The sequence below is a fragment of the Hallella bergensis DSM 17361 genome, from assembly GCF_000160535.1.
GTDB classification, from domain to species: domain Bacteria; phylum Bacteroidota; class Bacteroidia; order Bacteroidales; family Bacteroidaceae; genus Prevotella; species Prevotella bergensis.
The window spans coordinates 1,035,158-1,092,402 of record NZ_GG704781.1 but is presented as its reverse complement, the minus strand read 5'-3'; the positions used below and the strand labels follow the sequence as shown (position 1 = coordinate 1,092,402).

General features: G+C 46.3%; 58 protein-coding genes, 5 tRNA genes and 1 pseudogene. 58 read left to right on the top strand and 6 right to left on the bottom strand.

Annotation, left to right across the window (positions count from 1 at the left end; all coding sequences use genetic code 11):
* The first annotated feature begins 566 nt into the window (after positions 1–566).
* The 17 genes from rpsU (at position 567) to rpoC (ending at position 15,268) form a co-directional block, all read left to right on the top strand.
* Positions 567–758, top strand: coding sequence for a 30S ribosomal protein S21 (rpsU, locus tag HMPREF0645_RS08380; protein ID WP_007174529.1), 192 nt, complete (start codon positions 567–569; stop codon positions 756–758).
* 87 nt (positions 759–845) lie between these two features.
* Entirely contained in the window at positions 846–1,727 is an 882-nt protein-coding gene (locus tag HMPREF0645_RS08375) for a tyrosine-type recombinase/integrase (RefSeq protein WP_044123388.1), read from the top strand.
* 25 nt (positions 1,728–1,752) lie between these two features.
* Entirely contained in the window at positions 1,753–2,055 is a 303-nt protein-coding gene (hpf, locus tag HMPREF0645_RS08370) for a ribosome hibernation-promoting factor, HPF/YfiA family (protein ID WP_044123478.1), read from the top strand.
* 101 nt (positions 2,056–2,156) lie between these two features.
* Positions 2,157–2,230 (top strand) — tRNA-Thr (locus HMPREF0645_RS08365).
* 64 nt (positions 2,231–2,294) lie between these two features.
* Positions 2,295–2,377, top strand: a tRNA-Tyr gene (locus tag HMPREF0645_RS08360).
* A gap of 24 nt (positions 2,378–2,401) precedes the next feature.
* Positions 2,402–2,474: transfer RNA gene (locus tag HMPREF0645_RS08355), tRNA-Gly, on the top strand.
* A gap of 10 nt (positions 2,475–2,484) precedes the next feature.
* Positions 2,485–2,556: transfer RNA gene (locus HMPREF0645_RS08350), tRNA-Thr, on the top strand.
* Positions 2,557–2,634: 78 nt separating this feature from the next.
* Positions 2,635–3,840 (top strand): elongation factor Tu, encoded by a 1,206-nt coding sequence (tuf, locus tag HMPREF0645_RS08345; protein ID WP_007174526.1) that lies wholly within the window; start codon positions 2,635–2,637, stop codon positions 3,838–3,840.
* Positions 3,841–3,901: 61 nt separating this feature from the next.
* Positions 3,902–3,974 (top strand) — tRNA-Trp (locus HMPREF0645_RS08340).
* 16 nt (positions 3,975–3,990) lie between these two features.
* A complete protein-coding gene (gene secE, locus HMPREF0645_RS14430) occupies positions 3,991–4,182 on the top strand; it encodes a preprotein translocase subunit SecE (protein WP_007174525.1) in 192 nt (63 codons plus the stop codon).
* A gap of 12 nt (positions 4,183–4,194) precedes the next feature.
* Positions 4,195–4,743: a transcription termination/antitermination protein NusG gene (gene nusG, locus HMPREF0645_RS08330; protein ID WP_007174524.1), complete on the top strand. Its 549-nt coding sequence runs from the start codon at positions 4,195–4,197 to the stop codon at positions 4,741–4,743.
* A 55-nt stretch (positions 4,744–4,798) separates the two neighbouring features.
* A complete protein-coding gene (rplK, locus tag HMPREF0645_RS08325; protein ID WP_007174523.1) occupies positions 4,799–5,236 on the top strand; it encodes a 50S ribosomal protein L11 in 438 nt (145 codons plus the stop codon).
* A gap of 22 nt (positions 5,237–5,258) precedes the next feature.
* Positions 5,259–5,951: a 50S ribosomal protein L1 gene (rplA, locus tag HMPREF0645_RS08320; protein ID WP_007174522.1), complete on the top strand. Its 693-nt coding sequence runs from the start codon at positions 5,259–5,261 to the stop codon at positions 5,949–5,951.
* An 18-nt stretch (positions 5,952–5,969) separates the two neighbouring features.
* Positions 5,970–6,494 carry a 50S ribosomal protein L10 gene (gene rplJ / locus HMPREF0645_RS08315; protein ID WP_007174521.1) on the top strand — a complete coding sequence of 175 codons (525 nt, stop codon included), beginning with the start codon at positions 5,970–5,972 and terminating at the stop codon, positions 6,492–6,494.
* Positions 6,495–6,545: 51 nt separating this feature from the next.
* Positions 6,546–6,926, top strand: a complete 381-nt coding sequence (rplL, locus tag HMPREF0645_RS08310; protein ID WP_007174520.1) for a 50S ribosomal protein L7/L12 — start codon at positions 6,546–6,548, stop codon at positions 6,924–6,926.
* Positions 6,927–7,099: 173 nt separating this feature from the next.
* Positions 7,100–10,909 (top strand): DNA-directed RNA polymerase subunit beta, encoded by a 3,810-nt coding sequence (gene rpoB, locus HMPREF0645_RS08305; protein WP_007174519.1) that lies wholly within the window; start codon positions 7,100–7,102, stop codon positions 10,907–10,909.
* 24 nt (positions 10,910–10,933) lie between these two features.
* Positions 10,934–15,268, top strand: a complete 4,335-nt coding sequence (rpoC, locus tag HMPREF0645_RS08300; protein ID WP_007174518.1) for a DNA-directed RNA polymerase subunit beta' — start codon at positions 10,934–10,936, stop codon at positions 15,266–15,268.
* Positions 15,269–15,355: 87 nt separating this feature from the next.
* Here the strand turns inward: rpoC and HMPREF0645_RS08295 are convergent, their stop codons facing one another.
* From HMPREF0645_RS08295 to HMPREF0645_RS08290, 3 genes are all read right to left on the bottom strand, one after another.
* Positions 15,356–15,667 carry a DUF3467 domain-containing protein gene (locus HMPREF0645_RS08295; protein WP_007174517.1) on the bottom strand — a complete coding sequence of 104 codons (312 nt, stop codon included), beginning with the start codon at positions 15,665–15,667 and terminating at the stop codon, positions 15,356–15,358.
* 3 nt (positions 15,668–15,670) lie between these two features.
* The gene (locus HMPREF0645_RS13665; RefSeq protein WP_007174516.1) at positions 15,671–15,943 is read right to left on the bottom strand and encodes a hypothetical protein; all 273 of its coding nucleotides are present in this window, start codon (positions 15,941–15,943) and stop codon (positions 15,671–15,673) included.
* 827 nt (positions 15,944–16,770) lie between these two features.
* The gene (locus HMPREF0645_RS08290) at positions 16,771–17,613 is read right to left on the bottom strand and encodes a helix-turn-helix domain-containing protein (protein WP_007174515.1); all 843 of its coding nucleotides are present in this window, start codon (positions 17,611–17,613) and stop codon (positions 16,771–16,773) included.
* A 443-nt stretch (positions 17,614–18,056) separates the two neighbouring features.
* On the opposite strand from HMPREF0645_RS08290, the gene HMPREF0645_RS13660 reads away from it, so the two are divergent.
* The 40 genes from HMPREF0645_RS13660 (at position 18,057) to HMPREF0645_RS08100 (ending at position 52,638) form a co-directional block, all read left to right on the top strand.
* Complete coding sequence (locus tag HMPREF0645_RS13660) at positions 18,057–18,236, top strand: hypothetical protein (RefSeq protein WP_007174514.1); 180 nt, start codon at positions 18,057–18,059, stop codon at positions 18,234–18,236.
* A gap of 102 nt (positions 18,237–18,338) precedes the next feature.
* Positions 18,339–18,473 carry a hypothetical protein gene (locus tag HMPREF0645_RS14330; protein ID WP_272866893.1) on the top strand — a complete coding sequence of 45 codons (135 nt, stop codon included), beginning with the start codon at positions 18,339–18,341 and terminating at the stop codon, positions 18,471–18,473.
* Positions 18,474–18,521: 48 nt separating this feature from the next.
* Positions 18,522–24,314, top strand: coding sequence for a T9SS type A sorting domain-containing protein (locus HMPREF0645_RS08280; RefSeq protein ID WP_007174512.1), 5,793 nt, complete (start codon positions 18,522–18,524; stop codon positions 24,312–24,314).
* Between the two features lie 470 nt (positions 24,315–24,784).
* Positions 24,785–27,154: a beta-galactosidase gene (locus tag HMPREF0645_RS08275; RefSeq protein ID WP_007174510.1), complete on the top strand. Its 2,370-nt coding sequence runs from the start codon at positions 24,785–24,787 to the stop codon at positions 27,152–27,154.
* A 270-nt stretch (positions 27,155–27,424) separates the two neighbouring features.
* A complete protein-coding gene (gene rpsL / locus HMPREF0645_RS08270; RefSeq protein WP_007174509.1) occupies positions 27,425–27,805 on the top strand; it encodes a 30S ribosomal protein S12 in 381 nt (126 codons plus the stop codon).
* A gap of 182 nt (positions 27,806–27,987) precedes the next feature.
* A complete protein-coding gene (gene rpsG / locus HMPREF0645_RS08265; protein WP_007174508.1) occupies positions 27,988–28,464 on the top strand; it encodes a 30S ribosomal protein S7 in 477 nt (158 codons plus the stop codon).
* 32 nt (positions 28,465–28,496) lie between these two features.
* Positions 28,497–30,602, top strand: a complete 2,106-nt coding sequence (gene fusA, locus HMPREF0645_RS08260; protein ID WP_007174507.1) for an elongation factor G — start codon at positions 28,497–28,499, stop codon at positions 30,600–30,602.
* Positions 30,603–30,693: 91 nt separating this feature from the next.
* Entirely contained in the window at positions 30,694–30,999 is a 306-nt protein-coding gene (gene rpsJ, locus HMPREF0645_RS08255; RefSeq protein WP_007174506.1) for a 30S ribosomal protein S10, read from the top strand.
* A gap of 61 nt (positions 31,000–31,060) precedes the next feature.
* Entirely contained in the window at positions 31,061–31,675 is a 615-nt protein-coding gene (gene rplC / locus HMPREF0645_RS08250; protein ID WP_007174505.1) for a 50S ribosomal protein L3, read from the top strand.
* On the top strand, positions 31,675–32,304 hold the full coding sequence (gene rplD / locus HMPREF0645_RS08245; RefSeq protein ID WP_007174504.1) for a 50S ribosomal protein L4: 630 nt from the start codon (positions 31,675–31,677) through the stop codon (positions 32,302–32,304). Before rplC ends, rplD begins: the two co-directional genes overlap by 1 nt.
* A gap of 18 nt (positions 32,305–32,322) precedes the next feature.
* Positions 32,323–32,616 carry a 50S ribosomal protein L23 gene (gene rplW / locus HMPREF0645_RS08240; protein ID WP_007174503.1) on the top strand — a complete coding sequence of 98 codons (294 nt, stop codon included), beginning with the start codon at positions 32,323–32,325 and terminating at the stop codon, positions 32,614–32,616.
* A 7-nt stretch (positions 32,617–32,623) separates the two neighbouring features.
* Positions 32,624–33,451 carry a 50S ribosomal protein L2 gene (rplB, locus tag HMPREF0645_RS08235; protein ID WP_007174502.1) on the top strand — a complete coding sequence of 276 codons (828 nt, stop codon included), beginning with the start codon at positions 32,624–32,626 and terminating at the stop codon, positions 33,449–33,451.
* 21 nt (positions 33,452–33,472) lie between these two features.
* Positions 33,473–33,739, top strand: a complete 267-nt coding sequence (rpsS, locus tag HMPREF0645_RS08230; RefSeq protein WP_007174501.1) for a 30S ribosomal protein S19 — start codon at positions 33,473–33,475, stop codon at positions 33,737–33,739.
* 40 nt (positions 33,740–33,779) lie between these two features.
* Entirely contained in the window at positions 33,780–34,187 is a 408-nt protein-coding gene (rplV, locus tag HMPREF0645_RS08225; protein ID WP_007174500.1) for a 50S ribosomal protein L22, read from the top strand.
* 5 nt (positions 34,188–34,192) lie between these two features.
* Positions 34,193–34,918: a 30S ribosomal protein S3 gene (gene rpsC / locus HMPREF0645_RS08220; protein ID WP_007174499.1), complete on the top strand. Its 726-nt coding sequence runs from the start codon at positions 34,193–34,195 to the stop codon at positions 34,916–34,918.
* Positions 34,919–34,932: 14 nt separating this feature from the next.
* Complete coding sequence (gene rplP, locus HMPREF0645_RS08215) at positions 34,933–35,361, top strand: 50S ribosomal protein L16 (protein WP_007174498.1); 429 nt, start codon at positions 34,933–34,935, stop codon at positions 35,359–35,361.
* Between the two features lie 5 nt (positions 35,362–35,366).
* Positions 35,367–35,561, top strand: a complete 195-nt coding sequence (gene rpmC / locus HMPREF0645_RS08210; RefSeq protein ID WP_007174497.1) for a 50S ribosomal protein L29 — start codon at positions 35,367–35,369, stop codon at positions 35,559–35,561.
* 8 nt (positions 35,562–35,569) lie between these two features.
* Positions 35,570–35,827, top strand: coding sequence for a 30S ribosomal protein S17 (gene rpsQ, locus HMPREF0645_RS08205; RefSeq protein WP_066264744.1), 258 nt, complete (start codon positions 35,570–35,572; stop codon positions 35,825–35,827).
* Positions 35,828–35,829: 2 nt separating this feature from the next.
* The gene (gene rplN / locus HMPREF0645_RS08200) at positions 35,830–36,195 is read left to right on the top strand and encodes a 50S ribosomal protein L14 (protein WP_007174495.1); all 366 of its coding nucleotides are present in this window, start codon (positions 35,830–35,832) and stop codon (positions 36,193–36,195) included.
* Between the two features lie 19 nt (positions 36,196–36,214).
* Positions 36,215–36,532 (top strand): 50S ribosomal protein L24, encoded by a 318-nt coding sequence (rplX, locus tag HMPREF0645_RS08195; protein WP_007174494.1) that lies wholly within the window; start codon positions 36,215–36,217, stop codon positions 36,530–36,532.
* A complete protein-coding gene (gene rplE, locus HMPREF0645_RS08190; RefSeq protein ID WP_007174493.1) occupies positions 36,532–37,089 on the top strand; it encodes a 50S ribosomal protein L5 in 558 nt (185 codons plus the stop codon). Before rplX ends, rplE begins: the two co-directional genes overlap by 1 nt.
* A gap of 2 nt (positions 37,090–37,091) precedes the next feature.
* Positions 37,092–37,394, top strand: a complete 303-nt coding sequence (gene rpsN, locus HMPREF0645_RS08185; RefSeq protein WP_007174492.1) for a 30S ribosomal protein S14 — start codon at positions 37,092–37,094, stop codon at positions 37,392–37,394.
* A 121-nt stretch (positions 37,395–37,515) separates the two neighbouring features.
* On the top strand, positions 37,516–37,911 hold the full coding sequence (gene rpsH, locus HMPREF0645_RS08180; protein ID WP_007174491.1) for a 30S ribosomal protein S8: 396 nt from the start codon (positions 37,516–37,518) through the stop codon (positions 37,909–37,911).
* Positions 37,912–37,925: 14 nt separating this feature from the next.
* Positions 37,926–38,498 carry a 50S ribosomal protein L6 gene (gene rplF, locus HMPREF0645_RS08175; RefSeq protein ID WP_007174490.1) on the top strand — a complete coding sequence of 191 codons (573 nt, stop codon included), beginning with the start codon at positions 37,926–37,928 and terminating at the stop codon, positions 38,496–38,498.
* A 21-nt stretch (positions 38,499–38,519) separates the two neighbouring features.
* A complete protein-coding gene (gene rplR / locus HMPREF0645_RS08170; RefSeq protein ID WP_007174489.1) occupies positions 38,520–38,864 on the top strand; it encodes a 50S ribosomal protein L18 in 345 nt (114 codons plus the stop codon).
* Positions 38,865–38,870: 6 nt separating this feature from the next.
* Positions 38,871–39,383: a 30S ribosomal protein S5 gene (gene rpsE, locus HMPREF0645_RS08165; RefSeq protein ID WP_007174488.1), complete on the top strand. Its 513-nt coding sequence runs from the start codon at positions 38,871–38,873 to the stop codon at positions 39,381–39,383.
* A gap of 17 nt (positions 39,384–39,400) precedes the next feature.
* A complete protein-coding gene (rpmD, locus tag HMPREF0645_RS08160) occupies positions 39,401–39,577 on the top strand; it encodes a 50S ribosomal protein L30 (RefSeq protein ID WP_007174487.1) in 177 nt (58 codons plus the stop codon).
* Positions 39,578–39,600: 23 nt separating this feature from the next.
* Positions 39,601–40,047, top strand: a complete 447-nt coding sequence (gene rplO, locus HMPREF0645_RS08155) for a 50S ribosomal protein L15 (RefSeq protein WP_007174486.1) — start codon at positions 39,601–39,603, stop codon at positions 40,045–40,047.
* Positions 40,048–40,049: 2 nt separating this feature from the next.
* Entirely contained in the window at positions 40,050–41,390 is a 1,341-nt protein-coding gene (secY, locus tag HMPREF0645_RS08150; RefSeq protein WP_007174485.1) for a preprotein translocase subunit SecY, read from the top strand.
* A gap of 14 nt (positions 41,391–41,404) precedes the next feature.
* Positions 41,405–42,205, top strand: coding sequence for a type I methionyl aminopeptidase (gene map, locus HMPREF0645_RS08145; RefSeq protein ID WP_007174484.1), 801 nt, complete (start codon positions 41,405–41,407; stop codon positions 42,203–42,205).
* A gap of 2 nt (positions 42,206–42,207) precedes the next feature.
* Positions 42,208–42,426 (top strand): translation initiation factor IF-1, encoded by a 219-nt coding sequence (gene infA / locus HMPREF0645_RS08140; protein WP_007174483.1) that lies wholly within the window; start codon positions 42,208–42,210, stop codon positions 42,424–42,426.
* 24 nt (positions 42,427–42,450) lie between these two features.
* On the top strand, positions 42,451–42,567 hold the full coding sequence (rpmJ, locus tag HMPREF0645_RS13365) for a 50S ribosomal protein L36 (protein WP_007174482.1): 117 nt from the start codon (positions 42,451–42,453) through the stop codon (positions 42,565–42,567).
* Between the two features lie 111 nt (positions 42,568–42,678).
* Positions 42,679–43,059 carry a 30S ribosomal protein S13 gene (gene rpsM / locus HMPREF0645_RS08135; protein WP_007174481.1) on the top strand — a complete coding sequence of 127 codons (381 nt, stop codon included), beginning with the start codon at positions 42,679–42,681 and terminating at the stop codon, positions 43,057–43,059.
* 20 nt (positions 43,060–43,079) lie between these two features.
* Entirely contained in the window at positions 43,080–43,469 is a 390-nt protein-coding gene (gene rpsK, locus HMPREF0645_RS08130) for a 30S ribosomal protein S11 (protein WP_007174480.1), read from the top strand.
* Between the two features lie 45 nt (positions 43,470–43,514).
* Positions 43,515–44,120, top strand: a complete 606-nt coding sequence (gene rpsD, locus HMPREF0645_RS08125; protein ID WP_007174479.1) for a 30S ribosomal protein S4 — start codon at positions 43,515–43,517, stop codon at positions 44,118–44,120.
* Between the two features lie 12 nt (positions 44,121–44,132).
* Entirely contained in the window at positions 44,133–45,125 is a 993-nt protein-coding gene (locus HMPREF0645_RS08120; protein WP_007174478.1) for a DNA-directed RNA polymerase subunit alpha, read from the top strand.
* 74 nt (positions 45,126–45,199) lie between these two features.
* Positions 45,200–45,805 carry a 50S ribosomal protein L17 gene (rplQ, locus tag HMPREF0645_RS08115; RefSeq protein WP_044123387.1) on the top strand — a complete coding sequence of 202 codons (606 nt, stop codon included), beginning with the start codon at positions 45,200–45,202 and terminating at the stop codon, positions 45,803–45,805.
* A gap of 457 nt (positions 45,806–46,262) precedes the next feature.
* Positions 46,263–48,953 (top strand): hybrid sensor histidine kinase/response regulator transcription factor, encoded by a 2,691-nt coding sequence (locus tag HMPREF0645_RS08110; protein WP_169305457.1) that lies wholly within the window; start codon positions 46,263–46,265, stop codon positions 48,951–48,953.
* Positions 48,954–49,255: 302 nt separating this feature from the next.
* Positions 49,256–52,438, top strand: a complete 3,183-nt coding sequence (locus HMPREF0645_RS08105; protein ID WP_044123386.1) for a peptidase associated/transthyretin-like domain-containing protein — start codon at positions 49,256–49,258, stop codon at positions 52,436–52,438.
* Between the two features lie 17 nt (positions 52,439–52,455).
* On the top strand, positions 52,456–52,638 hold the full coding sequence (locus HMPREF0645_RS08100) for a hypothetical protein (protein ID WP_007174474.1): 183 nt from the start codon (positions 52,456–52,458) through the stop codon (positions 52,636–52,638).
* A 228-nt stretch (positions 52,639–52,866) separates the two neighbouring features.
* Here the strand turns inward: HMPREF0645_RS08100 and HMPREF0645_RS08095 are convergent, their stop codons facing one another.
* On the bottom strand, positions 52,867–53,151 hold the full coding sequence (locus HMPREF0645_RS08095; RefSeq protein ID WP_007174472.1) for a hypothetical protein: 285 nt from the start codon (positions 53,149–53,151) through the stop codon (positions 52,867–52,869).
* A gap of 322 nt (positions 53,152–53,473) precedes the next feature.
* On the opposite strand from HMPREF0645_RS08095, the gene HMPREF0645_RS08090 reads away from it, so the two are divergent.
* Positions 53,474–55,456 carry a glycoside hydrolase family 84 protein gene (locus HMPREF0645_RS08090; protein ID WP_007174471.1) on the top strand — a complete coding sequence of 661 codons (1,983 nt, stop codon included), beginning with the start codon at positions 53,474–53,476 and terminating at the stop codon, positions 55,454–55,456.
* A gap of 397 nt (positions 55,457–55,853) precedes the next feature.
* Here the strand turns inward: HMPREF0645_RS08090 and HMPREF0645_RS08085 are convergent.
* Positions 55,854–56,864, bottom strand: a pseudogene (locus HMPREF0645_RS08085) (IS5 family transposase).
* A 5-nt stretch (positions 56,865–56,869) separates the two neighbouring features.
* Complete coding sequence (locus HMPREF0645_RS08080) at positions 56,870–57,121, bottom strand: hypothetical protein (protein WP_211205376.1); 252 nt, start codon at positions 57,119–57,121, stop codon at positions 56,870–56,872.
* Positions 57,122–57,245: the final 124 nt, after the last annotated feature.

The following is a 57,245-nucleotide window of genomic DNA, read 5'->3' as shown; positions in this document are numbered from 1 at the left end:
TAAGACGAAGCGGGGCGTAGAAAACATGTAAAAGAGAATGACTATTTTCGCGACTGTGGTTTTCGTGTCTTTTAGAGAAAAATGCGCCATGTTTCGGTCATCGTTTTCGGTCCAAATGACTTAAAAATTCAATCGACGATGCCGTTGCAATCCAATCGTCCTGCGGTTTGGCCTTAGTGGACAGGCGAAAGCGCCCCAATCATGTGGCGGTTGAGACTTAGTTGCACTGCCGTTAGATATGCAAGCGCAGACGGTTGAATTTGCCTCACGACAATGGTTGTTTGCAATAGGCTGATAAACAAAGGATTGCAAATTTTCGTATATTTCTCAAATTCCGGGAGAGAACAACTTTGTTTTAAAATAAGCCAAGCATGCGGGCGGCTTTGTCAAGAAAAATTGCATTTTTCATAGACCAAGTGACATGATGAAAGCTCCTTGTAAGTTTTTTTTGGCTAATTGTTTGGCCATTAGAAAAATAAGCTGTAATTTTGCACCCGCATTTCGTGGCACTATGCCCAATTTTTGCTATGTTACATATTATAATAATAAAATAAAAACCAGACAAAATGATTATTGTACCCGTTAAAGATGGTGAGAACATCGAAAGAGCTCTCAAGAGGTTCAAGAGAAAGTTTGAAAGAACAGGCGTGCTGAAGGAGCTTCGCACTCGTCAGCAGTTTGATAAGCCGTCTGTTTTGAAGCGTCTCAAGATGCAGCGTGCGACTTATATACAGAAATTGCGCGACGCAGAAGAGTAAAAATTCTTCGTTTTTTTGGTAGTTTAAATTAATTTCTGTATATTCGTTGCCGAATACATTGTGGAATTGATATAGAAGCAACGTCAGGTGATGATCGAGAAGTTTTTAAACTATCTACAATTCGAACTATGTCGCTCCCCATTAACTGTAGAGAGCTATCGGCGGGATCTCCAGGCTTTTGAGGTCTTCTTCAGGAATCTGAACGGCCAGCTCTCATGGGAGTCGGTAGACTCCGACGTGATTCGCGACTGGATGGAGGGTATGATGGATAGAGGAAACAATGCAGCAAGTGTTAATAGAAGACTTTCCGCGTTGCGTTCCCTATACCGTTTTGCCCTCTCTCATCAGTTGGTTGCACGTGACCCTGCTCGTTGTATAGATGGCCCCAAGAAACAGAAGCCGCTGCCCCAGTTCTTGAAAGAGAATGAGATGGACAGGCTGCTTGATGACATGGAATGGGGCAGTGGATACAAGGATGTTCGAGCGAAAACCATCATAACGACGTTTTACGAAACGGGCATACGACTGTCGGAACTCGTGGGGCTCGATGATGAATCCGCGGATTTTCACAATCACCAACTCAAAGTCACGGGTAAGGGCAACAAACAACGCATCATTCCGTTTGGCGATGAGCTTGAGAAGACGTTGAGATGGTTTGTTGAGACGAGAAATCGGGAGGTGGAACGAACTGGCAATGCCTTGTTTGTGACTGAGGAGGGAGTGCGGATGACAAGCCAACAGGTGCGTCAGGAGGTAAAGGCCCGTCTCGCACAAGTTTGCACCTTGAAAAAGTTGACCCCTCATGTGCTCCGTCATACGTTTGCCACGACCATGCTGAACCACGGTGCCGGACTGGAAAGTGTGAAGCGATTGTTGGGGCATGAAAGTGTTTCTACGACAGAAATCTATACTCATACCACATTTGAACAATTAAAACAAGCATACAAAGATGCCCATCCGCGGGCATGAGTATAACCTAAAAATGGAGGTAACCATGGAAGTAATGATTCAGTCGAGACATTTCGACACTACTGAGAAGCTACAGGCGTTCATTGAAAAGAAAGTCGCCAAGTTAGAAAAATCTTTTGAGGATATCAAGAAGGTTGACGTGATGCTCAAGGTTGTAAAACCAGCAACAGCATTGAATAAGGAAACCAGCATGACGGTGACAGTTCCGGGCGGGGGGCCTTTGTATGTGGAAAAGACCTGCGACACCTTTGAGGAGGGTGTAGATCAATGTGTCGACGCCCTGAGGGTGAAGCTTGAAAAATTCAAGGAAAAAATGAGAAATCATTGAAAAATCCTCCGAAAAGTTTTGGGGATTAAAAAATAAACGTTATCTTTGCAGCCGTTTTACAACGAATCCTATATCGGCGTCTTGTGGCGGCTGTGGGGAATGCCTCTTTAGCTCAGTTGGCCAGAGCACGTGATTTGTAATCTCGGGGTCGTTGGTTCGAATCCGACAAGAGGCTCTTCTGAAAAGAAGATTAAGGATTTTCATGCCAGCTCGAATAAAGAGGGGTTGAATAGTAATTAGGGTGGTTACCAGAGTGGCCAAATGGGGCAGACTGTAAATCTGCTGGCTCTTGCCTACGGTGGTTCGAATCCATCACCACCCACACTTTCAGTCGATGACTGTTTTTGCGGAAATAGCTCAGTTGATAGAGCACTAGCCTTCCAAGCTGGGGGTCGCGGGTTTGAGCCCCGTTTTCCGCTCAAAAGGTTTGCTGTAATAGCTCAGTGGTAGAGCACTTCCTTGGTAAGGAAGAGGTCCTGAGTTCAACTCTCAGTTACAGCTCATCCTTGGATTGAATAGAATGGAAGAAGGTTACTGTTCAAATTAAAATTTAATTTATTATAATAAAAAAGTAAAGCTATGGCTAAAGAAACGTACGTGCGCACCAAACCGCATGTTAACATTGGTACAATTGGTCACGTTGACCACGGTAAGACCACTTTGACGGCTGCTATCTCCAAGACTCTTCACGAGAAGGGTTTCGGTAGCGAGGAAGCAAGGTCTTTCGATCAGATTGACAATGCTCCTGAGGAGAAAGAGCGTGGTATCACCATCAACTCTTCACACATTGAGTATGAAACTGCAAACCGTCACTATGCACACGTTGACTGTCCGGGTCACGCCGACTATGTGAAGAACATGGTTACTGGTGCTGCTCAGATGGACGGTGCTATCCTCGTTTGTGCTGCAACCGACGGTCCTATGCCTCAGACTCGTGAGCACGTATTGCTCGCCCGTCAGGTAAACGTTCCCCGCTTGGTGGTTTTCCTGAACAAGTGCGACGACCCTGAAGTTGACGAAGAGATGCTTGAGCTCGTTACAATGGACGTTCAGGATCTGCTGACTTCTTACGGCTATGAGGAGGATACTCCTATCATCCGCGGTTCTGCTCTTGGCGCATTGAACGGTGTTGAGAAATGGCAGGATTCTGTTATGGAGCTGATGGATGCTGTTGATACATGGATCCAGGAGCCCGAGCGTGAGGTAGACAAGCCTTTCTTGATGCCTGTTGAGGACGTGTTCTCTATTACTGGTCGTGGTACAGTAGCCACTGGTCGTATTGAGACTGGTCGTTGCAAGATCGGTGATGAGGTTCAGCTGCTTGGTCTTGGTGAGGATAAGAAGTCTACCATTACCGGTGTTGAGATGTTCCGCAAGATTCTTGAGGAAGGTGAAGCTGGTGACAACGTAGGTTTGCTGCTCCGTGGTATTGAGAAGTCAGAGATTAAGCGTGGTATGGTTGTTGTGCACCCCGGTGCCATCACTCCTCACGATCACTTCAAGGCTTCTGTATACGTGCTGAAGAAGGAAGAAGGCGGTCGTCACACTCCATTCGGCAACAAGTATCGTCCTCAGTTCTATCTTCGCACGATGGACTGCACCGGTGAGATTACTCTCCCTGAAGGTGTAGACATGGTGATGCCTGGTGACAACGTTGAAATCGAGGTAACTCTGATTTATCGTGTTGCTTTGAACGAGGGTCTTCGTTTCGCTATCCGCGAGGGTGGTCGTACGGTAGGTTCCGGTCAGATCACTGCTATCCTTCCTGATGTTAAGGAGGCATAATTAGGCAAAAGCTTAAAATAAATATTAAGTCTCCGCAACTGCGGTTACGGAGACTTTACTTACGGGTTTAGCTCAGTTGGTAGAGCACTGGTCTCCAAAACCAGGTGTCGAGAGTTCGAGTCTTTCAACCCGTGCAAAACAGAAGATAATATGTTTCATAAGATTGTAAATTATTGCAAGGCTTGTTACGATGAACTTGCGCATAAAACGACTTGGCCCACACGTGCCGAACTTACACACAGTGCAGTGATTGTATTATCTGCTTCCCTTGTCATTGCATTGGTGGTGTTCGCCATGGACTTTGTGTTCAAGAACCTTATGGGCGTAATTTATCCGGGTTAATCATTCAAGAAGATGGCAGTAACAGGAAAGAATTGGTATGTGCTACGTGTTGTCAGCGGAAAAGAAGCTAAGGTAAAAGAATATATCGAGGCTGAAATGAAGCATAGCACGCAGCTTGCTGATCATGTTTCTCAGGTATTGATTCCGATGGAGAAGCATGTTGCTATCCGTAATGGCAAAAGGGTTGAAAAAGATAAGACCTCTATGCCGGGATACATCTTCGTGGAAGCCGAGCTGAACGGTGATGTGGCTGCAGCACTGCGCTTCATGCCTAACTGCTTGGGTTTCATTGGTGGCTTGGATAACCCCAGTCCGGTTCCGCAATCACAAATCAACCGCATGCTTGGTGCTGCAGAAGAGAGCGACATGGATAATGAAGTATCAATACCATACGTTCTTGATGAGACAGTAAAAGTTGTGGATGGTCCGTTCTCAGGCTTTGAGGGGATTATCGAAGAGGTAAATACCGAGAAGCGTAAACTGAAGGTAATGGTCAAGATTTTCGGACGTAAGACTCCGTTGGAACTAAGTTTTATGCAAGTTGAGAAGGTCACGGAATAGTTGTTACGGACTACAAGTGACTTTATATATTTCATTATTTTAATAAGAAAAAGAAATGGCTAAAGAAGTTGCTGGATTAATCAAATTACAGATTAAAGGTGGCGCTGCAAATCCTTCCCCTCCCGTAGGACCTGCTTTGGGTTCGAAGGGTATCAATATCATGGGATTCTGTAAGGAGTTCAACGCCCGTACCCAGGATAAGGCTGGTAAGATTTTGCCAGTTGTTATCACATACTATAAAGACAAGTCATTCAGTTTCGTTATCAAGACTCCCCCTGCAGCAGTACAGTTGAAGGAGGCCGCCAAGGTAAAGACTGCATCAAGTCAGCCTAACCGAAGCAAAGTGGGCAGCGTGACCTGGGATCAGGTAAGGGCGATTGCCGAAGACAAGATGTCTGACTTAAATTGCTTCACGGTTGAGAGTGCTATGAAACTCGTTGCTGGCACTGCACGTAGTATGGGTATCACTGTTAAGGGAGACTTCCCTGGATAATATTAAACTTCAATTAAGTAAAATGAGTAAACTGACAAAAAATCAGAAATCAGTAGCTGAGAAGGTTGAAGCAGGGAAGGCATACACATTGGAAGAGGCTTCTAAGTTGGTCAAGGAGATTACCACGACCAAGTTTGATGCATCGATCGATATGGATGTACGCCTGAACGTAGACCCGCGCAAGGCAAGCCAGATGGTTCGTGGCGTGGTTACGTTGCCAAACGGAACGGGAAAGACTGTCCGTGTTCTCTGCCTGTGTACACCTGACCAGGAGGAGGCTGCTAAGGCTGCCGGTGCTGATTATGCTGGTCTCGATGAGTATATCGAAAAGATCAAGGGTGGTTGGCTGGACGTTGACGTTATTATTACGATGCCGTCCTGCATGGGTAAGGTAGGTCCCTTGGGTCGTTTCCTCGGCCCTCGCGGTTTGATGCCAAACCCCAAGAGCGGAACGGTGACTATGGACGTTGCCAAGGCTGTAGCCGAGGTTAAGCAGGGTAAGATTGACTTTAAGGTGGATAAGTCTGGTATCATCCACACTTCCATTGGTAAAACCACGATGACTCCAGAACAGATTTGTGGCAATGCCAAGGAGTTCCTGAAGACAATCATTCGTTTGAAACCCGCTGCTACCAAGGGTACATACATTAAGAGTATCTTTATTTCAAGCACAATGAGTCAGGGTATCAAGATTGATCCTAAATCAGTTGAATAATCCTAAAAGTTTTGTAAAATGAAGAAAGAAGTAAAAGATACGATTATAGTAGAGCTTGGCGAGAAGTTGAAGCAGTATCCTCATTTCTACCTGGTGGATGTTTCCGGGTTGAATGCAGAGCGTACAAGCTCGCTTCGTCGCAAGTGCTTTGAGCAGAAGATTAAAATGGTTGTTGTGAAGAACACGCTTCTCAACAAGGCTTTTGAAGCTTCTGATGTAGATTTTTCTGAGCTTTATGGTGCTTTGAAAGGCACAACGGCCGTCTTCTTCACAGAGACAGCTAATGTACCCGCAAAGCTCCTGAAGAGTAAGGATGTAGTAAAAGACGGAATTCCTGCCTTAAAGGCTGCATACGCTGAAGAGGGCTTCTATGTAGGAGCTGATAAACTTGACGAGCTGGCAGCATTGAAGAGCAAGAACGAAGTTATTGCAGAAATTGTATCCCTGTTGCAGTCTCCTGCAAAGAACGTTGTTTCTGCACTCCAATCAGGTGCAAACACTATTCATGGTGTGCTTAAGACTTTAGGCGAGCGTCCTGAATAAATTATAGTATAGTCAAAATAAATTAACGAAAACAATAAATTTTAGAATAAAATGGCAGACGTAAAAGCTATTGCAGAAGAGTTAGTAAATCTTACTGTTAAGGAAGTTAATGAGTTGGCAACTGTCCTGAAGGACGAGTATGGTATTGAGCCTGCTGCTGCAGCTGTTGCAGTTGCTGGCCCTGCAGCCGGTGGTGCAGCTGATGCTGCAGCTGAGGAGAAGAGTTCTTTCGATGTAGTTCTGACTGACATCGGTGCAACGAAGCTCCAGGTTGTAAAGGCTGTTAAGGAAGCTTGCGGTCTTGGTTTGAAGGAAGCTAAGGCTCTCGTAGAAGGTGCTCCCGCCGCTATCAAGGAAGGTCTTTCTAAGGACGAGGCTGAAAACCTGAAGAAGGCTATCGAAGAAGCCGGTGCCAAGGTTGAGTTGAAGTAAACTCAATGATTATAAACACACTGTTCCGATGAGTCGGAAACAGCGTGTTTTATCATACGTACTAAATATGGTTAGGATTTGCCCAGTCGGTAAGTCCTAACCTTTTTGTGTCTCTCACGACACATTCTCTTCTAAGCCCGCTGGGCTTTAGGTATTAGATCAATATAATATTTATGACAAACGTTATTAATAACAGAGTAAACTTTGCCAAAGTTCAGAATCCGTTCCCATATCCGGATTTCCTCGACGTTCAGTTGAAATCGTTTAAAGATTTCCTGCAGTTGGACACTCCTCCTGAGGAGAGAAAGAATGATGGCCTGTATAAGGTGTTTGCAGAGAATTTCCCTATCACCGACACCCGTAATAATTTTGTCCTTGAGTTTTTGGACTATTTCATCGATCCGCCCCGCTACTCTATTAGCGAGTGCTTGGAACGCGGATTGACGTATAGTGTCCCTTTGAAGGCCAAGATGAAACTGTACTGTACAGACCCTGATCATGAGGATTTTGGTACGTTCATTCAGGATGTTTTCTTGGGTACCATACCTTACATGACGGACAACGGTACGTTTATTATCAATGGAGCAGAGCGGGTTGTTGTTTCCCAGCTGCACCGTTCACCCGGTGTTTTCTTTGGTCAGGGTGTGCACGCCAATGGTACGGTTCTTTACAGTGCTCGTATTATTCCGTTCAAGGGTTCTTGGATTGAATTTGCTACCGATATTAATAACGTGATGTATGCTTACATCGATCGTAAGAAGAAATTACCTGTAACCACGCTTCTGCGTGCCATTGGCTACGAGAGTGACAAGGACATCCTCCAGATTTTTGATCTGGCAGAGGAAGTGAAGGTGAACAAGCGCAATCGTAAGCAGTTGCTTGGTCGCAAGCTCGCAGCCCGTGTGCTGAGGAGCTGGAATGAAGATTTCGTAGACGAGGATACTGGCGAGGTGGTAACCGTGGAACGCAATGAGGTTATTTTGGAGCGTGAGACGGAAATCACGAAAGATAATTATGATGACATTCTGGAGAGTGGTGCATCTACGGTGTTGATTCACAAAGATGCAGAAGCGGCAAGCAAATATGCCATTATATTCGAAACGCTCAAAAAGGATACCAGCAACTCAGAAAAGGAGGCCGTTAATTACATATATCGCCAGCTGCGAAATGCAGAGCCGGTCGATGAAGCCAGTGCACGTGAAGTTTTCCAAAACCTGTTCTTCTCTGACAAGAGATATGATTTGGGTGAGGTAGGACGTTACCGTATTAACAAGAAGCTGGGCGAGGATATCAGCATGGATACTCGGGTGTTGACGAAAGAAGACATTATCGAGATTATCAGGTATATGATTAAGCTGATTCATTCCAACGCCGTGGTCGACGATATTGACCACTTGTCTAACCGTCGTGTGCGTACGGTAGGCGAGCAGTTGTCCAATCAGTTTTCCATAGGCTTGGCACGCATGAGCCGCACCATCCGCGAGCGTATGAACGTCCGCGATAACGAGGTGTTCACTCCGACCGACCTGATCAATGCCAAGACTATATCAAGTGTTATCAATTCATTCTTCGGCACGAATCCCTTGAGCCAGTTTATGGACCAAACCAACCCGCTTGCAGAGGTTACACACAAGCGTCGTTTGTCGGCTCTGGGACCTGGTGGACTTTCACGTGAGCGTGCCGGCTTCGAGGTTCGCGACGTTCACTACACTCACTATGGTCGTCTGTGCCCTATTGAGTCTCCTGAAGGACCAAACATTGGTCTGATCTCCTCACTTTGTGTCTACGCAACGATAAATGAACTCGGGTTCATTGAGACACCTTATCGTAAGGTGACGGACAAGAAGGTAGATTTGGACAATCATGATGTAGAATATTTAACAGCCGAGGAAGAAGAGGGCTTGATGGTAGCTCAGGGCAACGCGCCTTTGAATCCTGACGGAACCTTTATTCGTGACTTTGTTCACTGTCGCTATGCAGCCGACTTCCCCGTTGTTGACCCCGATGATGTTACATTAATGGACGTGTCTCCTCAGCAGATTGCATCTGTGAGTGCAGCTTTGATTCCATTCTTGGAACACGATGACGGTCACCGTGCGCTGATGGGCTGTAACATGATGCGTCAGGCTGTTCCGTTGCTTCACAACGATGCACCGATTGTAGGTACCGGTTTGGAGAAGCAGGTATGTGAAGACAGTCGTACGATGATAACGGCTGAAGGTGAGGGCGTGATAGAATATGTTGATGCAACCACGATCCGCATTCTCTACGACCGCACAGAGGACGAAGAATTTGTAAGCTTCGAACCTGCTATCAAGGAATACTGTATTCCCAAATTCCGTCGTACCAACCAAAACATGATTATCGACCTGCGTCCTATCTGCGTGAAGGGACAGCGTGTGAAGAAGGGTGACATCCTTACCGAGGGATACGCCACGGAGAATGGCGAGTTGGCTCTGGGTCGTAACCTTTTGGTGGCTTATATGCCCTGGAAAGGCTACAACTATGAGGATGCTGTGGTGATTTCAGAGCGCATGGTGCGTGAAGACGTGCTCACCTCTGTTCACGTAGATGAGTATTCTCTTGACGTGCGCGAAACCAAGCGTGGTGTGGAAGTCTTTACGAACGACATTCCCAATGTTAGTGAGGAAGCCACGAAGGATTTGGACGAGAATGGAGTGATCCGCGTCGGTGCTCGTGTGGAGCCAGGCGATATCATGATTGGTAAAATCTCGCCAAAGGGTGAGAGTGACCCGTCTCCGGAAGAGAAGTTGCTTCGTGCCATCTTTGGTGACAAGGCCGGTGATGTGAAGGATTCCTCACTCAAGGCTAATCCATCTTTGAGTGGTGTTGTCATTGACAAGAAATTGTTCTCCCGTGCGGAGAAAACCCGTGAGTCGAGAAAGCAGGATAAGATTCTGCTTCAGAAGATAGATGGGGAGTATGAGGCAAAGTGTGATGACCTTAAGAACATGCTTGTAGACAAGCTGATGACGCTCACTGAGAATAAAACATCTCAGGGTGTGAAAGACTTTACAGGTGCAGAAATCATCACCAAGGGCAGTAAGTTCTCTGTTGCAGTCTTGAAGAATATGGAATACGATGGTATTCAAAGCAATGACTGGACGGATGACGAGCACATCAATGGTATGATTCAGAAACTCATCATGAATTATATCCGTAAAGCCAAGCAACTCATGGCCGAGCAGAATCGTCGCAAGTTTGCTATTTCTATCGGCGATGAGCTTCCCTCTGGTGTGATCAAGATGGCTAAGGTTTACGTAGCGAAGAAACGTAAGATTCAAGTGGGCGACAAGCTGGCAGGCCGACATGGAAACAAGGGTATTGTTTCCAAGATTGTGCGCGCCGAGGATATGCCGTTCCTTGAGGACGGCCGTCCTGTGGATTTGGTACTCAACCCAATGGGTGTGCCGTCTCGTATGAACTTGGGACAGATTTTTGAGGCCATTCTTGGTGCTGCCGGTAGGAAGCTGGGTAAGAAGTTTGCCACCCCTATTTTCGATGGTGCCAAACTTGATGACCTTCGCGAATGGACTGAGAAGGCAGGTCTTCCTAACCTCTGCTCGACAACCGTATATGATGGTGAGACGGGAGAGCCATTCGACCAGAAGGCAACCGTGGGTATCACCTACTTCCTGAAGTTGGGCCACATGGTTGAGGACAAGATGCATGCCCGTTCTATCGGTCCGTACTCGCTTATCACTCAGCAACCTCTGGGAGGTAAGGCGCAGTTTGGAGGACAGCGTTTTGGAGAGATGGAGGTCTGGGCCCTTGAGGGCTTCGGAGCCAGCCATGTACTTCAGGAGATGCTGACCATCAAGAGTGATGATGTTGTCGGACGCTCAAAGGCATACGAGGCCATTGTGAAGGGAGATCCCATGCCTAATCCAGGCATTCCCGAGTCTTTGAATGTGCTCCTCCATGAGCTTCGCGGCCTTGGACTGAGCGTGAAGATGGATTAATAAGAATATTGATTAGTTAGAAATATGGCTTTCAAAAAAGATACAAAGGTAAAGACTAATTTCACGAAGATAACCATTAGTCTCGCTTCTCCCGAAGAGATCAAGGAAAATTCGTACGGTGAGGTTACCAAGCCTGAAACCATTAATTATCGCACATACAAACCGGAACGCGACGGCCTTTTCTGTGAAAAGATTTTTGGCCCAACCAAGGACTATGAATGTGCCTGCGGTAAATACAAGCGTATCCGTTATAAGGGTATAGTCTGTGATCGATGCGGGGTAGAGGTAACCGAAAAGAAAGTACGCCGTGAGCGTAGTGGACATATCGAACTTGTTGTACCGGTGGCTCACATCTGGTATTTCAGATCATTGCCCAACAAGATGGGTTACCTTCTTGGACTACCCACCAAGAAACTTGATTCGGTCATCTATTATGAGAAGTATATTGTCATTCAGCCGGGTGTATTAGCCGGTGCCAAGGATGCAGAAGGTGTTGAAGAACTCAACGGATCCCACGAGATGGATCTTCTCTCTGAGGAGGAATACCTCGATATTATTGACAATAAACTCGACCCCAACAATGATCTGCTGGAAGATTCTGATCCCAACAAGTTCATTGCTAAGATGGGGGCAGAGGCTGTGCTCGATTTGTTGCGCAACCTCGACCTTGACAAACTCAGCTACGAGCTTCGCGACCGTGCTAACAATGACACGAGTCAGATGCGCAAAACGGAGGCTTTGAAGCGGTTGCAGGTTGTGGAAGCTTTCCGCAGCTCTTCCGTTATCAATCGTCCCGAGTGGATGATCCTGAAGATTGTTCCTGTGATTCCACCGGAGCTTCGTCCGCTTGTGCCGTTGGATGGTGGACGTTTTGCCACATCCGACCTGAACGACCTCTATCGTCGTGTCATCATTCGTAACAATCGTTTGAAGCGCTTGATGGAAATTAAGGCACCAGAGGTGATTTTACGCAACGAGAAGCGAATGTTGCAGGAGGCCGTTGATTCCCTCTTCGACAACAGCCGCAAGGCCAGTGCAGTGAAGAGTGAGTCCAATCGCCCGTTGAAGTCGTTGTCCGACTCACTCAAGGGTAAGCAGGGACGTTTCCGCCAGAATCTTCTTGGTAAGCGTGTCGACTATTCCGCACGTTCAGTAATTGTCGTTGGCCCAGAGTTGAAGATGGGCGAATGCGGTCTGCCCAAGCTGATGGCAGCCGAGCTCTACAAGCCGTTCATCATCCGCAAGCTCATCGAGCGCGGTATCGTGAAGACCGTCAAGAGTGCCAAGAAGATAGTAGACCGTCGTGAGCCAGTGATCTGGGACATCCTTGAGAACGTGATGAAGGGTCATCCCGTACTCCTGAACCGTGCGCCTACGCTGCACCGTCTTTCGGTCATGGCATTCCAACCCAAACTTATCGAGGGTAAGGCTATTCAGCTGCACCCATTGGCTTGTACGCCGTTTAATGCTGACTTCGATGGTGACCAAATGGCAGTCCACCTCCCCTTGAGCAACGAAGCAATCCTCGAGACACAGATCTTGATGCTTCAGAGCCACAACATCCTTAACCCTGCCAACGGTGCACCGGTTACCGTTCCTTCACAGGACATGGTGCTCGGTTTGTACTACATCACCAAGGCGCGTCCGGGAGCCAAGGGCGAGGGCTTTACATTCTATGATACAGAGGAGGCAATCATCGCCCACAACGAAGGATGCTGCGACGAGCACGCCCTCGTCAAATGTTATGTAGATGATGTGGTGGATGGCAAACCTGTGCGCCGAATGGTGGAAACCACAGTAGGTCGCGTGATTGTCAATGAGATTATCCCCAAGGAAATCGGATTTTTCAATGGCATTATTTCCAAGAAATCTCTCCGCGAACTCATATCCAAGGTTATTACCACGGTGGGTATGGCACGCGCCTGCGTGTTCCTCGACGGAGTGAAGAACTTGGGTTACCACATGTCGTATACGGCCGGACTCTCTTTTAACCTCGACGACATCATCGTACCAGCCGAAAAGGCTGATATCGTGAAGAAAGGACAGGACGAAGTAACAGAGGTGACCTCACACTTCGACATGGGTCTTATCACCGACAAGGAGCGTTACAACCAGGTCATCGATGCTTGGACACACGTGAACGACAACCTGAAGAAGGCGGTGATGAAACACATGACAGAAGATGACCAGGGCTTCAATGCCGTGTATATGATGCTCGACTCCGGAGCGCGTGGTTCTGCCGACCAGATTGCCCAGCTTGCCGGTATGCGTGGCTTGATGGCCAAACCCCAGAAAGCAGGTGCCGAAGGCAACTCTATTATCGAGAATCCTATCCTGAACAACTTGAAGGAGGGAATGTCCGTTCAGGAATACTTTATCGCTTCTCACGGTGCGCGTAAGGGTCTTGCCGATACGGCCATGAAGACGGCCGATGCCGGATACCTCACCCGTCGTTTGGTCGACGTCTCACACGATGTGATCGTCAACGAAGACGACTGCGGAACGCTCCGTGGTCTTGAGTGTCGGGCTCTGAAGGATGGCGACGAGGTGATTTCTTCCTTGTCCGAACGCATCTTGGGTCGCGTTTCCGTTCACGATGTCATCAATCCTCATACAAACGAGGTGATTGTCGAGGCCGGTGAAGAGATTACCGAAGATAAGGCCAAGGCTATCGAAGACGCACAGGTCGAAATGGTAGAGATTCGCTCGGTGCTCACCTGCGAGAGCAAGAAGGGCGTATGCCGCAAGTGCTACGGACGCAACTTGGCTTCTTCCCGCATGGTTCAAAAAGGCGAGGCAGTCGGTGTGATTGCCGCTCAGGCCATTGGTGAGCCGGGTACGCAGCTCACGCTTCGTACGTTCCACTCTGGTGGTGTGGCCGAGAACGTTGCCGCCAACGCCAGCATAAAGGCTAAGTATGATGCCAAATTGAAGTTTGACGGACTTCGTACAGTCCCCTTTGTTGATAAGACTGGCGACGCTGAGAGAGAATGCCAGATGGTGGTTAGCCGTCTTGCTGAGGTACAGTTCATCGACCCAAATACCGACATCGTGTTGGTAACCTTGAATGTACCATACGGAAGCTCGCTTTTCTTCAAAGATGGAGACACCGTGAAGAAGGGTGATGTCATTTGTAAGTGGGACCCCTTCAATGCTGTTATCGTCAGTGAATTTGCCGGTACAATTCGTTTCCGCAATGTGACAGAGGGCTTGACCTATAAGGCCGAGACCGATGAAACTTCGGGTATAACCGAGCGTATCATTACCGACTCACGTGACCACAGCACCGTTCCTATGGTCGACATTGTCGACGCCAAGGGTGAAGTGTTGGGTACATATACCTTCCCTGTAGGCGGACACATTGCCAATATCGAGGACGGACAAACCATATCCACGGGTGTGACCCTTGTCCGTATGTCGCGTTCGGTGTTTAGCGCCGGAGGTATTACCGGTGGTCTCCCACGTGTGACCGAGCTTTTCGAGGCTCGCAACCCGTCTAATCCGGCTGTCGTTTCAGAAATCGATGGCGAGGTAACCATGGGTAAGCTCAAGCGTGGCAACCGTGAGGTCATCATCACTTCCAAGACAGGCGAGCAACGCAAATACCTTGTGCCTCTGTCACGTCAGATTCTTGTTCAGGAGCACGATGCTGTTCGAGCAGGAACAGCACTGTCCGACGGAGAGATTACACCGAGCGACATTCTGGCCATCAAGGGTCCGACTGCCGTACAGGAATATATTGTGAACGAAGTTCAGAATGTATATCGTCTGCAGGGTGTGAAGATCAACGACAAGCACTTTGAGATCATCGTTCGTCAGATGATGCGTAAGGTTCGTATCGAAGACCCGGGAGACACGACATTCCTCGAGCAGGAATTGGTCGACAAACTCGACTTTGCCGAGGAGAACGACCGTATTTGGGGCAAGAAGGTTGTTATCGATGCCGGCGATTCTGACAACATGCAGAAGGGCCAGATCGTTTCAGCCCGCAAGTTGCGCGATGAAAATTCAAGTCTCAAGCGGCGCGATCTTCGTCCTGTTCAGGTTCGCGAGGCAGTACCGGCCACGTCAGTCCAGGTGCTGCAGGGCATCACCCGTGCTGCTCTTGGCACGAAGAGCTTCATGAGTGCGGCCTCGTTCCAGGAAACCACCAAGGTGCTCAACGAAGCTGCTATCCGTGGCAAGGTTGACGAGCTGGAGGGAATGAAAGAAAACGTGATCTGTGGTCACCTCATTCCTGCAGGTACTGGTCTCCGTGATTGGAGCAAAATGATCGTAGGTTCCAAGGAAGAATACGAACGTATGGAAGCTAACAAGAAAAATGTTCTCGACTTCGCCGATCCGGTAGCAGCTGAGTAAAACATTTCTTTCAGGTACATACAGAGAAGGGGGAGCGAACCGCAATGGTTCGCTCCCCCGTTTTCGAATGGTTACGCTGGCAACATACTATGCCTTGCCCGTTCCGAACGGTGCGATGGTGTCGCCATTGCTTGGCATGGGTGCCTGTGGCAACTTAATTTCGCCAAACTCCTTTTCATAGCGAGCAATGTTCTCTTGCAGGGCAAAGAGCAGGCGCTTGGTGTGCTCTGGTGCCATGATGACACGACTGAAAATCTGTGGTGGAGCAATCGGGAGCATGTGAGCAAAATCAATAACAAACTCACTGGAGGAGTGATTGATCATAGCTAAATTGGAATACTCACCTGAAGCCACCTCCGGATTCAGTTCTATTTTCACTTGTTGGTTGTTGTCTTCCATTGTTCAATACGTTTTTTTGTGTTCTAAAATGTTTAAGCGTTCTTTCGTGTTGCTGCAAAGGTATGGAAATAATTCACAATTCACAATTTTCAATTCACAATTTTGCTGGCGCGATGATTCTTCGTTCTTCACTCTTCTTTCTTCATTTATCATTTTGCTTCGCAATGATTCTTCTTTCTTCACTCTTCTTTCTTCATTTATCATTTTGCTTCGCAATGATTCTTCTTTCTTCCCTCTTCCCTCTTCCCTCTTCTTTCTTCCCTCTCCTTTCTTCATTTATCATTTTGCTGCGCGCGGTGTTAGGTGATATTCTGAGATTAATCTTGCGAAGCAAGAATGTGAGATATTCTGCGATGAGCCTTTTGCCCATGAAAGATATTCTTCGGATATTCTAAGATTCGGCGAAGCCGAGCGGAGGAGTTTTTTCAATTCAAAATTCAAAATTCAAAATTCACAATTTACAATTAGGCTGCGCGTTTGTAATTCACAATTATTCGCAAGCTAAATTTAGAAAAGGTAAAATATGTGAACAAACACCCCTCTCAAATTCGCTTATTTAAAAATAAGTTTGTCTTCGTCTGAAATACGCAAAAATTGCGACGGCTTGTAAATGCCTGACAGTCAGCTTCTTTTCAAAAACTCCCTTTGTTTCCCCATTTTGCCACCTGCGATTGAGTATCAAACGGTGTGACGACAAGGCTTTAACCACAGTGTGACTAATGCTCTTTTGCGTTGCTGATAAGTCCTAACCATACCGTGAGAAGGTCTCAATCGCGGCAGCCTTACGATTTTTGGCATTGCACGGGCCGTTTTAGACGAAAAAAGATGGCTCTTTTTGCGCTGGATGACTCGAAAACAATGATCAAAAAACGGTAAAAATATAAGAAACTGAAGAAAGAAAAGTGAAGAAAGGAGAGTGAAGAGTGAAAAATGAAGAGGGAAGAGTGAAGAATGAAGAGGGAAGAGTGAAGAACAAAGAAGCATCGCGCAGCCTAATTTTGAATTATGAATTGTGACGAGTTGATGAGCTTGCGAATAATTTTGAATTACTAAGCGCCAGCCCAATTATGAATTATGAATTGTGAATTTTGAATTGCAAAGGATTATGAATTTCTAACCTGCGCCGGCGTCTGCCCGCATCTGGACTTGCAGAAAACCCGCATGTTCTGCACCGTAGAGAATTTTAGTTCGTCGGCAATCTCCTGTTCCGTGTGTGCCGTGTTGCGCAACATGTCTGTGAGTTGTTTCATGCGATGTTTCGACTGCCACTCCAACGGCGTCTCTTTGAATACCTTGCGGAAACGCCTGATAAACGTGGGATAGCTCATGTTCAGCAGCGAAGCCATCTCTTTCACGGGCAGATAATCGTTGGCCAGTCTCATCACATCGTTGTAGAATCCTGCGTTGGGGTCGTAGATAGGCGCGATAAACGGCAACAAATCCGATGGGCTGTAATAGGCTTGCAGCACAGCAGCCAACTCTTGCTGCTTCATGGCATGCACTTCGCAGCACATCAGACCATCGGTGATATATCCCGTCATCTGTCGTATGATGGCTTGTATCTCGGGGATCATGGGTAACGTCCTGCCGTGCTCTCTGGATTGTTCGCTTCGCTTCACCAACAAATCCGAGTTCACAATGCGGTGACAAAAGTCCAGTCCGTCGCCCTGCAGGTAGAGCCGCATACATACACTGTCTTCCATTGTCGTGACATACGAGTCCTTTGCGAACACGGCAGTCACCATTTCACCGGCATTGACCACAATTTCCACGTTCTTTGGATAGCATAGCTTGAGTTTGCCACTGATCACAAATAGCATCACAGGTACGGGTAGAATATCGTCTATACGCTCACCATGAATGCCGGTGAACAAGGCAAAGCCCATGGGCTTGGACCCAATGAAATTGGGACACTGGCGGTGTTTGTTCAAATTGTAAAATTTCATGGTCTAAAAGTTTACAAGTCTATAGCACAGCAGCTTTAATTTTTGTAAAAATATTAAAAATAAAGTATGCACAAGGCTTGCTTATACAAATATTAACCCTAAAGCGTTTTAATTAATAAGTGTTAACAAATTAGAGGGGGGTAAGATAGAAGTATTTATCGTTTTGATATTTAATCGTTCATTTACGCCATTCGTAATGCGTAATTTTGCATTGTTCGTCATACGGGCTTTTTGACGACGTGGTGATGGTATGCGTATATCATTCCATTTTGCTATATATATAACCCGTAAACCTTTGAAATAGCGACAGCGCTATACGCAACATGGTGAGGGGTTATGCAAGCTGGATAGACCAGTGTGTTGTTGAGCCCTTGGATAATGTTCATCTACAGCGATTCATAAAAAGATATATACTACAATAATTTATAAAACAAAAATTTAACATGGCAAAAAAAACGTATGTAAGTCCAAGCATGATGTTATTGGCAGCAAATGGTGGCGACCCAGGAGCAGCTACAAGTCCTTATGATCCAAACAACGATCCCTCCTTAGGTGCCAAGCGTGGAGAATTTGATGATTTTGAGGACTTTGAATATTCTGATTCTCCTTGGGGAGATAGATAAAGTCTACTGAAACATAACGCATCTGCCTGCAAAACATGGCTGTCGATGCGTAGTATGGAAGAGAGAGAAGTTAAAAGTAAAACAAAAAATACAACAAACAACATGAAACATTTATTACCAGCAAGGTATATGCTGACGATGCTGCTCGCGTGCTTCATGGCACTTGGGGCACAAGCACAGCAGAAAACAGAGCCGCCGTTGGAGCTTTTCGTGTCTGCCAAGACAGGTAACGACTAGCGTAATGGCTCTTCGTGGAACGATGCATACAAAACCCTCAAGCAAGCATTGAATACAGCTGAGAACAATGCAAACACACAGGTCAAAATTTATTTGGCAGAGGGTGAGTATGACGTGAGTGAGACAGATGCGATTAAGTATTCCGATGGCAACAAAAGAAACAAAGGCTTTTACGTCTTGTCAAAAGAAGGACAGACGTTGTGGCTCATGGGTGGATATCCCACGCCAGGCTCACAAACGCTGCCTCAAGATACATGTAACAGCAACCCTCAGCGGCATGTGACTAAATTTGTATCGAAAGATGTGATCAAAACATCTGTATTCCGAACCAACAACCACAATCAGGGGTTGATTATGCACGGTATTACGTTCGACTCTAAAAACTTTGTGGGTGGCTCTGGTGATGGCGCATTGATTACCTTTGATAACAATGGGTATGACAATCCTTATTTGGAGATGATCGACTGTTCCATTAAATATTACAAGTCGTCTCTGTGCGGAGCTATTTATTTCTTCGGTAATATGAAAAATCCCAAGATTAAGATAGAACGTGTAGAGGTGTTACAAGGCGATCGCGTAGGTGCAACAGGTGGTGGCTTCTTGGTGTTCAACGAGAATACTATATATAAGCCGACGAACATACAGATTGACATGAAATATGTTACGTTTCATGACATCAACCACTTGGGACCAGACCAGAAATATGCGGTGATTGGTGCGAGAAACTACAAACCATCCGATGGAGAAGACAATTCCTATGTCAATCTCGACCATGTGCAGGTGAACCGCAACCTTGGTGGTACGGCTGGACAGCAAATCACAACCATCTCTTTGCAAAGCTTTAAGAAAGTAAGTGTCACCAATTCTATCTTCCGCAATACCACATCAGGAATTGGTGGAGCTTTCAGAGTTCAGTCATGTCATGAGGTAGTGTTCAAGAACAACCAGTTCCACAAATGTATATCAGGTGACGCCGGTGGTGCTGTTACTGTTCAGAGCGGAGGAAAAGCTGCCTACATCCCAACAGGAACTGGTCGCCGCACAATTACCTTCATCAACAATGAGTTCGAGGGCAATATTGCGACCAATGCTGGTGGTGCGCTTCAGATTCAAGATGAAGATGCATCAGCTCCGGTGGATGTAACAATAGACAACTGTAACTTCAAAGGCAATAAATCGAAGAATCAAGGTGGTGCACTCTATATCGCAAACCAAGACGGCAATGTCAAGGTTACCAACACTGTGTTCTGTAACAACAGTGGCTCTAAATACGGCGGTGCCTTCCGTATAGCGAACAATGCAAAAAGCCTGTTGGTGGAAGGCTGTTATTTCGAGAACAACAGTTGCGATGCACAAGCCAATGCCTTGTCAATCGGTATACAGCAGGGCAAGTTCGACGTGAAGAACTGTATGTTCATCCACAATCATACCACAAGTTCCGTTGGTAGCGACAACGGTGGTGCCGTGAATGTGGAGAGCGGCTATGGTGACTTCACCAACTGTAAGTTTGTGAGCAACACAAGTACAAAGCAAGGTGGTGCAGTATTCCTTGCTGGCTCTGGTTACAGTGTAAAAGATGGTAAATTTAATTTCACCAACTGTCTGTTCGAAAGCAATAAAGCTGAAAACGGTGGTGCCATCGCACAGGTTGGCGCTAACTTCCCGGTATTTATCAACAATTGTATCTTCAAGGAAAACTCAGCCTCTGGATGGTCTGGCGGTGGTGCCATTTTTGTAGACAATGCTTGCATTGGTACCGATGTGAAGAATAGTATTTTCAATGGCAACACTGCCAATGGTATGGGTGGAGCCATCTACAGTTTTAATAACGCTTATGTGAAGTCAGCCAACAATAAATATTATGGCAACAAAGCTGTAGAAGGTGGTGCCATTCGTCTCAAGGACGACTCAGGTTCCGACTGGTCAAGTGGTTTCTGGTCTACGAATGATGTATTCTACCAAAACCAAGCCACACTTGAGCTGAATGGTGGAAAGCAAGGTAACAACAATGGTCAAGGAGGTGCTTTACACCTTTATATAGCACAGGAAAGAAATTGTGAGATTGTCAATGCTAAGTTTGTGAATAACATTGCTGATGGTGATTATGGAGCAGACGGAAGCGGTGGTGCCATTTATGTTTATACACGTAGTGGTCTTGGTGGAGTATTTGCAAAAGATGTCATCGACAAGTTGGATGGCTGTGTGTTCTATGGCAACCAAGGAATGAGTACCAGCAAAAAGCTGAGTGCTGCTGTTTGGGGTGCAGACATCGCTGTTCCCTCAGGTAAGAAGGGCTTTAATCCTATCACGATATCCAACACCAAGTTGCAATTAGTCTATAATTCCTATACTACCAATTTAAGGCTGAATGATAAGGGTGACAATGAAGGTTACGCTACCGACCCTAAGGTTCCTACCGAGCCAAACGTAGCGGCTGATCAGGGTTACACCTCCCCCACCGACGCTGAGATAGGCGACAAAGGGCAAGGTGTGAAGGTAGACTGTAAGCCAATTGAACTTCGTCCAGAGGTTGACGTGCTGAAACCACATGCCGACATCATCACCAACGACAGTGACAAGCCAGGCGTGAGCAGAACGTACGCATCCTACTGTGCCGGCAATACAGAATATTGGGCTAAGTTCCAAAGTATTGGTGGAGAGGGTCCGTTCACCTTTACCTACGATGTATGGAAACAGAAAGGACACAGCACCGAAAGAATTGTAGAAGGCGCCGTAGCGGAAACGCTAAAAGAAAGAGTTCCTATTGAAAAAGAAATTCCCAACTTGGAACCTGTTTACGATAAAGACGGAAATATCACCGGCTATGTACAGAACGGCACCAAGAAGGTAACGGTCGAGGAATTCCCAGACAATGTTATCATCAAGGGCGACAAACTCTTCCCATCTAACAAGGTTGAAGAGGGTTATCTCTACACCATCATCGTGAAGAGCATGACCGATGGCGACAAGACTGAGTATACATACGATTGCGTGGGTGCCTATGACGAGACACGCCAGTACGCACAGAGCACCGGTGCGCAGATATTCTTCAAGCCATGCGTTGTGGCTCCTGGTGATCTTGACTGGGACGATGACGGTATATTGAATACTGTGGAGTGTGCAGACATTGCAGAATCCAACCTCACACCGACGGTTGACAAAAGCGGCTTAGGTGAAAGCAAGTGGATACGTTATAGAGACGATGTGAAGACTCAGCAACTCTTCGCTAATATTGTGAAGGATGAGAACTATCTCAATCCTAATCCTAAGACTGGTAGGGTGCTTACCTTGTTGCCTACTGTGATTGGTGCAAAAGCAGCAACGGGTGACGAGGCTTATACTGTAGACCTCTCCGATAAGTTTGGATACGAAGCTGGCACGGGTAGAGTAGTCGTAACGGTTCAAAACTATTCTGTGGATAGAGATCGCTTTAGAACCAATAACGACAGAACTGTAACCACTTGGGAAATTGGAGGAACCATGCATCCGTACGTGTTGATGCAAAGCACACCAGTTTCATCGTTCCACCAGGACAACCAGTTTGGTATCAACGTTCTCACCAATGAGCATGCGTTGTCGCAGACCGCGTTGTATACCAAAATGGACGATGACCGTTACACCGTCTATGAGAATCAAGGCACCAAGAAAGTGCTGATAAATAACAAGGACGTAAATCTTACTAATGATGTAGCATTGTCGTACTTGAACACTGAACCCGGCAAGAAGTACTTTGCGTTTACACAGTCTCCTGACCAAACGGGTATGGTGAACACTGTGGTAACGATTATGCTGCCATGCGATGATGATATGGACGGTATTCCTAACTTCTTTGATGCCGACAGTGACGGCGACGGCTGTCCTGATGCAGTTGAAGGTGATAACAAAGACATCACTGAGGACATGGTTGAGGACGGTGTCATCAAGGGTGAAGTAGATGAAAACGGTGTACCAAAGGCTGCCAAGGGTGGACAAGGTGCTGGTTCTGCTTACGACCCCGAAGTGAATGCCTGCGGCTATAACTATTGGATTGGTGGCGTGGACAACGACTTCAATAACAAAGAGAACTGGACCAAAGATGTTCCTAAGGATGGACAGGACATCATCTTTGCCAATAACCAGCCCGACATAAAGGGTGAGAAGAAGGAGGCAGAGCGCGACCTGCACTTGCCTGCTGGTAAGTTTATCTCTGCAAACAAGTTGGTGAATAACGCGCCGGACAAGAAGTTTGTGGAAGGTGCTACTGAAAAGACACCTGGTCACCCAGCTGTAGTTGTTCCCGCTGATGGTGGCTTGACCGTGAAGAGCGTGGAAGGCTTCGGCACAGACGCTGACAAGGACAAACTTGTGATGAAGACATCTACCGACGGCAAGAAGGTGGGTACGTTCATCTTGAACAATGAAAATGCATGCAACACTAAAGTGTTTGCCTCTGTAGAGTTCAAGCCATTAGGCAAGTATCGCCCGGACAACAAGACAACGGACGATAAGGACGCCACCTCACCGGACCATGGAAAGGATATATGGGCTGAGTTTGACTGGCAGTACATTGGTATTCCTGTGAAGGAAGTAAAGAAGAGTCCTGTGTTCAAGGGTGTGAAGGTTCGTCTCTACGATGAGAAGAAGAACGATCCCAATCACTACTATCAGAAGTGGATCGATGTGATGCCTACAGACGACATGACCGCCTTCAAGGGCTACGAAATTGCTCCTGTATTGGATGGCAGTAATGGTGTTCGTCAGATACAAGGTGAGCTGAACCTCTGTAATCAGGAAATCACCCTGACACGACAAGCAGACATCGTTACTAAATCAACTGCTGCAGATGATAATGCCAAGCGTTACGGACTGGGTTACAACATCGTTGGTAACTCGTTCATGGCTGGCGTGGACATCAAGAGCATTAAGTTAGCATCTGGTGAAGATGGTGTTAAGATGGACAACACGGTTTACATCTACACCACAGGTAGCTGGGATGAATGGAAGAACCAGAATGGACAGTCTGTAAAAGTAAAGGGTGGCTATGAAGCTGTGAACATTGACAAGGCTGGTGAGAATGGTGTTACCAGTACACTGGCACCTATGCAAGGGTTCATGGTGAAATACAACAACCCTGTGTACAGTACGAATACAGGTACACTCACCATTCCTTACAAGGGATTGAAGTCTGAGGCTGCACCACTACGCGCCAAGTCATTTGTCATGGAAGATGACTTTAACCGTGGTAGTATCATGGTGGCAATGGATAATGGCAAGGTGGTTGACAAGTTCTGGACATACCAGGAAGAGGACGCCACACCAGCCTACGACTCGCAATTGGAGAGTGAGAAGCTGAACATGGGCGAACCTTCTGTATTTGCTACAACCTCTGACGGTAAGAATGTACAGATTTCCAGTTTGCCTTCGTTGATAGGAAGCACGTTCAGTGTTGAAACCACCAAGGGTGACACCTATAACATGGAGCTGAACGCATGGAGTCTGGACTATCAGAATCTGAAGTTGGTTGACTTGAAGAACGAGACGGTTACTCCGTTTGTTGACAACAAGGCCAAGTACTTCTTCACCGGAGAGGTGGATGGCGTACAGGCAAACCGCTTCGTATTCGTGGACACTCCTGAGACGGATTACGCTAAGATTCTTGGTTCTGTAACCGGTATCGAGGGATTGACCACCACGCTGACCAAGGGTCAAGCTGAGGTTTACGATCTCTCTGGCATCAAGATGGGCACCTTTAGCCTGCCGCTCGACGCAGAGAAGCTGAAGGGACGTGTTCCCGCAGGTGTTTACCTCATCAAGGCCACTGACGGCACCAACGTTCAGACCTCTAAGATTGTCATCGACTAAACTCGATTGAATAATCAACAATAACAATGCTCCCGCAGGTTTTCGAGAAGAAGGCCTGCGGTTTTTTAATTCAAAATTCACAATTCACAATTCAAAATTAGGCTGCGCGTTTGCAATTCACAATTCACAATTCATAATTGGGCTGCGCGTATCAATTCACAATTATTCGCAAGCTCATCAACTCGTCAAAATTTATAATTCACAATTAGGCTGTGCGCGATGCTTCTTCTTTCTTCACTCTTCTTTCTTCACTTATTATTTTGCTGCGCGTGGGTTTAGGAGATATTCTGAGATTAATCTTGCGAAGCAAGAATGTGAGATTTTTTGCGATGAGCCTTTTGTCCATGAAATATATTCTTCGGATATTCTAAGATACCGCAGAGCGGTGCGGAGGAGTTTTTTATGGGGGTGGAGGTACTTAAATGCAAATAAATGATTATCTTTGTGACACGAAACAATAATATCGAATCATGAAGCTTCTTAAACGTATTTCTACCTTATTATTCTTCCTGTTATTGACTTTGTGTCCCATAACGGGTAAAACAACTGCTGCCCCCGGCGATTTCACCGTGGGCAAGGGCACGTTCTTGCTCAACAACAGGCCGTTTGTGGTCAAAGCTGCTGAGTTGCACTACCCGCGCATACCGCGTGCCTACTGGGATCACCGCATCAAGATGTGCAAGGCACTCGGTATGAACACGATATGCCTGTATGTGTTTTGGAATATCCACGAGCAACGAGAAGGCGAGTTCGATTTCAGTGGCAACAGCGACGTGGCTGCATTCTGCCGCCTGACGCAGAAGAACGGCATGTATATCATTGTGCGCCCCGGGCCATACGTGTGTGCCGAGTGGGAAATGGGCGGACTGCCTTGGTGGCTGCTGAAGAAGAAGGACATCAGACTGCGCGAGTCGGATCCCTATTTTATGGAACGTGTGGAAATCTTTGAGCAGAAGGTTGCTGAACAGCTGGCACCGCTGACCATACAGAACGGAGGGCCTATTATCATGGTTCAGGTGGAGAATGAGTATGGCTCTTACGGGGAGGATAAGAAATATGTTGGGCAGATTCGTGATGTGCTCAGAAAATACTGGTACACCAACGGCAGGGGGCCGGCATTGTTCCAATGTGACTGGGCTTCCAATTTTGAGAAAAATGGGCTGGAAGACCTTATCTGGACGATGAATTTTGGCACCGGAGCGAATATTGATGCCCAGTTCATGCGTCTGGGAGAACTCCGTCCCGACGCGCCGAAAATGTGTTCGGAGTTTTGGAGCGGATGGTTTGACAAGTGGGGTGCGCGCCATGAAACGCGACCTGCCAAGGACATGGTGGCCGGTATCGACGAGATGCTGTCCAAGGGCATATCGTTTTCGCTCTATATGACCCACGGTGGTACCTCGTTTGGCCATTGGGCAGGCGCCAATTCGCCCGGATTTGCCCCGGACGTCACCTCTTATGACTACGACGCACCTATCAATGAGTACGGACAGGTGACGCCGAAATTCTGGGAGCTGCGCAAAATGATGGAGAAATACAACGACGGCAAGCGCATGCCTGCTGTGCCCAAGGCTCCGATGCCTCTCGTGAGCTTCTCCAAGGTGACGCTCACCCAGGCCAAGACGATGCGGCAGCTGGCCACTCGCCAGGTGAAGAGTCGCGACGTGAAGACTTTTGAGGAAATGGATATGGGGTGGGGCTCGGCATTCTACACCACGACTCTTCCGGAGATTTCCCAGCCCAGTCTGCTCACGCTGAACGATGCCCACGACTATGCACAGATTTTTATCAACAGCGAATATATCGGTAAGATAGACCGTGTGAGAAATGAGAAAACACTTATGCTGCCCGCTGTGAAGGTCGGTTCGCAGCTTACGATTCTCGTGGAGGCCATGGGGCGCATCAATTTCGGCAGAGCTATCAAGGATTTTAAGGGCATTACGCGAAACGTGACGATCAGCACACAGTCCGGAGGTCATGAGCTGACCTACGACCTCAAAGACTGGACCATTGACCTCGTGCCCGACGAGGCAGACACCATTCTCTCACGTCTCAAGTTGCCTCACAACGATATAGCCTTTGCTACCGACGTGAAGAACGGGTCGCGCTATCCCGGCGCATACGTCGGCACGTTCAACCTCAGGAAAGTGGGCGACACCTTTATTAATATGGAGAACTTCGGCAAGGGCCAGGTTTATGTCAATGGTCATGCCCTCGGCCGTTTTTGGCGCATCGGCCCGCAGCAGACACTTTACTGCCCCGGCGCATGGCTGAAGAAGGGTAAGAATGAGATTGTGGTGCTCGATGTTGTGGGCACCGATAACCCCACGCTTTGGGGGCAGGATCGTCCAGAGCTCGATAAGTTGCAGTTGGAGAAGAGCAACAAGCACAACAACATCGGCGACAAACCCGACCTCAACTCCATGACGCCTGTGTTTGCAGGTGCCATGAAAGGTGGCAACGGATGGCAGACGGTCAAGTTTGACATGTCCGCGCGGGGTCGTTATTTCGCCATCGAGATTACGAGTAACCAGGACGGCAAGGATGTTTCTGCCGTTGCCGAGCTTTATTTGCAGAACACTGACGGCCAACGCATCAGCCGTGAGCCATGGACGACGAAGTATGCTGACAGTGAGAGCGATATGGGCAACCACACGGGAGACAAAGTGTTTGACTTGCAGGAGTCGACCTACTGGCAGACCATTCCGGGTAGCGGCTTCCCCCATTTGCTCGTTATCGATCTTGGCAGTCAGCAAACCGTCTCGGCCCTCGACTATTTGCCACGTGCTGAACAGGGTGCCCCGGGTAGCATCAAGGATGTGCGGATTTTCATGTATTAAACAACTCGGATTCATTACCGAACTTCAAGGGGCCATCGATACATTACCGACGGCCCCTTAAATCTTTTTAAACGAAAGTTAAATAAGTGTAAAATAAAAAACTGCTTGTTGTTTTATTTTCTTTTAAGTAGGTGTTTTCGTGGAATATTTGTACCTTTGCACCCCGAAACGGGTGTATTGTATGCATACCTATGAAGTGGGTATGGTGTCTCTTTGCCCGTAATGCATTGATTTCGAATAAAATAATATATAAAATTAAAATTTAAAATTATGCCTACAATTCAACAGTTGGTACGTAAGGGCAGAAGTGTTCTGAAGGAAAAGAGCAAGTCGCCTGCCCTGGACGGATGTCCGCAGCGACGTGGTGTTTGTGTACGTGTGTACACCACTACGCCCAAGAAGCCTAATTCGGCAATGCGTAAGGTTGCCCGTGTGCGCTTGACAAATCAGAAGGAAGTGAACTCCTACATTCCCGGAGAGGGACATAATCTTCAGGAGCACTCAATTGTCTTGGTACGTGGTGGCCGTGTGAAAGATCTTCCCGGTGTGCGCTATCACATCGTTCGCGGTTCTTTGGATACAGCCGGTGTGGCTAACCGCACCCAGCGTCGTTCCAAGTATGGAGCCAAACGTCCGAAGGCGAAGAAGTAAAAACATCTCTGCCGAGAGCCGAGGGTCGCAAGCAAATGCTTCAGGCCAGGGGCTCAAGGCTTTTTAAAATTATTTTTATTTTAGTTTTGCTGGAGAAGTTAGTTCCGGTTGAGTAAATACTCAGGAGTGAGTGTTGAAGATCATGCAATGACAGCCCCAGACAGAATTTATTTGATTACAAAATGAGAAAAGCAAAACCAAAAAAGCACGTGGTCCTTCCGGATCCAGTGTTCGGCGACCAGAAGGTTTCCAAGTTCGTTAATCACTTGATGTACGATGGTAAAAAGAATGTATCGTACAGCATTTTCTACCAAGCTCTTGATATCGTCAAGACCAAGATGGAGAAGGAAGAGAAGACTCCCTTGGAGATATGGAAGCAGGCTCTTGATAACATCACACCTATGGTGGAGGTGAAGAGTCGTCGTATCGGCGGTGCTACATTCCAGGTTCCTACGGAAATCCGTTCGAGCCGTAAAGAGAGTGTTTCAATGAAGAACATGATTGCCTTTGCCCGTAAGCGTGGTGGCAAGAGCATGGCCGAGAAGTTGGCCGCAGAGATTATGGATGCCTACAACAATCAGGGTGGCGCATACAAACGTAAGGAGGACATGCACCGTATGGCTGAGGCCAACCGTGCGTTTGCTCACTTCAGATTCTAATTTCAGACATTTCAAAAAAGGATAATAAGACAATGGCAATTCGCGATTTACATTTGACTCGCAACATCGGTATTATGGCTCACATCGATGCCGGTAAGACAACGACATCAGAGCGTATTCTGTTCTATACAGGAAAGACTCATAAAATAGGTGAGGTACATGATGGTGCAGCCACAATGGACTGGATGGCGCAGGAGCAAGAGCGTGGTATCACCATTACTTCTGCTGCTACGACATGTAACTGGAACTGGAATGGTAAGGCTTTCAAAATCAACCTGATTGACACTCCGGGACACGTTGACTTCACCGCTGAGGTGGAGCGTTCACTGCGTGTACTCGATGGTGCCGTAGCTACATACTCGGCCGCTGATGGTGTTCAGCCACAGAGTGAGACGGTGTGGCGTCAGGCAGACAAGTATAATGTTCCCCGTATAGGATATGTGAACAAGATGGACCGCTCAGGAGCTGATTTCTTCGAGACGGTTCAGCAGATGAAGGATGTATTGGGTGCTAATCCGATTCCCGTGCAGATTCCTATCGGCGCAGAAGAGAACTTCAGGGGTGTAGTAGACCTGATCAAGATGAAGGCTATTCTGTGGCACGATGAAACAATGGGTGCAGCGTATGACGAGGAGGATATTCCTGCTGAGCTCGTTGACGAAGCCGAGGAATGGCGCGACAAGATGCTCGAGAGTGCTGCCAGCTATGACGACGACTTGATGGAGAAGTATCTTGAGGATCCTTCTACCATTACAGAGGAAGAAGTGCTGAAGACACTGCGCAAGGGATGTTTGACGATGGAGTGCACGCCTGTGTTGCTCGGTTCTTCTTATAAGAACAAGGGTGTACAGCCACTGCTCGACTATATCTGCGCTTTCCTGCCTTCTCCAGCTGATACAGACAACATTGTGGGAACAAACCCCGACAGCGGTGAAGAAGAAGATCGCAAGCCGAGCGAGGACGCTCCTACGTCGGCACTGGCCTTCAAGATTGCCACAGACCCCTTCATGGGACGCTTGGTATACTTCCGCGTTTATTCCGGTAAGGTAGTTGCCGGTTCGTATGTCTACAACCCCCGCACCGGCAAGCGCGAGCGCATCAGCCGTCTGTTCCAGATGAACTCTCATGAGGAGATTTCCATGGAGAGCATTGACGCCGGCGATATTGGTGCAGGTGTAGGATTCAAGGATATCCGTACGGGTGACACCCTGTGTGACGAGGCCAATCCAATTGTACTCGAGTCCATGACATTCCCGGACACCGTGATTTCCATTGCCGTAGAGCCCAAGAGCCAGGCTGACATTGCCAAACTCGACAACGGGTTGGCCAAGCTCTCTGAGGAAGACCCGACATTCACCGTTCATACTGACGAGCAGAGTGGACAGACCATTATCTCGGGTATGGGTGAGCTTCACTTAGACATTATCGTTGACCGTCTGAAGCGTGAATTTAAGGTAGAATGTAACCAGGGCAAGCCCCAGGTGAACTACAAGGAGGCTATTACCAAGAATGTTGATGGCTGGCGTGAAGTTTACAAGAAGCAGAGTGGTGGTCGTGGTAAGTTCGCCGATATTATCGTAAACATCGGCCCGAAGGATCCCGATTACACAGAGGGCGACTTGCAGTTTGTGAACGAGGTGAAGGGTGGAAATGTGCCTAAGGAGTTTATTCCTTCAGTAGAAAAAGGTTTCAAGGACTGCATGAAGGCCGGTGTGCTTGGCGGATTCCCAATGACCGATATGAAGGTAACCCTCGTGGACGGTAGCTTCCACCCGGTTGACTCAGACCAAATTTCATTCGAACTCGCTGCTCATGCTGCATTCAGGAACTGCTGTCAGAAGGCAGGCCCCGTTTTGATGGAGCCAATCATGAAGGTAGAGGTTGTTACGCCTGAAGAGAACATGGGTGATGTGATTGGTGACTTGAACAAGCGTCGCGGTATGGTACAAGGTATGGACGAGGGACGTAGCGGTGCACGCATCGTGAAGGCCATGGTTCCACTTTCGGAAATGTTTGGCTACGTAACCGCGTTGCGTACGATTACTTCTGGTCGTGCTACCAGTTCTATGGAATATGATCACCACGCTCCGCTGTCTCAGTCGCTGGCAGATGCTGTGTTGGAGGAAATGAAGAAATAAGATGAGGTTGAAAAGGTGCTGCTTAGCGAACGACTCTTAAGCAGCATACCTTTCAGCTGTATACTATAACATTTTAATTAAAGTACATAATATGAGTCAGAAAATTCGTATCAAGCTGAAGAGCTATGATCATCAATTGGTTGACAAGTCGGCTGAGCAAATCGTCAAGGCTGTCAAGGCTACCGGCGCTATCGTCAGCGGTCCTATTCCATTGCCAACACGCAAACGCATTTACACTGTTAACCGCTCTACCTTTGTTAACAAAAAGGCCCGTGAGCAGTTTCAGCTGTCAGACTTCAAGCGTCTGATCGACATCTACAGTGCAACGGGCAAGACCGTGGACTCTTTGATGAAGTTGGAATTGCCTTCAGGAGTAGAAGTTGAAATCAAGGTATAGTAATTAGAATTACGAGTTACCAATATTAATAATTTATATTTCATTATAAACATTTATTGAAATGCCAGGATTAATTGGAAGAAAAATCGGAATGACATCCGTTTTCAGTGCCGACGGTAAGAATGTACCGTGCACTGTTATCGAAGCTGGCCCTTGTGTTGTTACTCAGGTAAAAACCGTTGAGAATGATGGTTATGAAGCCGTGCAGATAGGTTTTGGTGAAGCTAAGAAAAGCCGTACCACAAAGCCTATGGCTGGAATTTTCAAGAAAGCCGGTACAACACCAAAGAAGCACTTGGCCGAGTTCAAGTTTGAAGAGGATTACAACCTCGGTGATGCCATCACGGTAGAACTGTTTGCTGATGCAGACTTCGTGAACGTGGTAGGTACATCGAAAGGAAAAGGTTTTCAGGGCGTTGTTAAACGTCACGGTTTTGCCGGTGTAGGTCAGAGGACCCACGGACAGGATGACCGTGCCCGCAAGCCGGGATCTATTGGTGCCTGTTCTTACCCTGCCAAAGTGTTCAAAGGTATGCGCATGGGTGGCCAAATGGGAGGTGACCGTGTAAAGACACGGAATCTCAAGGTGTTAAAGGTAATTCCGGAGCAGAATCTCCTTATTGTTAAGGGTTCTTTCGCCGGTTGCAAAGGTTCAACTGTTTTAATTGAGAAGTAATGGAAGTTAGTGTTTTAAATATCAACGGTCAGGAGACCGGAAGAAAGGCAACCTTGAATGATGCTATCTTTGGAATAGAGCCTAACGATCATGTAATTTACTTGGATGTAAAGCACTATCTTGCAGCTCAACGCCAGGGAACTGCCAAAACAAAAGAGAGAAGTGAGCGTGCCGGCTCTACCCGCAAGCTGATTCGTCAGAAGGGAAGTGGCGGTGCACGTCGTGGTGATATCAACTCACCGGTGCTCGTAGGTGGTGGTCGCGTATTTGGCCCTCAGCCCCACGACTATAGTTTCAAGCTCAACAAGAAGGTAAAAGCTCTTGCCCGCAAATCAGCATTGTCTTATAAGGCTAAGGATAACGCAATTATCATTGTAGAAGATATCGATATTGAGGCTCCGAAGACAAAAGATTTCGTAAATATTACTAAAAATCTTAAAGTTGATGGCAAGAAGACACTTGTTGTTTTGCCAGAAGTAAATAAAAATGTATATTTGTCAGCTCGTAATATTCAGAAAGCTGAAGTTATGACAGCAAATGCAATCAATACCTACAAGGTTTTGAATGCAGATGTTCTTGTTATAACAGAGGGCTCCTTGAAGACCATCGACGACATCTTAAACAAATAATAAGAGGAGATTAGAATTATGGCATTTATCATCAAGCCCCTGGTCACTGAGAAGATGACCAAGATTACAGAGAAGCAACCCAACCGTTATGGCTTCGTTGTTCGCCCGGAGGCTAATAAACTCGAGATTAAGAAAGAGGTCGAAGATCTGTATCATGTTACTGTAGTAGACGTGAACACTGCGAGCTATGCAGGAAAGCGCTCGAGCCGCTATACGAAGGCCGGTCTTGTGAAAGGCCAGAAGAGTGCGTTCAAAAAAGCTATCGTCACCCTGAAAGAAGGTGAGACAATTGATTTTTACAGCAATATATAAATAAGAAATGGCAGTACGTAAATTTAAACCGGTTACACCGGGACAAAGACACAAAGTTATTGGCACGTTCGAAGAAATTACTGCATCCGTGCCAGAAAAGTCTCTCGTTTACGGCAAACGTAAGTCCGGTGGTCGAAACAATACAGGCAAGATGACCGTTCGCTACATTGGTGGTGGTCACAAGCAAAAGTTTCGTTTCATCGACTTCAAACGAGAGAAAGATGGTGTTCCTGCTGTAGTCAAGACAATCGAGTATGACCCTAACCGGTCTGCCCGCATTGCTCTGTTGTACTATGCAGATGGTGAGAAACGTTACATCATTGCTCCTAACGGACTTCAGGTGGGTATGACCGTGATGTCGGGTGCTGAGGCAGCCCCCGAGGTTGGTAATTCCCTCCCCTTGTCTAACATTCCTGTAGGTACTGTAATTCACAACATTGAATTACGTCCGGGTCAGGGTGCTTTGCTCGTTCGTTCGGCTGGTAACTTTGCTCAGTTAACTTCGCGTGATGGCGCTTACTGCGTTATCAAGCTTCCTTCCGGAGAGACTCGTCTGATACTCTCTGCTTGTAAGGCTACTATAGGTAGTGTAGGCAACTCAGACCATGGATTGGAGCGTTCGGGTAAGGCCGGTCGTTCACGTTGGTTGGGTCGTCGTCCACACAACCGTGGTGTGTCTATGAACCCTGTTGATCACCCAATGGGTGGTGGTGAAGGTCGCCAGTCTGGTGGACACCCACGCTCACGCAAGGGCTTGTATTCAAAGGGTCTCAAGACTCGCAGGCCTAAGAAGCTTTCAAACAAGTATATCATTGAGAGAGCTAATAAGAAGTAATTAAGTTAATCAGAGTAAATTATGAGTCGTTCACTTAAAAAAGGTCCATATATCAACGTATCGCTCGAGAAGAAAATTCTTGCCATGAACGAAAGTGGAAAGAAGAGTGTTGTTAAAACTTGGGCCAGGGCATCGGTGATATCCCCAGATTTTGTGGGTCACACTGTTGCAGTTCATAACGGAAATAAATTTATCCCTGTTTACATTACCGAGAACATGGTGGGGCACAAACTTGGAGAATTTTCTCCAACACGTCGCTTCGGTGGTCACTCCGGTAACAATAAATAAGTAACAGGGGAGAATCCATTTAAAACAAGCAAATTCAATAATGGGAGCAAGAAAACATATCGCGGCTGAAAAGTTAAAGGAAGCCCGCAAAAATCAATACTTTGCCAAGCTGAAAGGCGTTCCCTCCTCCCCACGCAAGATGCGCTACGTTGTAGACATGATTCGTGGAATGGAGGTTAACCGTGCGCTTGGAGTGTTGAGATTCTCCAAGAAGCATGCTGCTGCTGACGTAGAGAAGCTGCTGCGCTCGGCCATTGCAAACTGGGAAACCAAGAACGAACGCAAGGCAGAAGATGGAGAACTCTTTATAAGTAAGGTCTTCGTAGATGAAGGCGTAACGATGAAACGCATGAGGCCGGCACCTCAGGGACGTGGTTACAGAATCCGCAAGCGTTCTAACCATGTGACGCTGTTTGTTGATGCCAAAACTAATGACGTAAAAGATTAAATAGAATGGGACAGAAAGTTAATCCAATAAGCAACCGTCTCGGAATTATTCGTGGATGGGATTCAAATTGGTTTGGTGGCAAGGACTTCGGAGATAACCTCGTGGAGGACAAGAAAATCCGCAAGTATCTGAACAAACGCTTGGAGAAAGCCAGCGTTTCTCGTATTGTCATCGAACGCACCTTGAAACTGGTAACCATCACTATTTGCACTGCCCGTCCGGGTATCGTCATTGGTAAAGGTGGCCAAGATGTAGACAGGCTCAAGGAAGAGTTGAAGAACCTTTTTAAGAAGGATATTCAAATCAACATCTTCGAGGTGAAAAAGCCGGAGCTTGACGCTACAATCGTAGCTAAAAACATTGCCAGTCAAATTGAGCACATGATGGCTTATCGCCGTGCAATCAAGATGGCCGTTCAGAACACCATGCGTGCTGGTGCCGAGGGTATTAAAGTGCAGATTTCCGGTCGTCTGAACGGTGCCGAGATGGCCCGTACGGAGATGTTCAAGGAAGGACGTACACCTCTGCATACATTCCGCGCAGACATCGACTATTGTCAGACAGAGGCTCTGACTAAGGTAGGTCTTCTGGGCATCAAGGTGTGGATTTGCCGTGGTGAGGTTTACGGAAAGCGTGATTTGTCACCAAACTTCACACAGGAGAACAAGGGTGGCAACCGTAGCAGCGGCCGTCAGGGACGCGGTGGTCGTAGAAGAAGTAATAACCGTTAAAAGAAGAAGCTACAATGTTACAGCCAAAAAGAGTAAAATACAGAAGGCCTCAGGATGGGCGTGGCAAGAAGGGCAACGCTCATAGAGGTACACAACTGGTCTTCGGATCATTTGGCATCAAGACTCTTGAAGCCAAATGGCTCGACAGCCGCCAGATAGAGGCAGCTCGTGTTGCTGTCAATCGTTACATGAACCGTGAGGGACAGGTGTGGATTCGCATTTTCCCTGACAAACCAATCACTCGCAAGCCTGCAGATGTCCGTATGGGTAAAGGAAAGGGAGATCCTGCAGGATGGGTAGCACCGGTTACACCGGGTCGCATCCTCTTTGAAGTAGAAGGAGTTAGCTTTGATGTTGCTAAAGAGGCACTTCGCCTTGCAGCACAGAAGCTTCCTGTTAAAACAAAGTTTATTGTAAGACGTGATTACGATAAAAACGCTTAAGTAGTATGAAGATTAATGAAATTAAACAACTCGCCGACAAGGACTTGCGCGAGAAGCTGGAGCAGACAGAGGCAGCTTTGCACAATATGAAGCTTAACCATCAGGTCACTCCGCTTGAGAATCCGATGCAGATTAAAGCTGTTCGTCGTGATATCGCACGCATGAAGACAGAACTTCGTCAGAGAGAACTTGTTAAGTAATGACCCAGATGGAAACAAGAAATTTAAGAAAAGTAAGACAGGGTGTTGTGATCAGTGACAAGATGGATAAAACCATTGTAGTTGCATCGAAGTTTAAGGAAAAACACCCTATTTATGGTAAATTTGTCCAGAAGACAAAGAAATACCATGCACATGACGAGAAGAATGAAGCTCATGTAGGTGATACCGTGCAGATTATGGAGACCCGTCCTTTGTCACGCACCAAGAGATGGAGATTAGTACAAATTGTAGAAAAAGCTAAGTAATTATGATACAGGCATTAACAAAACTTACAGTATGTGATAACAGCGGCGCACGTGAGGTAATGTGCATCCGTGTACTTGGAGGTACCGGCCGCCGTTATGCAAGTATCGGTGACGTTATTGTGGTTTCTGTCAAGAGCGTTATTCCGACGAGTGACTTGAAGAAGGGTGCAGTATCTAAAGCTTTGGTTGTTCGTACCAAAAAGGAGATTCGCCGCCAGGATGGCTCTTACATCCGCTTTGACGACAACGCTTGTGTGTTGCTGAACAATGCAGGTGAACTCCGTGGAAGTCGTATCTTCGGCCCGGTAGCACGTGAACTGCGTGCTATCAACATGAAGGTCGTTTCCTTGGCACCTGAGGTTCTTTAATTCAATTAAATTTAAGGTAATGAGTAAATTACATATTAAGAAAAACGATACCGTAATTGTTCTTGCCGGTGCAGACAAGGGCAAAAGCGGTAAAGTGCTCAAGGTGATTGTAGACGACAACCGTGCCATTGTTGAAGGAATCAACATGGTGTCCAAGAGCACAAAGCCTTCAGCTAAGTTCCCTCAGGGAGGTATCGTGAAGCAGGAGGCCCCAATTCACATCTCGAATTTGAGTCTGATTGATCCTAAAAGTGGAAAACCTACCCGTGTGGCTACAAAGCGTGATGGGAAAAATGTTATCCGCGTTTCTAAAAAGTCAGGGGAGGAGATTAAATAATGGATACAGCACAGTTAAAGAAACAGTATAAAGAAGTGATTGCGCCTGCATTGCAGAAGCAGTTTAACTATTCTTCACCAATGCAAACTCCTGTCCTGAAGAAGATTGTTATCAATCAGGGACTTGGAGATGCTACCCAAGACAAGAAGATTATTGATGTGGCAGTTAATGAAGTTAGTGCTATCACAGGACAGAAAGCGGTGACGACCTATTCTAAAAAGGATATTGCCAACTTCAAGCTTCGTAAGAAAATGCCTATTGGCGTGATGGTAACATTGCGTGGTGAGCGTATGTACGAGTTCTTGGAGAAGCTGGTTCGTGTGGCTCTGCCTCGTATCCGTGACTTCAAGGGTGTGAACAGCAAGCTTGATGGCCGTGGTAACTATACGCTTGGCATTGCTGAACAAATTATTTTCCCGGAAATAAATATTGACCAAATCGACCGCATTCAGGGAATGAACATTACTTTCGTTACTACCGCTAAGACAGACGAAGAAGGTTATGCCCTGCTCAAGGCTTTTGGTCTTCCATTTAAGAACGCAAAAAACGATAAATAAATATGGCAAAAGAATCAATGAAGGCTCGTGAGGTTAAGCGTGCAAAACTTGTTGCTCGTTACGCCGATAAACGTGCTGCGCTGAAAAAGATCGTCGCTACGTCTGAGGATCCTGCTGAGGTGTACGAGGCTGCCCGCAAACTTCAAGCCATCCCAAAGAATGCTAATCCCATTCGCTTGCACAATCGTTGCAAGATTACCGGACGTCCAAGAGGTTATATGCGCCAGTTTGGAATCTCGCGTATCCAATTCCGCGAAATGGCTTCGAAGGGTTTGATACCCGGAGTGAAGAAGGCAAGTTGGTAACGACGTTCCTGATGTGGAATCGAATGAGTTGGCATGTGGGACGGCTGACAGATTCGACTCTCATTCAAAGACATTTTTAATATTGTCGGGATAGTCCCGATTAATTAAACATTTATATTTTATGACAGATCCAATAGCAGATTATCTGACAAGACTCAGAAACGCAATCATGGCTCATCACCGTGTTGTGGAGGTGCCTGCATCAAACTTGAAGAAGTCAATCACAAAGATTCTCTTCGAGAAGGGTTACATCCTGAACTACAAATTTATTGAGGATGGCCCCCAGGGTACTATCAAGGTTGCCTTGAAGTATGACCCTGTAACCAAACAAAACGCGATCAAGAAATTGAAGCGAGTGTCAACACCAGGACTTCGTATGTATACTGGTTATAAAGACATGCCGAGAGTAATTAACGGACTGGGTATCGCGATTTTATCTACGTCTCAAGGTGTAATGACTAACAAAGAGGCTTCAGACCTGAAAATTGGTGGTGAAGTTCTTTGCTACATATATTAATTGGAGGATTTTATATGTCAAGAATAGGAAAAATGCCAATTAGCATTCCATCGGGAGTTACTGTAAATTACGATGAGAAATCACATGTTGTTACTGTAAAAGGTCCCAAGGGGGAACTTACTCAGAAAGTAGATCCTTCTATCAAATTCGTCAACAAAGATGGCGAGATAACCATGGAGGTAGACGAAGCCAGCCCTGTAGATTACAAGCAGAAGCAGGCATACCATGGTTTGTACCGCTCTTTGGTTAATAATATGGTTGTTGGTGTGAGCGAAGGCTTTACCAAGGTGCTTGAACTTATTGGCGTGGGTTTCCGCGTTTCCAACCAAGGCAACCTAATTGAGTTCTCACTTGGCTATACACACCCCATCTTCATGGAGTTGCCGAAGGAAGTTAAGGTAGAGACAAAGTCTGAAAGAAACCAGGCTCCTGTCATTACGCTTGAAAGTGCTGACAAGCAGTTGCTGGGACTCATTTGTGCTAAAATTCGTTCTTTCCGCAAGCCTGAACCTTACAAGGGTAAGGGTATCCTGTTTAAGGGCGAGGTCATCCGCAGAAAGTCTGGTAAGACTGCTGCAGCTAAGTAATTTTAATTAGGATTTACGATTATGACAACAAAGAAAGAACAAAGACGAATTAAGATAAAGTTTCGCATTCGTAAGAATGTAACAGGAACGGCTGAACGTCCCCGTCTCAGCGTTTTCCGCTCTAACAAGCAGATATATGCTCAGATTATCAACGACTTGGAAGGAAAAACCTTGGCTTCTGCTTCTTCTTTAGGACTTGAAAAGCTTCCTAAAATTCAGCAGGCAGAAAAAGTTGGTGAATTAGTAGCAGAGAAAGCAAAGGCTGCAGGAGTAGAGGCTGTGGTATTCGACCGCAATGGTTATCTTTACCATGGTCGTGTGCAGGCTTTGGCTGATGCAGCTCGTAAGGGTGGTCTTAAATTTTAAACGATTATGGCAATGAATAAAGTAAATATCAATAGTGACGCTGAACTGAAGGATCGCTTGGTTGCTATCAACCGTGTAACTAAGGTGACAAAGGGTGGCCGCACATTCACATTCGCTGCCATCGTTGTAGTTGGTGATGGCAAAGGTGTCATCGGATACGGTCTGGGCAAGGCAGGCGAAGTTGCTGCAGCCATTGCAAAGGGTACCGAGACAGCAAAGAAGAATCTGGTTAAGGTTCCCGTTCTCAAGGGTACTGTACCTCACGAAGTTGAAGTTAAATATGGTGGTGCCAAAGTTTTACTGAAGCCAGCTGCTGCAGGTACTGGTCTGAAGGCCGGTGGTGCTATGCGTGCTGTGCTGGTGAGTGCCGGCATTACTGATGTGATAGCAAAGTCACAAGGCTCTACCAATGCACACAACTTGGTGAAAGCTACAATCAAGGCACTTTCTGAGATGCGCGATGCCTATCAGGTTGCTGGTGATCGTGGCATAGCTATGGAAAGAGTATTTAACGGTTAATTAGGAGATATACAACAATGGCAACAATTAAAGTAAAACAAGTAAGGAGCTCTATCGGTTCTCCTAAAGATCAGAAGAGAACACTTCTTTCTCTGGGACTCCGTAAGATTTCTCAGGTTGTTGAGATTGAAGACACTCCTGGCAACATGGGTATGGTACGTAAGGTACATCACCTTGTTGAGATAGTTAAGTAGTAACTTTTAAACTCAGACGTAACATGAAATTAAATAATTTGAAGCCCGCACAAGGCTCAACACATTCTCGTCGTCGCATTGGTCGTGGTTCAGGCTCTGGCTTGGGCGGAACTTCCACTCGCGGCCACAAAGGAGCAAAGTCTCGTTCCGGCTATAAAAGAAAAATCGGTTTTGAAGGAGGTCAGATGCCTTTGCAGCGTCGCGTTCCTAAATTCGGTTTTAAGAACATTAACCGCAAGGAATATTATGCAGTTAACCTTTCTGATCTTCAGAAGCTGGCTGATGAGAAGTCTCTCACAAAGATTGCGATTTCCGACCTTGTTGCAGCTGGTTATACCAATGGCAAGAAACTTGTGAAGATTCTTGGCAATGGTGAGCTGAAGGCTAAGCTTGAGGTTGAAGCGAATGCATTTTCAAAAACAGCAGAAGAGGCTATCAAGGCCGTTGGTGGTAACACAACGATAATCTAACAATGAAAAAGTTAATAGAGACACTAAAGAACTGTTGGAGAGTGGAGGATTTGCGTCAGCGACTCCTCGTCACTCTTCTGTTTACGGCTATTTACCGTTTTGGATCATTTGTAGTATTGCCAGGTATAGACCCGGCCAAACTTGACCAACTTCAGTCGCAAACTGCGGGTGGCTTGATGTCACTGCTTGACATGTTCTCTGGTGGAGCATTTTCCAATGCATCGATCTTTGCGCTTGGAATCATGCCTTATATCTCTGCTTCCATTGTTATGCAACTTCTTGCTGTGGCTGTACCTTATTTTCAGAAGATGCAGCGTGAAGGCGAGAGTGGTCGTAAGAAAATACAATGGTATACTCGAATCCTTACAGTAGCTATCTTATTGTTCCAGGCTCCGAGTTACTTGATTAACCTGAAGATGCAGGCAAGCTCTGCGCTTGCCAGTGGCATCTCCTGGAGTGTATTTATGATTCCGGCTACAATCATTCTGGCAGCAGGAAGTATGTTTATCCTTTGGTTGGGTGAACGCATTACGGACAAAGGAGTGGGGAATGGTATCTCGCTCATCATTATGCTTGGTATCATCGCTCGCTTGCCTCAGGCATTCGTGCAGGAGATGACTTCAAGATTCACTGCTATCTCTGGCGGTGGATTGGTGATGTTCATTATAGAGATTCTCATTCTCTATGCAGTGGTATGCGCAGCAATTCTTCTGGTTCAAGGAACTCGAAAGGTGCCCGTGCAATATGCGAAGCGTGTGGTAGGCAACAAGCAGTATGGTGGTGCTCGCCAGTATATTCCGCTCAAGCTGTTTGCAGCCAACGTGATGCCTATCATCTTTGCACAGGCATTGATGTTCATACCTTTGGCAATTGTACAATACCAGAGTGAAGGTGCATCGTGGTGGGTACAGGATATGATGAACAACCGTAGCCTGCTCTATAACGTGGTTTATGTTATCCTGATTATCGCGTTTACCTATTTTTATACTGCTATTACGTTGAATCCAACACAGATGGCAGAAGATATGAAGCGCAATAATGGTTTCATTCCAGGCGTTAAGCCAGGTCGTGACACTGCCGAATACATCGACACCGTTATGTCCCGTATTACTCTTCCAGGTTCACTGTTTATTGCATTTATTGCAGTAATGCCTGCACTGGCAGGTCTCTTGGACGTTCAAAGCGCATTCTCTCAATTCTTTGGTGGCACCTCGCTGCTGATTACCGTAGGAGTGGTTATTGATACCCTTCAGCAGATTGAGAGCTATCTGCTCATGCGTCATTACGATGGCTTGTTAAATTCCGGCCGTACCCGTGGCAATGGCGCTGTAAGCGCATACTAATTGGGCCTTTTGGGATGAAGGTATTTCTGAAGACGGAAGATGAAATTGAACTCATGCGCAGAGCCAACCAACTTGTTGGTGCAACTCTCGCAGAAATAGGCAGGCGTATCAAGCCAGGTGTAACAACCCTTTCGCTGGATAGGATCGCAGAGGAATTTATCCGAGACAATGGTGCCGTTCCGACGTTTAAGAACTTTCCTAATCCATACGGAGACCCTTTCACAGGGTCCATCTGTACCTCGGTGAACGAAGTTGTAGCACATGGAATACCCAGTGACCGGACAATCTTAAAAGAAGGTGATATCATCTCTGTCGACTGTGGCGTTTTGCTTGATGGATTCAATGGAGACAGCTGTTATACCTTTTGTATAGGTGAGGTGAGTGATGAAGTGAGAAAACTTCTGAAGACAACCAAGGAAAGCCTGTACAAAGGTATCGAACAAGCCCAAATGGGAAAACATGTGGGTGATATTGGTGCAGCTGTTCAGGATTATTGCGAGGCAGAGGGCTATGGAGTCGTCAGAGAACTAACCGGGCATGGTATAGGACGCGAGATGCACGAAGATCCGCCAATCCCCAACTATGGTTCTCGAGGTAATGGCTTAATGCTCAAATCAGGAATGTGTATAGCCATCGAGCCGATGATTACCATGGGAAACCGTAGCATTTGGATGTTACAGGACAAGTGGGGCATCGTTACACGTGATGGAAAGCCTGCGGCACATTTTGAACATACCATAGCTATCCGAAGAGGTAAGGCTGATATTTTATCAACGTTTGAAGAAATAGAACAACAAGAAAAGGATTTAAATTAATTATGTCAAAACAGTCTGCAATAGAACAAGATGGAACAGTGATAGAGAATCTTTCTAACGCCATGTTCCGTGTTGAACTCGAAAATGGAGTACAGATCATAGCAAACATCTCAGGTAAGATGCGTATGCACTACATCAAGATCCTTCCGGGTGATAAAGTCAAGGTGGCCATGAGTCCATACGACCTCACCAAAGGCAGGATTGAATTCAGATACAAATAATAATCATATAAGACATCTTAGGATATGAAGACAAGGACATCAATAAAGAAACGTTCAGCCGACTGTAAGATCGTACGTCGCAAAGGTCGTCTGTTTGTTATCAACAAGAAGAACCCTAAGTTTAAACAACGTCAGGGTTAATGTTAAAAATCTGCAATTGACACAAATTACATATTATAATTAGTATCTTTGCATGAATTTTGACAAAAGAAACGTTTAATTTTTTATTAAAATTATTTATTTAATCAACAAATGGCAATAAGAATTGTTGGAGTAGATTTGCCCCAGAATAAGCGTGGCGAAATCGCATTGACTTATATCTATGGTATAGGTCGAAGTAGTTCAGCAAAGATATTGGATAAGGCCGGCGTGAGCCGTGATCTGAAGGTCAACGAATGGTCAGACGACCAGGCAGCTAAAATCCGCGAAATTATCGGCGCTGAATTCAAAGTAGAAGGTGATCTCCGTTCGGAGGTTCAGATGAGTATCAAGCGTCTGATGGACATAGGCTGCTATCGTGGTGTTCGTCATCGTAATGGTCTTCCAGTTCGCGGTCAAAGCACTAAGAACAATGCTCGTACCCGCAAGGGTAGAAAGAAGACTGTTGCTAACAAGAAAAAGGCTACTAAGTAATTTATAGGGGGAAATTAATTATGGCAAAAACAAAAGCAACATCTAAGAAAAGAAATGTAAGAGTGGACGCTATGGGACAGCTTCATGTTCATAGCTCGTTCAACAATATTATTGTATCGCTTGCAAACAGCGAGGGTCAGGTCATTTCTTGGTCTTCAGCTGGTAAGATGGGATTCCGCGGTTCTAAAAAGAGCACTCCTTATGCTGCCCAGGTGGCTGCAGAGGATTGTGCAAAAGTAGCATTCGGCCTTGGCCTTCGTAAGGTAAAGGCGTATGTCAAAGGACCGGGTAATGGTCGTGAAAGTGCTATCCGCGCCATTCATGGTGCAGGGATTGAGGTTACCGAGATTGTTGACGTTACACCACTTCCACACAATGGCTGTCGCCCTCCAAAGCGTCGTCGTGTGTAATTAGTGAGTTTGAATATACAATAGATTAAAAGCATTTAAAAAATTATGGCAAGATATATAGGTCCTAAATCTCGAATTTCACGCCGTTTCGGTGAACCCATTTTTGGTGCAGATAAGGTTCTGGCAAAGCGTAATTTTCCTCCAGGGCAGCATGGCAATAACCGCCGTCGCAAGCAGTCGGAGTACGGCATACAGCTCGCTGAGAAGCAGAAGGCCAAGTACACGTATGGTGTTTTAGAGCGCCAGTTCCGCAATCTGTTCGTGAAGGCAGCCAAGAGCGGAGGTATTACCGGTGAGGTATTGCTCCAGTTGCTCGAATGCCGTTTGGACAATGTGGTTTACCGCTTGGGTATTGCTCCCACGCGTGCAGCTGCACGTCAGTTGGTAAGTCACAAGCATATTACTGTAGATGGACAAGTAGTTAACATTCCTTCTTATTCCGTAAAGGCCGGTCAGATTGTTGGTGTACGCGAGCGTTCAAAGTCTCTCGAGGCAATTGATGCAGCGCTTGCTGGATTCAATCACAGCAAGTATCCTTGGCTGGAATGGGACGAGCACACAAAGAGTGGCAAGTTCTTGCACACTCCTGAACGCGAGGACATCCCCGAGAATATTAAGGAACAGTTAATCGTTGAGTTGTACTCTAAATAAATCATTAAATTAATGGCGATATTAGCATTTCAAAAACCTGATAAAGTTGTGATGCTGGAGGCATCTGAGAGTTTCGGAAAATTTGAATTTTCCCCTCTCGAGCCTGGCTTTGGCGTTACCATTGGTAATGCCTTGCGACGCATCCTCCTTTCATCGCTGGAGGGCTATGCCATCAACACTGTCCGCATTGATGGTGTTGAGCATGAATTCTCTTCAGTTCCAGGTGTAAGGGAAGATGTAACCAACATCATCTTGAATCTCAAGCAAGTTCGATTCAAGCAAGTAGTAGAAGAATTCGAGAATGAGAAAGTTAGTATCACCGTAGAGAATTCCACCGAATTCAAAGCAGGTGATATTGGTAAGTACCTGACTGGATTTGAAGTGTTAAATCCTGATTTGGTGATTTGTCATTTGGACTCCAAGGCATCCATGCAAATAGACCTTACTGTTAATAAGGGTAGGGGATATGTTCCTGCTGACGAAAACCGTCAGTTCTGCACCGATGTCAACGTGCTTCCCATCGATTCTATCTATACCCCTATCCGTAATGTAAAGTACAGCGTCGAGCCTACTCGTGTCGAGCAGAAGACCGACTACGATAAGCTCTGTATCGAAATCACTACGGATGGCTCCATTCATCCAAAGGATGCGCTGAACGAAGCAGCTAAAATCCTCATTTACCACTTCATGCTGTTCTCTGACGAAAAGATCACACTCGAGGATCCTAACAAGGACGGCAACCAGGAGTTTGATGAGGAAGTGCTCCGCATGCGTCAGCTGCTCAAGACCAAGTTGCTTGATCTCAACCTCAGTGTTCGCGCACTCAACTGCTTGAAAGCTGCTGATGTGGAGACCCTGGGCGACCTTGTACAGTACAACAAGACCGACCTCTTGAAGTTCCGCAACTTTGGTAAGAAATCGCTCTCAGAGCTTGATGATTTGCTAGAGAGTCTGAATCTTTCGTTTGGAACCGACATTTCAAAGTATAAACTGGATAAGGAGTAAAAAGTCAGCAATAGGTTACAACGATAAACCTATCGCAAAATATAAACCCTTGTTCACAACAAGTAAAAATTAAAATGAGACATAATAAAAAATTCAACCATCTGGGTCGTACTGCATCTCATCGTGCCAGCATGTTATCCAACATGTCTGTCAGCTTGATTATGCACAAAAGAATCACTACGACTCTCGCAAAGGCAAAGGCTCTTAAGAAATATGTTGAGCCCCTGATTACACGTTCCAAGAATGATACGACAACAAACCGCCGTGTGGTTTTCCGTTACTTGCAGGACAAGTATGCAGTGAAGGAACTTTTCGGAGAGGTTGCAAACAAGGTTGCTGACCGTCCCGGAGGTTATACTCGTGTTATCAAATTGGGTACACGTTTAGGTGACGCTGCAGAGATGGCTTTCATAGAATTGGTAGACTTCGATGAGAACATGGCCAAAACACCAAAGGCTGAGAAAAAGACTCGTCGTAGCCGTCGCTCACGTTCCAAGCAGAACGATGTAGAGCAAGCTACTTCTACAGATACCGAAAAGGCTGTTGAAGAAGTTGCAGAGAAAACTTCTACTGAGGCAAAAACTCCAAAAAAGACTCAAGCCAAGCCTAAAAAGGAAGCCAAGGAAGCTGCAGCAGCCGAAACTACAGATGGAAAAGATAAGGCTGAAAAGGCAGAATAAGTTATTTTTAGCTAACAATCAAGAGTGCGTCGACAAAACAGTCGGCGCATTTTTGTTACGTATGATTACATCCTCATACTTACAATTCATAACAAAGATTAAAGTTTTTAATCGTTTTTCTTTTGATTGTTATTGATTTTACCTATTTTTGCAAGTAGATAAGCGACTTAGCCTGATCATTCCGAATCAGCAGGTAAGAGTTGTAAAAGCAGGCAAAACATAAGATCCTTTGTTTCTGCAACGCTATTCACGTTTGATAACCTAACTCATGATGAAAGCAACAGATCATGACATGAAATCACCCACGACCTCTTTTTCTAACAAAAACATAATCTCGGAGAGGTTAAAATGGCGAGTTGTATCTTTCTTGTTGCTGTTTTCTGTCATCATTGTCTCCTGTCGGAAAGCGCCGAAAGTCTCCTACACACAAGCGCAGAAAGATAAGATAGAAAATGAGATGAAATCATTAGAAGCTATCAGTGACCGGGAGAAAAGATTCCAACAATACAAGCTGCAAGACAACAAACTGGGTATGATGATAGGCTACCGCTATTTGGGTCTGGCATATCGTAATTCAACCCAATTTGACGAGGCGATACAAGCACATAGGGAAGAGTACAATCTGGCGGTGGAACTGAAAGATACCGTCGAGTTGGTCATAGCTCTGAACAACATCGGAACAAATTTCAGGCGCGTGGGTGCCTTGGACGAAGCCTCTACCTACCATTATAAAGCACTGATGCTCAGTGATCAGTACCAGGGTGACTCCAGCTTTGTTGCCCGTAAGAACAGGGTTATTTCATTAAACGGACTCGGCAATGTGCACCTCACTTTGGGCAACACAGAAGTGGCCGACAGTGCTTTCCGACTGGCTTTAAAGGGAGAAGAGCAGTTGGGCAGCAAATTGGGGCAAGCCATTAACTATGCCAATTTAGGCTCATTGCTGGAAAAAGAGAACAAGATAGATTCCGCACGACTGTATTTTAAAAAATCTCTGAAGCTGAACCGCGAGGCTGGTTCTGAACTCGGAGAGGCTTTATGCCAGCTTGACTTGGGAGAGCTGGAAGAAAAAGACCAGGCATGGGACCAGGCCGTCCGGCGATATGAGAAGGCCTATCAGATCTTGAAAAACATTGACGACAGTTGGCATTGGCTTAATGCCGTATTCGCCTTAATCGATTTTTACATTTCCCAAGACAATTATGCCCAAGCCGGACAATATATTGCCGAAGCCAAACCAGTTGTGAAACAACTGGGGTCGTTTGAATATCTGACAAGACTCTATCACGCAGAATACATGCTCAGCCAAAAGCAGGGAGACAGTCGCCGGGCGTTGGAAAGCTATGTCAAGAGCCAGATGTATAAGGACAGTCTGATGGGCGAGACCAAAACGCGACGTATTCAGAATTTACGCCTGGAATACGAACGTAAGAACAAACAGCGCGAAATGATGGCCGTCAGACAGAAGATGAAACAGGAAAAGACCTTCGGGACCCTCGTGCTGATCAGTAGTATCTGCATTCTCCTGTTCTGCATCGCAGTTATTGGCTTCTTATGGTATGTCATACGGATACGCTCGAAAAACCACAAGATGATGGTTCAGATAGAGCGAATTAAAGATAGTTTCTATACCAACCTTACTCATGAATTCCGCACACCATTAACCATTATCCTTGGTTTCAGCAAGCAGATAGCCGACGGTAGCCTCGTCGACCGAGACGAACTCAAAAAAGCTGGAGAACTCATGCACAGGCAAGGCAGCGGACTGCTCGATCTGATTAACCAACTGCTTGAGATTGCCAAACTGAAATCAGGTACCGTCCAACTCGACTATCACCATCAAGACATCATCGCCTACATCCGGATGATAACGGAAAGTCATCAGGCGTTGGCCAAAGCCAAGCATGTAGAACTCATGTATATGCCGGATCAGACAACGCTGATGATGGATTTCGTACCTAACTATGTCATCAAGGTCGTGCGAAATCTGATATCCAATGCCATTAAGTTCACACCGAAAAATGGCCGCATCAAAGTTATCACCCAGGTTGAACACAACTTCTTTCAATTACAGGTTGTCGACAATGGCAAAGGAATACCGGCGGAAGACTTGCCGTATATCTTCGATTTGTTTTATCAGGCAGGTCGTTCCTCCGCTGAGGTTGGCAATGGGGTAGGGCTGGCCATGATCAAACAATTGGTGGACATGATGGACGGAACCCTCACCGTAGAAAGCGAGGTCGGCAAAGGTTCTACCTTTACCGTCAGGTTGCCATTAAAAACAGTGAAGCAGGTATCGCCCACCAATGCTCCGGAAGAGCACAACCCAGCTCTGCCTTGTACAGAGCCGGTCGAGGAAAACGTCGACACAGAGGTGAATGAAGAACGTGCCTCGGTTTTGATCGTCGAGGACAATACGGATGTGGCCCATTATATCGGCATGCAGCTCAACCGCGACTACAACCTGTTCTTTGCCCACGATGGGGCTGAGGGTCTGGACAAGGCAAAAGACCTCATGCCGGATATTATCCTGACCGACATGATGATGCCAGTCAAAGACGGGTTGGCGCTGTGCCGGGATATCAAATCGTCCGATGTGCTGAACCATATTCCTGTCATCATGATTACCGCCCGCTGCAACGATGCAGACAAGTTGAGCGGACTGGAGGCCGGAGCAGATGCTTACTTAGAAAAACCTTTCAGTGCAGACGAGCTGAAGGTGAGAATCAAAAACCTGATAGAGCGAAATGAGAACTTGTCTCGAAAATACGCCCTGTCATCACAGACCGACATTAATAACATGTCCGACCTCTCAACCGTAAATCAAGCCTTCCTCCACAAATTTATAGATGTGGTTTATGCTCACATGGCCGACCGCACTACCGATGCCGAAAGTATTGCCTCCGACCTGTGCATGACTTCCAAGCAACTGAGAACGAAAATCTATGCCATTACAGGAGATAACACATCGGTTTATATTCAGAAAATAAGAATGGAGAAGGCCAAGCGCTTGTTGAAGTCCGAACAGAACTCCTCTATCGGGGATATAGCCATGAAATGCGGCTTCGAGGATGTGTCCTACTTCTCACGCGCATTCAAAAAATTGTATGGCATCACACCCTCACAACATCGCAGACAACCCCTATAACCGCTGCCCGTATATTGCAGACACACCCCGTCAAACGCATCTCGTCAGGAGATGCGTTTTTAGTTGATTAGGATTTTTATTTTCCTGAATAACAGGAGGTTAAACTTTTGATTTGTCATAAAAGTCCTATTCTCTCCTTTCATTTTGTCGTGTAAATCCTATTTTTAGGACGAAATGTCCTGACCCTGTGTTCGTATTCAATTTAATTTTGCAACAGAGAATTTTCTGCGCAACAACACATCAATCTTATATAATAACATTGAATAACGCACAGTCGTCAGGCTGTAAAACAACTAAAAATTATGAGGAGAATTTTATTAAACATGATTGGCATTCTGATATGTCAATTATTCGTAACGGGAGTGGTTGCCCAGAATGTAACCATCAGTCCGCAATCGGGCAAGTTGGTTGCCGGACTCACCGGAGAAAATGAGGTGGGTTATGAGCGAGGTTGGAGTTCACTGTGGCGACACAACCAACTGCCCCTGTCTCTGGTCGTTTCAGATTATGCTGATCTGACCAACGGTGGTATGTTAAAAGAGCCTGCAGGTAACATTATTTTGGATGAAACGCCCAACCGTTATGTTATTTGTGGAGGAAGCTCAGTTACAACACGCCTGAACATCTCATTGCCCAAGGGTTATCGCTTTACCGGTTACCGCATGGTTTTGCTGAACAACAAAAACAGCATGACTTTCCACGGTATGGAGATTAAAAGCAACCCCAAACAGCTGTATGAAACAGACCGTAATTTTAATTACAGTTCCCCGAAGGCAAAAACGGACTTGATGCCCGGAACAGATGACACTAAAGAATATGTCATTGGGCGCACCAGTAAAAATGCGACAGACATGGGCAACAATCTATACTTCTATTTCTATCGTAAAAACGACGGTTATTATGCCGCCACCATCAAGTCGTGTGAGCTCTACTTCACGGCTGAGGGCGATTTTAATGCACAGGTCGCACCGAATGCTTCCATTACAAGTCCCGTGAATATGGTGGGTTCAAGTTTTGCAACCAGCCGACTCGATTTGGGTCCCATCCAGCCCAATCCGAAAAATGGGAAAACCTATTATAGCTACGACTACAATAATGTAAAGGATCTGACCGCCATGAACTATTTGTATCAGGAAGATGCTGTCACAGACGGCAAACTACCTGAAACCGCCGGTGCGGGTTCTATTCGGGCTTCACAAAATCAATATATCTTGGGAAACAACACCTATTATGTAGAAACACCTACATCTGCAACAACGCAAAACGGAAAGGTAATTCCATTGGGATACAGAATTGTTGGAGCAAAATTGAAATACAGCACTGGGGTCTCAATCGGCAATGATGGTTATACCTTAAAGGTTTATAGCACGGATAAGAACACCGTATACAAGACAGTAAACGTTGCCGATGGCGGAAGAGGAGAAGTTGTGTTGGAAAATCTGAACAACGATGCCATCAAATTCACAGTTGAGGGATTGGAAGGCAATGCGAGAGCACGCGTTACGTTCGAGTTGACACTCGAATGTCTAAACCCCTATATCAACACGATGGATATCATCTGTCATTCTCTCATCGATAATGGTCCCACCCTGATGCAGCAATTCACCAGCAACGACTTCCAGGTATCGGGAGGAGCATTCACCTTCTATGTTCCAAGAGACTTCTTTGGCGGAGGTGAGGAGAAATGTCGGTTTACGTTTGAAGGACTTTATAGCAAGTATGGGGATAACGGCTACACCAACGGCGATGGTAACGCACGCTACTTCTTCGTGAAGTCTCCGTATAATCTCAGTTTTGGGGATGGCAAACAATATCAAACTATCGGAAATGAGCTTGAAAGCGATAAGAACCATACGGCCCACTGTGGCAAACAAGCCTTCAGATTCAGCAACATCGACCAGCTGAGCAACACCAACACAAGCGCTGCACCCACCACCCTGGAAGAATATCCTTATTCCGATGCATTATATGATTCGCAGGGCGGTACTTTCACAGACAACATCGTACTTGCAGTTAACGAATCGAAACCTTGCTACCTGTTCACCGGCGATGAGACACGATGGAACGTAGCGCCCACCACGGCCATGGAACACCGTTACTTTGCCTATTATCTGATGCATCTGACCTTGGTCATGAAAGACTATGTCGCCAAGTGTGATCTGACCAAGCTCTACGATGCCACCTGCTACGAAAAAGACGGACAGGATGCCGAACTACCCATGTATGGTGGTGTGTTCAAAGCCTTGGATGCAGAAACCCAAGAGGAAATTCCGAGTGGCAACGCTTATCTCACCGTACCGATGATGAAGCAGGCACTCATAGATGAACTGTATGGAAACGCAGAGAAAGGAATTGCCGGAGTTGGTGCCACAGGGCAACAAGTGCTCTGGCTCGACTACACCAATCTCTATTCCATCCACATTCCAAATAAGAACGAGATCAACGAGATGAAGGCTTTGCTCAACCCCAACTGTCTGATCTATTTCCCCGAGCGTACTACCTACTGCGAAGATAACTATATTCAAAAGACTGCCAGCGGCGACTACCGCGCATGCAAGAATATCGTGATCACCGACAAGCAACCGTTCTACGCACCCTACAAGATCACCGTGTCGGCAGAGAACTATGCGACGTACACCCGTAAGATCACAGTTCCAAAGAACGGAAAGGTGGCTCACGCCACAGTGGTTCTGCCATTTACCTTGACAGTCGATGCTCAAGGCATCCATACCAACAAAGACGGTAAATGTGCTTTCAAAGTGGCCCAAATGACAGCTGGCAACTGCTTGGAACTGGACGACGAATACAATTCGCCGGAGGATTATCGGGGCAAGGCCTACTTCACTCCGCTGACCGAAGGCAGCACCACGGCTAATGTTCCCTATATGGTCGAGGTGACCCAAGCGCCTGAAGACGGAGAAGTTTCGTTCGTCGCAACCCAATATGGTTCCGATATCATGGCTACCAAGGGTAGTGCGATGGATGCTGCATCCTATGAGTTTGAGGGAGAAACGGCATCGGGAAAGATTCTCGGCACAAGCTACACCTTCACCAACCATGGTTCATATTCCGGCAGGAAACTGAATAAGAACCTGAAGAACTTCTACTTCGCCCGTAATATGTTCTTGAATTCCAAGAATCTTCGTCCTGAACATGAATATCTCTATGTTTATCCGTTCCGCTCTTATTACAGCTTTAACGGCGGAGCCGGTGCCAAGACAATGACAGCGTTCGATGTCTGCTTTGGCGAGAAGGACAACAGCATTACCGGCATTAGGGAAGTGGAAGCCGGCGATCGGGTCATGACGCTGAACGCTCTTCGTGGAGCCCTTCAAGTCAGAGCCAACGAGAGCACGGTAGTGGAAATCGTTGCCATAAACGGCATGACCCTGAACCGCTTGCAGATGAATGCCGGCGAAACAGCGACGGTTCCCCTGGCAGCAGGTGTATATGTAGTGAACGGAAAGAAAATTATCGTCAAATAACAGTGGAGGATTGAGTCATGAAAAAACAATATATAATTCCAAATACGGAAATCATCAAGGCTGATTGCGGAGACCTTATGATAGGATCAGACCTGGATCATGCAGACAGCAAAAAGTATGACTTTGAAGTGGAAAACGAAGATTTATTCGAAGAACAACTCTATAGACCCCAACACAATGTTTGGGATGAAGAATACTAATCTCTCCTCACTGTTTTAGAGTTAGGTAAGGATGATTCGGGCGGGACGTGAGGTCTCACCCGAATCTGTTTGTACGCTCGGCATGAGCAAAATGTATGTCATTGAGTTTCTTTGTGTGATGAAGCTATTTGATATCACCCCATACCCTTACATCAATAGTTTGTTAAAATTTGAGATAATGGCTACGCAGCTTTCCTCTGCCAGCCAAAGAGTTCTTTGATGGTATGACTAATAAACTTTCGGTTCGGTATGCTCCGACACCTGTCGAAAATTAATTTTGCAATGTATGTGTTCGCCATGAGCTCCTTGAAAGAAGCCATGGAATACGGTAGCCCATTTTCCTTCATCATCACCTTTGCCACATTCTGTGATGCGAATGATGCGTTGTAGGAGAAGTCCAGCTGATTCTTGTGCCTTGCCTAACAATGCGCGAGTCCGGTATACTGCTTCGTTCTGTAGGTCTGCTCGCAATGGGTTCTGTAACGCTACTTCTGAGTGAAATTTATCTTTCATTGTATCGCCATGTACAATAAGCGTCTTTCCAGGAGTAGATTCTCAAAAGTTTTGCCTAATTTTGCAGATGAGCTTTTGATGGCATCTCTGCAGATTTCCGTATATTGGTCGAGTGGTTCTGATGTCATTTACTTGATGTTTACTCTACTATAAAGTTACTGACAATCAGCCACTTGACTAAATTTTATTAGTTATAGACAGTCAACTAACTCTCTCATATTCAAGCGATTATATTAGAATTAACGGAGTATTGATAGAGCTAAAATATAAAAAATACTTATCTTTGCTGTCAATAATTTCAATCAACTTAATCATACAACCAATGATTCACATCAAAAAACTATTTGGGATAGTGCTGATGAGCCTGATAGCACTACACAGCTATGCCCAGAATGATGTCTACACCATCTACCCGGTGCCTCATAATCAACATTCATTAGCAGGCAAGGCTACCTTTACCCATACGGTAAACATTGTGGCTGATGCAGGTATCGATGAGGTAACCATTGCACGTGCCAAGCAAATCATAGATCAGAAAGGTGGCTCGACACAGGTTAGCAGACGTGCCGACAAACGTTGCTCTAATATCTACCTCGGCGTGAACGGGCAAAAGGGGATAGCCAGCAACAAACTGAAACAATGGAAGATTAGGCATCATGCCTTTGACAAGAAAGATAAGTTTGACAAGCATCTGCTATGTCTGTCTGTCGAGGCAGGTAAGGCGCAGGTAGTGATCTTGGGCGAGAACACCGATGCCACCTTTTACGGTCTTGCTTCGCTGGAGCAGATCTTCGACCGTGGCACCCGGAATTTGCCTTGCGTGTGCATAGAAGACTATGCCGACGTGCAGTATCGTGGTGTGATCGAAGGCTATTATGGCGTGCCTTATTCGGCTAAGGCCACCAAGGATCTCTTCGCTTTTATGGCACGCTACAAAATGAACAGTTATATGTACGGAGCTAAGAGCGATCCTTACCATTCGCAAAAATGGCAGGAAGCCTACCCCGATTCGATCACGGCAGAGCAGGAAGCCATAGGCTTTCTCTCCTCTCCCATGCTCAGGGATATTACCCAGACTGCGCATCAGAATAAGGTGAACTTCATCTGGGCGATACATCCGGGAGGAGCGTTTACGGAGAACAAAGACAATCATGTGGTGGATAAGATCATGCAGAAATTTGAAAAGATGTATGATCTGGGCGTGCGCCAGTTTGGTATCTTTGTCGATGACGTAGGTGTTCCCGACGACAGTATCAGTCTGGCCCTCAATGCCAAACGACTGACAGAGGCGCAGCGAGCCGTGGAAGCACGATGGAACAAAAACTATAAGACAGCTGCCGATACCGTGAAGCCTATCAATTTTGTACCACAGCTTTATGCCTATTCATGGGTGAACGCTAAGGTGCGCCACAAATTCTTCAAGGCTTTAAGCCATATTCCTCATAATGTGGTGGTGTATATCACTGGAGCCAATGTGTGGAGCGTACCCAATTCGCACGATCTCCAGGTAGTAGCCCGGAGCTTCGGACGTCCGTTGGCATGGTGGTGGAACTATCCCTGCAATGACAATGACATCAGCAAACTCTTTGTGCGCGACACTTATACTAATTTTGCCGATGAGAAATGGATTGACAATGGTGCCAAGCTAGATGCGACATTGACCGGGGCCAGTGCCATCATCTCCAACCCCATGCAGCAAGGCACGGCCTCCAAGATAGCACTCTTCGGTGTGGCCGATCATGCCTGGAATCATGCCGCATTTGACAACGAGCCAAGCTATCAGGCTTCGTTGAAGGCTGTAGTGGGAGCTGATTATGCAAAGAGTTTTGACCATCTGTCCCATTACTTACGCTATTATGACGGCGAACCGATGAAAACGCTTATCGACAATTACAAGTATAATGGTGACCCTAAACCACTGATAGCTGAAATGGAGACAGTGATGCGTGAGTGTAACGAGATGATGGAACTGAAAGATCAGCAGCATCCCGAACTAGAGTTGTTTAGTACGGACATCATGCCTTGGGTAGAGAAGGTAAGCGATATGGCATATATCACTCATCAGTTGCTCCAAGCCATACATGGAGAGCGTGCACAGCAGGCGCATCCGGACGTCATCACATCCAAGATCATCTCAATGGAGCAAGGTCTGGATCACAATGGCAAGTACAAATTCAGCATACTGCAGGGTATGGGCGATGACATCAAACTAAGCTACATCGGTGCCGAACCATCTCAAACCGTCATGCGTCCCTTCCTTACTTACCTGAAAAAGAAACTTATGGCACACCATATAAAGCCATAAGAAGCTATAGATTCTGGGTCAGCGGATTTTTCCAGTTGGTAAGGTTATGTATTAAGCATAAAGTTTTGCCAGTCTATACATAAAGAACTTAATATCTCCAACTCCTCTAATATCTCAAGAAGATGGCCAAGGCCGTCTGAGAACGAAACGAAGTCGAATGCTCTTTCGGCACAGGCAAGAGAGTCTATCGAGCCAACAACATCAGAGCCAAGCTTCCAGAAACAGCAGGAATGCTGGACAGGAATGTGCTACTTTGTCAAGAACGTGATAAAGTTCCTCTGGGAACTTTGTCTTGCCCTTTTCGAAATTAAGCTCAATTTATGAGCAGATGCTATTGCAAAGTTTAGAGTCCGCTGCTTTGCAGTCATGGCAATTTATTAATTCAGCGAACACTATATTAGTTGTAAGCAATAGTCTCCATGATGTGCTGTGCGTGACTCTTAGCCAGACCTACATATCTGGCAATGCCACCATGAAACCGCCTGCGAATAGAGCCAAAGGTACGTTTCGTTTTGTATTTTGTCTTGCTGGTGGCTACATTGATACGCTGCTCTCTTTCAAGTCAGCTTGCATCCTCTTACTCCTTTGTGCATGATACGACTCTTGAACTTCACACGTTTAAGTACACCCTTGTTCCCCGCAGAGTCATGTCCCTTGTCGGCACAAACAGGTGTACCCTGCGGAAGTTTGGCTTTTGCTAACGGCCCTTCCAAATGTTTGATGTCACTTTGTTAGCCGATGTAGTTTCCTAGGCAATCACCAAACCCTTCTCGCCCGTAACCAAATGTCGCTTGTATCCGAAGTGTAACTTGCCCATCTTCTTTACCCAATATACTTCGCCGTCAACATTAGACTTGACAAGGCCTTTAAACATAGCCTTTCCTGCTATATCCATACCTGCCTCCTCATTGCGTTCCTCGACTACTTCGTATTCCTTACGCCCGCGGGGACGACGAGAGATGTCCATGATACTGGCGTCAACTATGGTGCCACGCTTAACCAAAACACCGGCCGACTCTAACTGGCGATTAATCTCTTCCAGCACATCGTCGTAAAGGTCGGTTTCAAGTAGAATGTTGCGGAAACGACACACCGTCGTACTATCTGGAGCGCAGTCGTCCAATCCTAAGTCGACAAATCAACTGAAAGACAAGCGGGCATTGACTTGCTCCTCGCCCCCGCCGTCACTCAGGCTGTACCATGTACGAAGGAGTTCGGTCTTGAATAACACAAGGCTGTCATAGCTCGGGCGACCGGTGGGACGGTCATCTTTGGTATAAGCAATCTCAAATAGTCCACAGATGGGATTCCAATCGATTGGCTGATCGAGTTGAGAGAAAAAGGTCTGTTTGATCTGACGATGACCAACAAACCTTAAACAAGGAGGATAGAGTTGGGGGCCTATCATGGCCGTTATCGTTGATTGATATCTATGATGGCATGTGGCCCCTGTTGTTCAAATTTTTCATATTGTAGCTTGAGCCGTTCTATGGAATCTTTATCTTCCTCAGACAGAGGGTCTTGTTTGATGTAGATATTTCCCATCCCCTTGTCGTGAGCCTCAGTTAGTCCATCTGGTGCGACACCTTCTTCTATGCTGGTGCATGACATGGCAGCCAAAATAAGGATGCTGGAAAAAGTGTAAATGCAATGTAAAAATCTCATGTTCGTTTCCTTTTTGAATGGTCTGTCAATTTTGATATACATATCCCGGATTTATTTCCAATTCAGGATTTATTAAATAGTCGCGTAGTTGGAACGGGAAGTTGTAAAGATACTTTCTGGTAAT

Excerpts from the sequence above, each read along its gene's own strand:
- rplO (WP_007174486.1), top strand. The coding sequence starts at position 39,601 with ATGAAATTAAATAATTTGAAGCCCGCACAAGGCTCAACACATTCTCGT.
- rplR (WP_007174489.1), top strand. The coding sequence starts at position 38,520 with ATGACAACAAAGAAAGAACAAAGACGAATTAAGATAAAGTTTCGCATT.
- rpsG (WP_007174508.1), top strand. The coding sequence starts at position 27,988 with ATGAGAAAAGCAAAACCAAAAAAGCACGTGGTCCTTCCGGATCCAGTG.
- HMPREF0645_RS08120 (WP_007174478.1), top strand. The coding sequence starts at position 44,133 with ATGGCGATATTAGCATTTCAAAAACCTGATAAAGTTGTGATGCTGGAG.
- rplN (WP_007174495.1), top strand. The coding sequence starts at position 35,830 with ATGATACAGGCATTAACAAAACTTACAGTATGTGATAACAGCGGCGCA.
- HMPREF0645_RS13660 (WP_007174514.1), top strand. The coding sequence starts at position 18,057 with ATGGCAAAAAAAACGTATGTAAGTCCAAGCATGATGTTATTGGCAGCA.
- rpsK (WP_007174480.1), top strand. The coding sequence starts at position 43,080 with ATGGCAAAAACAAAAGCAACATCTAAGAAAAGAAATGTAAGAGTGGAC.
- nusG (WP_007174524.1), top strand. The coding sequence starts at position 4,195 with ATGGCAGTAACAGGAAAGAATTGGTATGTGCTACGTGTTGTCAGCGGA.
- rplK (WP_007174523.1), top strand. The coding sequence starts at position 4,799 with ATGGCTAAAGAAGTTGCTGGATTAATCAAATTACAGATTAAAGGTGGC.
- HMPREF0645_RS08110 (WP_169305457.1), top strand. The coding sequence starts at position 46,263 with ATGAAATCATTAGAAGCTATCAGTGACCGGGAGAAAAGATTCCAACAA.
- map (WP_007174484.1), top strand. The coding sequence starts at position 41,405 with ATGAAGGTATTTCTGAAGACGGAAGATGAAATTGAACTCATGCGCAGA.
- tuf (WP_007174526.1), top strand. The coding sequence starts at position 2,635 with ATGGCTAAAGAAACGTACGTGCGCACCAAACCGCATGTTAACATTGGT.
- HMPREF0645_RS08105 (WP_044123386.1), top strand. The coding sequence starts at position 49,256 with ATGAGGAGAATTTTATTAAACATGATTGGCATTCTGATATGTCAATTA.
- rpsJ (WP_007174506.1), top strand. The coding sequence starts at position 30,694 with ATGAGTCAGAAAATTCGTATCAAGCTGAAGAGCTATGATCATCAATTG.
- rpsL (WP_007174509.1), top strand. The coding sequence starts at position 27,425 with ATGCCTACAATTCAACAGTTGGTACGTAAGGGCAGAAGTGTTCTGAAG.
- rplD (WP_007174504.1), top strand. The coding sequence starts at position 31,675 with ATGGAAGTTAGTGTTTTAAATATCAACGGTCAGGAGACCGGAAGAAAG.
- fusA (WP_007174507.1), top strand. The coding sequence starts at position 28,497 with ATGGCAATTCGCGATTTACATTTGACTCGCAACATCGGTATTATGGCT.
- rplJ (WP_007174521.1), top strand. The coding sequence starts at position 5,970 with ATGAAGAAAGAAGTAAAAGATACGATTATAGTAGAGCTTGGCGAGAAG.
- HMPREF0645_RS08275 (WP_007174510.1), top strand. The coding sequence starts at position 24,785 with ATGAAGCTTCTTAAACGTATTTCTACCTTATTATTCTTCCTGTTATTG.
- secE (WP_007174525.1), top strand. The coding sequence starts at position 3,991 with ATGTTTCATAAGATTGTAAATTATTGCAAGGCTTGTTACGATGAACTT.
- rpsN (WP_007174492.1), top strand. The coding sequence starts at position 37,092 with ATGGCAAAAGAATCAATGAAGGCTCGTGAGGTTAAGCGTGCAAAACTT.
- rpsE (WP_007174488.1), top strand. The coding sequence starts at position 38,871 with ATGGCAATGAATAAAGTAAATATCAATAGTGACGCTGAACTGAAGGAT.
- rpsQ (WP_066264744.1), top strand. The coding sequence starts at position 35,570 with ATGGAAACAAGAAATTTAAGAAAAGTAAGACAGGGTGTTGTGATCAGT.
- rplQ (WP_044123387.1), top strand. The coding sequence starts at position 45,200 with ATGAGACATAATAAAAAATTCAACCATCTGGGTCGTACTGCATCTCAT.
- HMPREF0645_RS14330 (WP_272866893.1), top strand. The coding sequence starts at position 18,339 with ATGAAACATTTATTACCAGCAAGGTATATGCTGACGATGCTGCTCGCG.
- HMPREF0645_RS08290 (WP_007174515.1), bottom strand. The coding sequence starts at position 17,613 with ATGAAATTTTACAATTTGAACAAACACCGCCAGTGTCCCAATTTCATT.
- rpmC (WP_007174497.1), top strand. The coding sequence starts at position 35,367 with ATGAAGATTAATGAAATTAAACAACTCGCCGACAAGGACTTGCGCGAG.
- rplV (WP_007174500.1), top strand. The coding sequence starts at position 33,780 with ATGGGAGCAAGAAAACATATCGCGGCTGAAAAGTTAAAGGAAGCCCGC.
- rplE (WP_007174493.1), top strand. The coding sequence starts at position 36,532 with ATGGATACAGCACAGTTAAAGAAACAGTATAAAGAAGTGATTGCGCCT.
- rplB (WP_007174502.1), top strand. The coding sequence starts at position 32,624 with ATGGCAGTACGTAAATTTAAACCGGTTACACCGGGACAAAGACACAAA.
- rpsS (WP_007174501.1), top strand. The coding sequence starts at position 33,473 with ATGAGTCGTTCACTTAAAAAAGGTCCATATATCAACGTATCGCTCGAG.
- secY (WP_007174485.1), top strand. The coding sequence starts at position 40,050 with ATGAAAAAGTTAATAGAGACACTAAAGAACTGTTGGAGAGTGGAGGAT.
- infA (WP_007174483.1), top strand. The coding sequence starts at position 42,208 with ATGTCAAAACAGTCTGCAATAGAACAAGATGGAACAGTGATAGAGAAT.
- HMPREF0645_RS08100 (WP_007174474.1), top strand. The coding sequence starts at position 52,456 with ATGAAAAAACAATATATAATTCCAAATACGGAAATCATCAAGGCTGAT.
- rplL (WP_007174520.1), top strand. The coding sequence starts at position 6,546 with ATGGCAGACGTAAAAGCTATTGCAGAAGAGTTAGTAAATCTTACTGTT.
- HMPREF0645_RS08095 (WP_007174472.1), bottom strand. The coding sequence starts at position 53,151 with ATGAAAGATAAATTTCACTCAGAAGTAGCGTTACAGAACCCATTGCGA.
- rpsU (WP_007174529.1), top strand. The coding sequence starts at position 567 with ATGATTATTGTACCCGTTAAAGATGGTGAGAACATCGAAAGAGCTCTC.
- rplF (WP_007174490.1), top strand. The coding sequence starts at position 37,926 with ATGTCAAGAATAGGAAAAATGCCAATTAGCATTCCATCGGGAGTTACT.
- rplA (WP_007174522.1), top strand. The coding sequence starts at position 5,259 with ATGAGTAAACTGACAAAAAATCAGAAATCAGTAGCTGAGAAGGTTGAA.
- rpsM (WP_007174481.1), top strand. The coding sequence starts at position 42,679 with ATGGCAATAAGAATTGTTGGAGTAGATTTGCCCCAGAATAAGCGTGGC.
- HMPREF0645_RS13665 (WP_007174516.1), bottom strand. The coding sequence starts at position 15,943 with ATGAAGAAAGGAGAGGGAAGAAAGAAGAGGGAAGAGGGAAGAGGGAAG.
- rpsD (WP_007174479.1), top strand. The coding sequence starts at position 43,515 with ATGGCAAGATATATAGGTCCTAAATCTCGAATTTCACGCCGTTTCGGT.
- rpmD (WP_007174487.1), top strand. The coding sequence starts at position 39,401 with ATGGCAACAATTAAAGTAAAACAAGTAAGGAGCTCTATCGGTTCTCCT.
- rplC (WP_007174505.1), top strand. The coding sequence starts at position 31,061 with ATGCCAGGATTAATTGGAAGAAAAATCGGAATGACATCCGTTTTCAGT.
- rpoC (WP_007174518.1), top strand. The coding sequence starts at position 10,934 with ATGGCTTTCAAAAAAGATACAAAGGTAAAGACTAATTTCACGAAGATA.
- rpmJ (WP_007174482.1), top strand. The coding sequence starts at position 42,451 with ATGAAGACAAGGACATCAATAAAGAAACGTTCAGCCGACTGTAAGATC.
- rpsH (WP_007174491.1), top strand. The coding sequence starts at position 37,516 with ATGACAGATCCAATAGCAGATTATCTGACAAGACTCAGAAACGCAATC.
- rplP (WP_007174498.1), top strand. The coding sequence starts at position 34,933 with ATGTTACAGCCAAAAAGAGTAAAATACAGAAGGCCTCAGGATGGGCGT.
- rpoB (WP_007174519.1), top strand. The coding sequence starts at position 7,100 with ATGACAAACGTTATTAATAACAGAGTAAACTTTGCCAAAGTTCAGAAT.
- hpf (WP_044123478.1), top strand. The coding sequence starts at position 1,753 with ATGGAAGTAATGATTCAGTCGAGACATTTCGACACTACTGAGAAGCTA.
- HMPREF0645_RS08090 (WP_007174471.1), top strand. The coding sequence starts at position 53,474 with ATGATTCACATCAAAAAACTATTTGGGATAGTGCTGATGAGCCTGATA.
- HMPREF0645_RS08080 (WP_211205376.1), bottom strand. The coding sequence starts at position 57,121 with ATGAGATTTTTACATTGCATTTACACTTTTTCCAGCATCCTTATTTTG.
- rplX (WP_007174494.1), top strand. The coding sequence starts at position 36,215 with ATGAGTAAATTACATATTAAGAAAAACGATACCGTAATTGTTCTTGCC.
- rplW (WP_007174503.1), top strand. The coding sequence starts at position 32,323 with ATGGCATTTATCATCAAGCCCCTGGTCACTGAGAAGATGACCAAGATT.
- HMPREF0645_RS08295 (WP_007174517.1), bottom strand. The coding sequence starts at position 15,667 with ATGGAAGACAACAACCAACAAGTGAAAATAGAACTGAATCCGGAGGTG.
- rpsC (WP_007174499.1), top strand. The coding sequence starts at position 34,193 with ATGGGACAGAAAGTTAATCCAATAAGCAACCGTCTCGGAATTATTCGT.